The 42,292-nt window shown below is 33.7% G+C and carries 29 protein-coding genes; 16 read left to right on the forward strand and 13 right to left on the reverse strand.

Going from position 1 to position 42,292, the window contains the following annotated elements; all coding sequences use genetic code 11:
- The first annotated feature begins 183 nt into the window (after window positions 1-183).
- The 3 genes from OM075_RS09015 (at window position 184) to OM075_RS09025 (ending at window position 3,501) form a co-directional block, all read left to right on the forward strand.
- On the forward strand, window positions 184-897 hold the full coding sequence (locus tag OM075_RS09015) for a GntR family transcriptional regulator (RefSeq protein WP_301190171.1): 714 nt from the start codon (window positions 184-186) through the stop codon (window positions 895-897).
- 177 nt (window positions 898-1,074) lie between these two features.
- Window positions 1,075-3,123, forward strand: coding sequence for a PAS domain S-box protein (locus OM075_RS09020; RefSeq protein WP_301190172.1), 2,049 nt, complete (start codon window positions 1,075-1,077; stop codon window positions 3,121-3,123).
- Window positions 3,124-3,126: 3 nt separating this feature from the next.
- Entirely contained in the window at window positions 3,127-3,501 is a 375-nt protein-coding gene (locus OM075_RS09025) for a response regulator (protein ID WP_301190173.1), read from the forward strand.
- 121 nt (window positions 3,502-3,622) lie between these two features.
- Here OM075_RS09025 and OM075_RS09030 read toward each other — a convergent pair whose 3' ends face one another.
- Window positions 3,623-6,013 carry a glycoside hydrolase family 2 TIM barrel-domain containing protein gene (locus OM075_RS09030; RefSeq protein WP_301190174.1) on the reverse strand — a complete coding sequence of 797 codons (2,391 nt, stop codon included), beginning with the start codon at window positions 6,011-6,013 and terminating at the stop codon, window positions 3,623-3,625.
- A gap of 386 nt (window positions 6,014-6,399) precedes the next feature.
- Here OM075_RS09030 and OM075_RS09035 point away from each other — a divergent pair, with 386 nt between their 5' ends.
- The 3 genes from OM075_RS09035 to OM075_RS09045 are packed head-to-tail and all read left to right on the forward strand — an operon-like array spanning window position 6,400 to window position 8,608.
- Entirely contained in the window at window positions 6,400-6,891 is a 492-nt protein-coding gene (locus OM075_RS09035; protein WP_301190175.1) for an RNA polymerase sigma factor, read from the forward strand.
- Window positions 6,878-7,324, forward strand: a complete 447-nt coding sequence (locus OM075_RS09040) for an anti-sigma factor family protein (protein WP_301190176.1) — start codon at window positions 6,878-6,880, stop codon at window positions 7,322-7,324. The genes OM075_RS09035 and OM075_RS09040 overlap by 14 nt, the downstream gene beginning before the upstream one ends.
- A 12-nt stretch (window positions 7,325-7,336) precedes the next feature.
- On the forward strand, window positions 7,337-8,608 hold the full coding sequence (locus OM075_RS09045) for a hypothetical protein (RefSeq protein WP_301190177.1): 1,272 nt from the start codon (window positions 7,337-7,339) through the stop codon (window positions 8,606-8,608).
- 65 nt (window positions 8,609-8,673) lie between these two features.
- Here OM075_RS09045 and OM075_RS09050 read toward each other — a convergent pair whose 3' ends face one another.
- Together OM075_RS09050 and OM075_RS09055 are read right to left on the reverse strand one after the other, a co-directional pair.
- Window positions 8,674-10,020, reverse strand: coding sequence for a sensor histidine kinase (locus OM075_RS09050; protein ID WP_301190178.1), 1,347 nt, complete (start codon window positions 10,018-10,020; stop codon window positions 8,674-8,676).
- Between the two features lie 128 nt (window positions 10,021-10,148).
- The gene (locus OM075_RS09055) at window positions 10,149-11,516 is read right to left on the reverse strand and encodes a sigma-54-dependent transcriptional regulator (protein ID WP_301190179.1); all 1,368 of its coding nucleotides are present in this window, start codon (window positions 11,514-11,516) and stop codon (window positions 10,149-10,151) included.
- A gap of 254 nt (window positions 11,517-11,770) precedes the next feature.
- Here OM075_RS09055 and OM075_RS09060 point away from each other — a divergent pair, with 254 nt between their 5' ends.
- The 7 genes from OM075_RS09060 (at window position 11,771) to OM075_RS09090 (ending at window position 22,295) form a co-directional block, all read left to right on the forward strand.
- Entirely contained in the window at window positions 11,771-13,021 is a 1,251-nt protein-coding gene (locus OM075_RS09060) for an efflux RND transporter periplasmic adaptor subunit (RefSeq protein WP_301190180.1), read from the forward strand.
- A 110-nt stretch (window positions 13,022-13,131) separates the two neighbouring features.
- Entirely contained in the window at window positions 13,132-13,491 is a 360-nt protein-coding gene (locus tag OM075_RS09065; protein ID WP_301190181.1) for a four helix bundle protein, read from the forward strand.
- A 75-nt stretch (window positions 13,492-13,566) separates the two neighbouring features.
- On the forward strand, window positions 13,567-14,265 hold the full coding sequence (locus tag OM075_RS09070) for an ABC transporter ATP-binding protein (protein ID WP_301190182.1): 699 nt from the start codon (window positions 13,567-13,569) through the stop codon (window positions 14,263-14,265).
- Between the two features lie 134 nt (window positions 14,266-14,399).
- Window positions 14,400-16,739, forward strand: a complete 2,340-nt coding sequence (locus tag OM075_RS09075) for an ABC transporter permease (protein WP_301190183.1) — start codon at window positions 14,400-14,402, stop codon at window positions 16,737-16,739.
- Window positions 16,740-16,881: 142 nt separating this feature from the next.
- Window positions 16,882-19,245 carry an ABC transporter permease gene (locus OM075_RS09080; RefSeq protein WP_301190184.1) on the forward strand — a complete coding sequence of 788 codons (2,364 nt, stop codon included), beginning with the start codon at window positions 16,882-16,884 and terminating at the stop codon, window positions 19,243-19,245.
- A 283-nt stretch (window positions 19,246-19,528) separates the two neighbouring features.
- Window positions 19,529-21,871: an ABC transporter permease gene (locus tag OM075_RS09085; RefSeq protein WP_301190185.1), complete on the forward strand. Its 2,343-nt coding sequence runs from the start codon at window positions 19,529-19,531 to the stop codon at window positions 21,869-21,871.
- 103 nt (window positions 21,872-21,974) lie between these two features.
- Window positions 21,975-22,295 (forward strand): four helix bundle protein, encoded by a 321-nt coding sequence (locus OM075_RS09090; protein WP_301190199.1) that lies wholly within the window; start codon window positions 21,975-21,977, stop codon window positions 22,293-22,295.
- A gap of 836 nt (window positions 22,296-23,131) precedes the next feature.
- Here OM075_RS09090 and OM075_RS09095 read toward each other — a convergent pair.
- The 4 genes from OM075_RS09095 to OM075_RS09110 all read right to left on the reverse strand — a co-directional run bounded on the left by OM075_RS09095 (window position 23,132) and on the right by OM075_RS09110 (window position 28,841).
- Complete coding sequence (locus OM075_RS09095) at window positions 23,132-25,138, reverse strand: SpoIIE family protein phosphatase (protein ID WP_301190186.1); 2,007 nt, start codon at window positions 25,136-25,138, stop codon at window positions 23,132-23,134.
- Between the two features lie 178 nt (window positions 25,139-25,316).
- A complete protein-coding gene (locus OM075_RS09100; RefSeq protein ID WP_301190187.1) occupies window positions 25,317-26,579 on the reverse strand; it encodes an Nramp family divalent metal transporter in 1,263 nt (420 codons plus the stop codon).
- Between the two features lie 334 nt (window positions 26,580-26,913).
- Window positions 26,914-27,381, reverse strand: coding sequence for a YkgJ family cysteine cluster protein (locus OM075_RS09105; RefSeq protein ID WP_301190188.1), 468 nt, complete (start codon window positions 27,379-27,381; stop codon window positions 26,914-26,916).
- A 185-nt stretch (window positions 27,382-27,566) separates the two neighbouring features.
- On the reverse strand, window positions 27,567-28,841 hold the full coding sequence (locus OM075_RS09110) for a PQQ-dependent sugar dehydrogenase (RefSeq protein ID WP_301190189.1): 1,275 nt from the start codon (window positions 28,839-28,841) through the stop codon (window positions 27,567-27,569).
- Window positions 28,842-29,321: 480 nt separating this feature from the next.
- Between OM075_RS09110 and OM075_RS09115 the strand changes: the two genes are divergently transcribed.
- Window positions 29,322-29,945 (forward strand): YqaA family protein, encoded by a 624-nt coding sequence (locus OM075_RS09115; protein WP_301190190.1) that lies wholly within the window; start codon window positions 29,322-29,324, stop codon window positions 29,943-29,945.
- Between the two features lie 319 nt (window positions 29,946-30,264).
- Here the strand turns inward: OM075_RS09115 and OM075_RS09120 are convergent, their stop codons facing one another.
- The 5 genes from OM075_RS09120 to OM075_RS09140 all read right to left on the reverse strand — a co-directional run bounded on the left by OM075_RS09120 (window position 30,265) and on the right by OM075_RS09140 (window position 36,598).
- A complete protein-coding gene (locus OM075_RS09120) occupies window positions 30,265-32,166 on the reverse strand; it encodes a methyl-accepting chemotaxis protein (RefSeq protein ID WP_301190191.1) in 1,902 nt (633 codons plus the stop codon).
- 127 nt (window positions 32,167-32,293) lie between these two features.
- Window positions 32,294-33,004 carry a hypothetical protein gene (locus tag OM075_RS09125; protein ID WP_301190192.1) on the reverse strand — a complete coding sequence of 237 codons (711 nt, stop codon included), beginning with the start codon at window positions 33,002-33,004 and terminating at the stop codon, window positions 32,294-32,296.
- Window positions 33,005-33,202: 198 nt separating this feature from the next.
- On the reverse strand, window positions 33,203-33,604 hold the full coding sequence (locus OM075_RS09130; protein ID WP_301190193.1) for a DoxX family protein: 402 nt from the start codon (window positions 33,602-33,604) through the stop codon (window positions 33,203-33,205).
- A 251-nt stretch (window positions 33,605-33,855) separates the two neighbouring features.
- Window positions 33,856-35,112: a DUF819 family protein gene (locus tag OM075_RS09135; protein ID WP_301190194.1), complete on the reverse strand. Its 1,257-nt coding sequence runs from the start codon at window positions 35,110-35,112 to the stop codon at window positions 33,856-33,858.
- A 199-nt stretch (window positions 35,113-35,311) separates the two neighbouring features.
- Window positions 35,312-36,598 carry a family 8 glycosyl hydrolase gene (locus OM075_RS09140; protein ID WP_301190195.1) on the reverse strand — a complete coding sequence of 429 codons (1,287 nt, stop codon included), beginning with the start codon at window positions 36,596-36,598 and terminating at the stop codon, window positions 35,312-35,314.
- A 499-nt stretch (window positions 36,599-37,097) separates the two neighbouring features.
- On the opposite strand from OM075_RS09140, the gene OM075_RS09145 reads away from it, so the two are divergent.
- Both OM075_RS09145 and OM075_RS09150 read left to right on the forward strand, forming a co-directional pair.
- A complete protein-coding gene (locus OM075_RS09145; RefSeq protein WP_301190196.1) occupies window positions 37,098-38,438 on the forward strand; it encodes a family 43 glycosylhydrolase in 1,341 nt (446 codons plus the stop codon).
- A gap of 13 nt (window positions 38,439-38,451) precedes the next feature.
- On the forward strand, window positions 38,452-40,209 hold the full coding sequence (locus OM075_RS09150; RefSeq protein WP_301190197.1) for a glycoside hydrolase family 43 protein: 1,758 nt from the start codon (window positions 38,452-38,454) through the stop codon (window positions 40,207-40,209).
- A gap of 75 nt (window positions 40,210-40,284) precedes the next feature.
- Here the strand turns inward: OM075_RS09150 and OM075_RS09155 are convergent, their stop codons facing one another.
- The gene (locus tag OM075_RS09155) at window positions 40,285-41,481 is read right to left on the reverse strand and encodes a S8 family serine peptidase (RefSeq protein WP_301190198.1); all 1,197 of its coding nucleotides are present in this window, start codon (window positions 41,479-41,481) and stop codon (window positions 40,285-40,287) included.
- Window positions 41,482-42,292: the final 811 nt, after the last annotated feature.

Here is a 42,292-nt window from a genome sequence, read left to right on the forward strand (position 1 = left end):
AGATGAGTTTCCTCTATAGTTTTTTAAGGAAACATGGAGAGACAGAACAAATCATTCAAAAAGTAGTTGATTGAAATTCTTAAATGATATTTTTATTACTTTTGAGCCATCCTCAATTTAATTTATCTAACAATTCATGTGTGTTTACAACATAACATGCATGAATACATCGGGAGGAAATCAATGAATACAGATAAGAAACCGCAACATACAATAGTTTACGAAACGCTGAGAAAGCATATTTCTGAAGGAATATATGCTGTTGGCGATCTTTTGCCTTCTGAAAATGATTTATGCGCCACCTATGGGGTAACACGTCCTACCATTAGAAAAGCACTTGACAAATTAGTAAACGATGGTTTTATCATTAAAAGAAAAGGGAAAGGAAGTATTGTTAAAGGAACTCCTAAAGGTGTTGGCATCCTTTCTCTGGGAGGTACAACCTCTGCCTTAGGCAGCGAAAATCTTACTACAAAAATTCTTATCAAACCCGAAATCAGACCGTTTGAAAGCGCATTTTCTTTTGATATATCTGATCATGAAAAGGAATTTGGTTGCATTTATATGGAAAGGCTTAGACTAATAAATAACGATCCTGTATTTTATGACATCACTGTTATTCCAAACATAAATCTCCCCAGGTTTACTTCTCATAACTTTGAAAATAAGTCATTGTTTAACATCCTTAGAGAAAGTTACCAACTCGAGGTTACTGGCGGAGAACAAAAGATTCAGGCTATACTGGCCACAGAAAAAATACAGGACTACTTCAACGTAAGTAAAGATCAACCCATTATTCAGCTAGACAGAAAAATGGACACAAGCAGACCTAATTTTTCGTTTTACAGCCAGGTTTTTTGTAATGCTGACAAGTATGCTTTAATAGGTACTTTTTAACACTAACAATATTTTTTACTCAAGAGCAAAAACACATTAAGAACACATCGTACTTTATTTACAAAAACACAAAAGCAGTCATTCTAATATATAATTTGATTAATGATTCTATTTAAGCTATTAAATTAAATCATATATCAGTATATTAGTATAACTATATATATCAAACACCTTTAAATGAAGTTCGTAAGTAAACTCTTAAAATATTTCTCAAACCCAAGAAACAATGATTCCATTAATCCGGATAATCTGCATCTTGAAAGCCATACTGTGTTTAAGAACCTCATTGACAATCCTCTCATTGGTCTTTATATTATACAGGACAATCGATTTAAATTTGTAAGTAAAGGATGGTGTAACATCAACGGCTATACTCCAGAGGAAGTGATAGACAAAATCATCCCTTTAGATATTGTTGTACCAGAAGACAAGGATAAAGTAAGAAGTAACATAAACAAAAGATTCTCAGGCGAATTACCTTTTATAGAATATTCCTTTAGAACCATTATTAAAGGCGGCTACATAAAAACAGTTAAAGCCATTGGTAATCGTATTATTTACAAGGGAAAACCAGCCATTACCGGCACAATTTTGGATATTTCTGAACAAAGCGAAATTGAACAAAGACTAAAAGAAAGCGAAGAAAAATACCGTAGTCTGATAGAAAACTCATTGGTTGGTGTATATATTATTCAAGACCACAAACTTAAATATGCTAATAACCAATTTTGCAGAATTTTTGGATATAAACCAGAGGAATTATTAGGAAAAATTTCTCCCAACGAAATGGTTCATGATGATGACAAGGAATACGTTAAAAAAAATATAGAAAAACGAATTGCTGGTAAAGATAATTCTCTGAAGTATGAGTTTAAAGGAATCAGGAAAGATGGCAAAATATTAAATTTAAGAGTTTTAGGTAACAGAATGAACTATCAAAAACGTCCTGCTATCATGGGTGTTTTGATAGATACTACAGAACTTATCGAAACAGAAAATGCACTTAAAGAAAGCGAACATTTATTTAGGTTACTACTTGAATCCACTCCCTATCCGATCACTGTTATTGACGACAAGATGAAGCACATTGTTGTTAATGATGCTTTTTGTAAATCATTTAAACTAACTAAAGAGGAAACCATAGGCAAAGATCCTTTCGAATTAAATGTTATACCACCCAGGGAAACGCTTGACTACGTTGAAAAAGAAATACGTAGTAAAGGTAAAATAGACAACTTAGAAATTACACTTAACATACAAGATATCGAAGAAAAAGAATTTCTTTATTCCTGTCTTCGATTTAAATTAAAAGATGAATACCTAAGATTGAATGCTTTTATTGATATTACAGAAAGAAATGCGATTAAAAATGAATTAATTCAACATAAAGAAAACCTTGAAAAGCTGGTACAACAGCGAACTGCCGAGCTGGATAAAAGTAATGAAGAATTAAAACATATCAACAGTCAGCTTGAAAATCAAAAAATTAATTTAGAAAAAACACTTAAAAACCTGCATTCTACGCAGGAGCAGTTAATTCAATCAGAAAAAATGGCATCTCTGGGACTTCTTTCTGCAGGTATTGCTCATGAAATTAACAATCCTCTCAACTTTATTCATGGAGGAAGCATTGCCCTTGAAAATTATTTTGAGGAAAAACCGGAATGTAACGATAATGAAGTTGAAACCTACTTGAACGCTATTAAAGAAGGGGTAAAAAGAACCAGCGACATAGTGACCAGCTTAAACCATTACAGCAGAAACAATGAAAATGACAAAGATAGTTGTAACGTTAACAAAATCATAAATAATTGTTTGGCCATATTAAAAACACAAATTTCAAATAAAGTTTCGATAAAAAAGGATTTAAAACAAAATATACCGTATATAAGTGGAAATGAAGGGAAATTACATCAGGCATTTTTAAATATCATATATAACGCTATTCAAGCATTACAATCTTCTGAGGGTACAATATCTATTGCATCATGGTTTGATGACAAAAATATATTTATTAAAATTGCAGATACGGGTATTGGAATTCCTAAAAATATCATTAACAATGTTTTTGATCCATTCTTTACAACAAAAGAACCTGGCAAAGGCACTGGCTTAGGATTATCAATAACATACAATATTATTAAAGAACACCAGGGAGAAATAACAATAAACTCCAAGGAAAACGAATGGACTGAAATCAGTGTTGTATTTCCAATAATAAAATAAATAATGGCAGACGAAAATAATACTTTACTATACGTTGATGACGAGTCAATTAACCTAATGTTATTTGACAAACTATTTAGCAAAAATTATAATGTAATTACAGCTGAATCAGGCTTTAAGGCTTTAGATTTAATGCAAAAACATCCTGAAATAAAGCTAATATTCAGCGATATGAAAATGCCTGAAATGAATGGCATAGAATTTATAAAAAAAGCACAGCAACAATACTCCGACAAATGTTATTATATTATTTCAGGATATGAAATTAATGATGAAATAGATGAGGCTTTAACCAAGGGTTTAATTTCCGACTATTTTAAAAAGCCCTTCAATATGGTTGAATTAAACAATGCAATTCAGAAGAATCTGGAACAATAACAAAACTCAACTACTCTATCTATCTTAGATAAACAATTAATAAAAAAAAAAGATACACCCCATAACTACCTTGTAATTACAGAATGTATCTTTAAATCTATACTTATCTATTTCTTTAATTCTATTTACTAACCTCCAAAGTTATTGAATCCAATAATGGAGATGACAACTTAACAATCATCGGTTTAGTACTATCAATATGCTTTGCATAAATCAACAGCTGCCCGTGAATACAACGTTGTTTGTTATCCTGGTAATTTAAAGCAACATCATTGGATGCATTTTCTAATCCTAATAAAGTTCCACCTTCAACATTACATGTAATTTCATTATCTGCCATTACTACTTGTTTACCATCTTTGTCGAGAACTTTTACTACAATTTGTCTTACATCATCATCAGAGGATTCTAAAACCTGCGCTGAAAGCTTAACAGGGTATGAATTTGTAATAACAGAATCAGAAACTACTTCCTCCTTTTTATTGTATGCCACCACTTTTAATTCCCCGGATTCATAATTAACATCCCAGTAAATAATGCCAGTTTCATCATCATAGGGTTTGCGCGTTCCTAGAAGCTTTCCATTTAAATACAATTCAGCTTCTTCGCAATTAGTATAACAAGCTACCCTTACTTTTTCATTTTCAGAATAATTCCAAACTTTGGGTGCATCCATTGATAGCCAATCTCCATGTGGTTTATAAGTCCCCACATACACCATAGGACTTTCAAGCCACAGCGACTGACGAAAATAACCTCGTGGCTTAATATTTCCGGCAAGGTCAATTAAACCAGTAGTAAAACCTCTGGACGGCCAAGGTCCAGACTCCCCAAGATAATCAAAACCTGTCCACAAAAACTGACCAAAAATAAAATCCTTATCTCTTACTGCATGCCAGGCAGGTAAATCATGTCTGTTTTCGCTACCATACAATACTCTTCCAGGATATTTTTCATGATCCATATCGTATTTGTATTCTGTATAGTTATAACCAACAACATCTAAAACAAAAGGATATTCCGTAAAATTAGACATTACTGCACCAGCTAAAGCTGCAGTAACCGGTCTTGAGGTATCCACCTCTTTAACTACGGCAACCAATTCTTTAGCAATTTCTCCTAAACGCTTTGCATTAGGATGATCTTGTAAATACTTGCGGATATGTTGCTGACCAATTCCCTCTTTTTCTAAAATAGGATGTGTATACGGGTCATTAGGATAATCCACCTCATTACCGATACTCCACATAATGATAGAAGGATGATTACGATCTCTCAATACCTGATCCTTCAAATCCCTTTCACTCCACTCTCTAAAATATTGTGAAGTTCCCTGATGACCAGGTGTGCCACGATTCCATCCCTCAATCCACTTATTCTTTGGATATTCCCACTCATCAAAAGCCTCATCCATTACTAAAAAACCAAGCTCATCGCATAACTCATACAAATGCGTTGCTTGCGGATTATGACTTGTTCTTATGGCATTACAACCTAAACTTTTTAATTGCTGCAAGCGAGTCCTCCAAACTGATTTATACACTGCAGCACCTAAAACTCCAGCATCATGATGTAAACACACGCCTTTAAGCTTCATATTCACTCCATTCAAAGAAAATCCTTTATCTGCATCAAAGTCAATTGTTCTGATACCTATCTTTGTTTCACTTTGATCCAGAATTTTAGAACCTTTTAAAACTGATGTTTTTAAAGTATATAAATAGGGAGTTTTTACGCTCCAAAGTTTTGGTGATTTCAACTGAAAAGATTGTGTAACTTCAGTCTTTGTATTTGCATTAGCAGAAGTATTTTTTGAAGTTGATGCTACCCTATTTCCTGATGCATCATAAAGTTCCTGAACTACTTTTACTGATGATGTATTTGTACTATTATTTATTGTTGTATTAGTCTCTACTATAGCCTGATTACCCTTTACATTAGCCTGATATGCAACGCCCCATTGATTAATATGAATTGGATTAGCATAAACCAAATATACATCCCTATAAATGCCTGAACCTGTATACCAACGTGAATCGGCATCCTGACTGTGATCAACTCTTACTGCAATAGAATTTTCTTCGCCCCATTTAATATATGGAGTTAATTCATACATAAAAGAGATATAACCATTTGGGCGCTTTCCCAACCATTTCCCATTTATAAAAACCTCACTATTATTATATACCCCTTCAAAATACACATACACTTTTTCGCCTTTTTTAGCTTCAGGTATGGTTATGTTTTTTCGGTACCAGGCAATTCCTCCAGGTAAAAATCCAGTACAACTAGCTAACTCAGGACTGGCATTTTGCTTTACACTCCAATCGTGCGGAACATCAACTGTACTCCACTTGCTACAGTCCATTGTTTCTCTACCACCATATTTAACATCTCCCAAATGAAAAAACCACTGTTCGTTAATCAAGTGCCTTTCGCCAAATCCCTGCCCATTGGCTGAAATATTTAACGCGAAAATTACTGCAAAAACAAAAAATAAACGATGAATCATATTTGATTTATTAGACACAAAGAACAACTTTCTCTGCTGATTATTAATTTAACTTTAAAAGTGCAAAATAAGTATTCCTGCTAAAAAACACCGGTTAAAAATCCGTCATATACCACCAATAAATTGTTCAAACACTACTATTTTTAGTTTAAACATTACACATCTTGGAAACTCAATAAAAAAGAGAAAATTCATAAGTTAAATGGGAATAATTTAAGTTAGTCTGATTTTTAAATCATCATTTATGAGTTTGTGTTTTTAAATGACTAGTAAAAAAAAATCACAACTATGTGTTATACCTCTCAAATAACTTATTTTTATTAATCTTTTAATTTTCTTGTCACAAAACATCTCAATAACCAGACTAATAAAACAAAGACTGAACATTGAATAATTTTGATCACATATACAAACACAACTACCCTAAATTATATCGGGTCGCCATCAAGATGTTATTACATCATGATGAAGCAAAAGATATCCTACAGGAAGTTTTTATGTATTACTATCAAAAAACAAATAGTGGTTATAAAATAGAATATCCAACAAGCTGGTTGTATCGTGCTACTTTAAATAAGTGTATGGATCTGAATAAATGCAATCAAAAAACTGTATCCATTGAAGATCACGAAAACAATAAATCTATGTTGGACGAAAATCTTGCAGAACGTAGTTTTCAGGAACAGGTAATTCAAAAAGCCTTATCCGCTCTCTGTGATTCAGAAAAGGAACTGGCCATATTATACAGTGAAGGATTAAGTTATAAGGAGATGGCTGAGATTACAGGAATTAAATATAGCTCTATTGGAAAAACACTATCCCGCACATTGAAAAAGTTAAATGGGATACTTAAAAAGATGAAGTATGAAATGTATTGAGGAAGAAGCTATTCAAAAATATATAGATTGGGAAACATCGAAAGAAGAATCAATAAATATTGAATCTCATATAGCAACATGTAATGACTGCAAACAAAAATATCTTGAACAAAAACAGATATGCAATGACTTTACACATTCATTAAATGCGCTGTATGATCAAAAAACAGAAGTCCCTGAATTTAAATATCCTGAATCACCGAAAAGATCTTTAAAATCAACATATAAGAAATTGGTTTATACCATTTCTGCAGCATCAATTATTGCATTTACCTATTTCTATTCAATTAATACAAATACTGGCCAAATTGAAAATATGTATCTGAATAGTTATGATGAAGTTTTTGATGCTAATAAATCTATTGATCAACAAGGTATCATGATCACCATTACTGATTCTGATGGTCATACCACAGAGTTTAATTTAAACTAAACTTAAAACATCATGCAACAAAGAATTATATATACAGCAATCCTTTTATTTTTCATACAACTCACTAATGCACAATCATTAGTGGATATTTATAAAAAAGGCACAGTAAAACTTATTCCGGATACGGAATATGCAAATAACAACGATTGGAATGAAGTATTTAAAACGTATTATGATACGATTTACAACAAACCGATGGGCGATCGCAAATCAATTATTATGATGCCCAATGGTTCGCTAATTATAAATCATGCCTATCGTAATTTTTATAGCAAGTTTGATGTTAACGGAAACTTTATTGAAGAATTTGGTATTACCGATAGCTCTGGAAAAAGGTTTAAAAAGGCCAATAACATAGTTGGTGTCATCAACAATAACTTTTTCACCGGGCTAGATAATATGGGTGTTATGCAATGCATGGATTTTGATGGTCATTACAAAAAGAAACTTGTTTTAGATTACATGACACGTGATATGATTCCTGTGTCAGATCATAAAATTGCTGTTGTTGGCTGGGTTATCTGGAAAACTAAATTCAGAGACTTTGTAGCGATTGTTGATTATAATACCAATGAGCAAAAAGTAATTTGGGAAAAATTTACAGACAGATGTGAAAGCAATAATCACTGTGATTTATTTAACTATAGATACACGTTTAAAAAAGGAGGATCTTTCAGTATGAACACAATGCCTTTCACTAAAAATATAGGTATGAGTTCTCCTCCTAAAATAGCGTGTGTTAACAATCAAATCATTGTTGCTATTCCAACCACAGGAGAAATATTTACCTACAGCATAGATGGTAAACTATTAAATTCAGATAAAATCACATGGGCAACCAATTACATTTCCGTTGAAGAGCAAAAAGAAATCCAGCAAAAAGCTATTGACAAGTGTCTGAATACCCATCTGGTTCCCTGGATATCGGAAGAAGAAGGAAAAATAGCCAGAGAAACCCTGCTTAATATGATGAAAGAAGATCTATCTAAAATCAAAGATCCAATTCCAATTCCGGTATTCTCTCATATTATTAAGGACTCAGATGAAAACCTGCTATTTTTTGAAATTCCTAAAGAGGAAGGTATGAATAAATTTAATGTATGGATATATAAAAACGATGGCAAGTTTGTTTGTCAAAGCAGCTTTCAATGCGATGATTATGAACTCAATATCAATCCTTCAAAAATGGTTTTCTATAAAGGATATATTTACGCACTACAAAAACTCAAAAACACAAACGGAAACCCATTACGACTTGTCCGGTTTAAAATAGCTGGTAATTAACCAGATTTTTATTATAGTTTCTTTGTTAACAGAGCATTTGATTTTCAGATGCTCTTTTTTATGTTTTAATTCAAAATAAGGATAAATGTTGTTTTTTCAGGAACGGAATGAACCTTTAACGTTCCACCATGTAAACGCATAATTTGTTTTGAAAGACTCAATCCAATACCACTGCCATCTTCTTTTGTTGTAAAAAACGGAACAAAGATTTCATTCATGACATTCTCAGGAATTTCTGGTCCATTATTTTGAATAGCTATTTCTGTTTGTCCTTTTCCGTTTACTTTGCTTTCGATAGTAATCTGAGGATTTTGCACTTCCTGCAATGCCTCAAATCCATTTTTAATAATATTTATAACAACCTGTGCCAGGAGCTTTTCATCTGCGTCAATCAACATTTCTTCATCTTCAACATGTAACCTAATGTCAACATCATTTCCGTATGATCCGGCTCGGCTTAAGATGATATTATTCTCAAGAAAAGACTTTATCTTAAAGGCCTTTTTATTTGGTTTAGGCAGGCGAGTCAGCTTTCGGTATATATCAACAAATCGAATTAAACCTTCTCCCTGATTATTTATAACAGCAAGTCCCCTGATGGTTGCTTCAATCATATCCTCATCCAAATCTTCTTTGCGAACCGGCTTTCCCTCATTTGTAAAGAAACCGGATAAACTTTGAGATAAAGAAGTTATAGGTGCAATACCGTTCATAATTTCGTGTGTAAGCACCCTGATTAATTTTAACCACGAATCCAGTTCTTTTTCGTCTAACTGCTGATCAATATCCTGAATGGTTAATAACATTAATTGCTGATGTTTGCTATAAAAAGGCATGGATTTTATTAGAAGCGTTTGCTTATGTTCTACTCCCTGGGACTGAAACATAAATTGCTCCTGAGATTTCATCTGCAGTATTTGCTCTGCAATTTTAGCATTAAATTTATCCAGTTGCTTCATATGTGTAAGCTGCGATAAACCTAATAGTTCCTTTACACTACTATTAGCATGTACCACAAAGCCTTTTTCATCATAGCTTAAAACTCCAATATTTATATGCTCTATAAGTGCATGAAAGTATTGATCCCGTTGCTGATTTTCAACAATAGATTTTTTAATCTTTTCATTAATCCGCCCCATATTGGAATTTAACCGACTCAATATTGGATCCTGCTGTTTACTATTGGTATTCAGACTAAAATCATCATTCAAAATAGCTTCAAAAAAATAATTGATGTGTTCATGAATCTTATTCTGAAAGAAAATAACATTTACAAATAATATAATTGTAACAACAACCAATACGATGGTTAATACCGGATGAAAATTAGAAATACTCCACACACACAGCCCACTCATAAGAACCAGAAGAATCAGGCGAAGGACCATTTTTAGTTGATATCGTTTAATCATAGAATATTATTTTTGGTTTTAGGGTTAATGGTTACTTGGTAAACCTATTAGTTCTCTGTCTTCAGCCCTCCGTCAACTGAAGACTGAAGACTGAAGACTGGAGACTGAGGACTGAATAACCTTGAGTATTATTTTATCCCAAACTTTTTCATTTTATTGTACAAGGTTTGTCTTGTAATTCCCAATTCATCGGCTGCAGCACTCACATTACCCGGATTTTTATCCAAAGCCTGATTAATTAAATTTTGCTCCATATCTTCGAGCTTCAGTGACTGGGGATCTGTATTAGTGCGCCCATTAGGACGTAAGAAGAAATCATCAGGTTTTAAAACACTACTATCACTTAAAATAACCGCTTTTTCTATACTATGCTCTAATTCCCTGATATTACCCGGCCAATGATAATCCAACAGTTTTTCCTGAGCCTTATGGTTAATTTTTAAGTTTGCTTTATCGTATTTATGACCATACTTTTTCAAAAAGAAATCTGCCAACACCAATATATCTTCACCTCTATCTCTTAAAGGGGGAATTTCAATCTGAATGGTATTAATACGGTATAACAAATCCTCACGAAACAAACTATCTGCAACCATCTGATCCAGATTTTTATTGGTAGCACTAACCAACCTAATGTTTATAGGGATCGGTTTATTACTTCCTAAACGGGTAATTTCTCTGCTCTGCAATGCCACAAGAAGTTTGGCTTGCAAGGGAAACGAAAGGTTTCCAATTTCATCTAAAAACAAGGTACCATTATTGGCCACTTCAAATTTACCAACACGATCTTCTTTGGCATCGGTAAAAGCTCCTTTGGCATGACCAAACAACTCGCTTTCGAACAAAGTTTCTGTAATGGCCCCCATATCTACACTCACCATCATTTCATGATGACGTTTCGATAAGCGATGAATTTCCCGGGCTATCAACTCCTTCCCTGTTCCATTTTCGCCAGTAATTAAAACATTGGTATCTGTTTTAGCCACCTTACGAACCATATTCAGCACATTCATAATTTGTGGAGAATTACCAATGATGAGTTTGTCTTCCTTATTAAATGCCTTTTTTAATTCTTTCTCCTTAAGCTTTAATGAGTTTACTTCCTGCTTTGAAATAGTTAATTGCATGGCAGACTCAATGGTAGCCAACAACTTGGCATTATCCCAAGGTTTTAAAATAAAATCTGTTGCACCTTTTTTAAGCGCATTAACAGCCAATTCAACGTCACCATAGGCTGTTATCATCACAACCGAAGTTTCAGGATGATGTTCTTTGATATAATTTAGCCAATATAAACCTTCGTTACCGGTGTTTAATCCGGCTTTAAAATTCATATCCAGCAAAACGAGTTGAAAATCATTTTCGTTAAAAACAGAAGTAATCAGGTTGGGATTTGATACACATTTTATTTTATAGTGCTTCATCAATAGTATTTCAAGAGCACTTAAAATACTTTTATTATCGTCAACGATTAAGATATTTCCTCTTTTATTCATAGTATTAGGATTTTCTCAAATTTAAAGTAATGGAATTAACTAAAAAAGGATGTGTAAAAAATTTATACATTTTATTGTAAACTTTTTTTACACCGCTCATATCTCAATTTAAGCTAATCACCTAACAACCAAATAATACCACTCTTTGGCACAATATCAGTAATAAAGAATTACAGAATATAACTTTTAAAGTTGATGGTATTACCTACAAACTTTAAATAAATAATTAAACAAACATTATAACAACATAACTTATGGACAGAGTAATAGAGCATAAGAAAGGTATCAAACGTAAACATATATATTGGGCTATTGGAGCCATAGTAATGTGCTTTTTACTTTTCAATATGTTATTTGCATCCAACCTATCTGTTTACAGAATTGATAAGGAAAAAGTAACCATAAACGAAGTGAAATATAGTCAGTTTAATGATTTTATAACGGTTACCGGTAAGGTTGAACCTATTTCTACCATTTTTTTGGATGCCATTGAAAGCGGTCGTGTAGTGGAACGATACATTGAAGAGGGTGCCATGGTAAAAAAGGGCGATATCATTCTAAAACTGGAGAATAATCAACTATATCAAACCATATTAAACAGCGAGGCTGCCTTAGCCGAAAAAGAAAACTACCTGCGTAGTACTCAAATAAGCTTTGAATCGGAATTGGTATCCTCAAAACGTAATTTACTGGATAACGAATTTCAGTTGAAAAGATCTAAAAGGAAATATGAACAATACAAAGGATTTTATAAAGACGGATTAGTTGCCAAAGAAGAATATCTGCGTGCTGAAGAAGACTACGAATACCAGCAAAAATTGATGGATATAAACTACCTGAAGGCTAAAAATGACTCCTTAATACGCCTTACTTCCATGAAGACTTTAGAACAGGATTTGGAAAAAATGCGCAAGAACTTATCACTCGTATACGAACGTTTAGAACATCTGAATGTAAAGGCTCCGGTTGATGGTCAGTTAGGAATGCTGGATGCCGAACTTGGACAGTCCATTGGACAAGGAACCAGAATAGGAATGATCAATGTGCTCACCAATTACAAAGTCAATGCTTCTATTGATGAGCACTACATCGATAGAGTTGAAAGAGAGTTAACCGGTACCTTTGAAAGAAACCAGGATTCGTATCAACTCCATATTAAAAAGGTATATCCCGAAGTTAGAAATGGCAAATTTGACATTGATTTAGTTTTTGACGGTCAAAAACCAGAAAACATCAGAACCGGACAAAGCTACCATATAAAACTTAAGCTAGGCGAATCGAACAAAGCCATACTAATCAACAGAGGAAGCTTTTTTCAAACAACAGGAGGACAATGGATATATGTACTGAACGATAACGAAACAGAAGCCACAAAACGCTTCATCAAAATAGGAAAACAAAATCCACAATATTATGAAGTTATAGAAGGTCTCGAGCCCGGCGAAAAAGTCATCACCTCAAGCTATGATGTTTTTGGGGATAATGAGAAAATAATACTTAGGTAAAAAGGAAAAGGGAAAAGGGAACAAGGAGAAAGGAAAAAGGAGAAAGGAGAAAGGAAAAGAAAATTAGATTAAACGTAAAAGTGTATTTTTATAATCTAAACTTGAAAACTATGAGTAAAATTGAAAAATTTGAAGATTTAATTGTATGGCAAAATGCAGTAAATCTAAGTACTAAAATATATAGTACACTAAATAATTGTAAAGACTTCTCCTTTAGAGATCAAATTTGCAGGGCATCAGTCTCTGTTCCTTCAAATATTGCCGAGGGCTTTGAAAGACAATATAATAAAGAGTTTATTCAATTTCTTTTTATAGCTAAAGGTTCTGCTGGTGAAATCAGAACGCAAATTCTAATTGGTAAAAACCTTGGTTATATATCTGAAGATAATTACGAATTGCTTCATCAGGAAATACTCAAAATCTCGAGTCAATTATATAAACTAATTAAAATAAGAAAGAACAATTTTTAATCCATGAAGGTGATTATTTGGGTGTAGGGTATTACTTGTTCCCTTCTCCTTTCTCCCTTCTGCAATACTATTGCTATGATCAAAACAGAAAAATTAACAAAAATCTTTCGCACTGAAGAGATAGAAACCAGTGCTTTAAACAATGTAAACCTTCATGTTGAAAAAGGTGAATTTGTGGCTATTATGGGTCCTTCGGGATGTGGTAAATCGACTTTGCTGAATATTGTTGGATTGCTGGATAACCCTTCTGGTGGCAATTACTATTTCGACGGACAGGAAGTGGGACATTTGAAGGAAAAAAACAGAACGCAGCTTCGTAAAGGTAATATTGGTTTTGTATTTCAAAGCTTTAACCTGATTGATGAACTAAACGTGTACGAAAATGTGGAGCTGCCACTTATCTATTTAAAGTACAAAGCTAAGGAGCGCAAGCAAATGGTTGAAAGTGTATTGGAAAGAATGAAAATCAGTCACCGCCGCAAACACTTTCCTCAGCAATTATCCGGTGGTCAGCAACAACGTGTTGCCATTGCCAGAGCTGTGGTAGCAAATCCAAAACTGATATTGGCCGATGAGCCAACTGGTAACCTGGATTCTAAAAACGGACTTGAGGTAATGAACCTGCTTACAGAATTAAATAAAGAAGGAACCACCATTGTAATGGTAACGCACTCTTTACATGATTCTGAGTTTGCGCATAGAGTAGTTAATTTATTTGACGGAGCAGTATTAACAGAAGAAGTTAAAAAACAGTTGGGAGAAGTACTTGTGTAAAGAACAAGGAACAGGAAACACGGAACAAGGAGAAGGGAGAAAGGAGAAAGGAAAAGGGAGAAAGGAATGTAAAATCCTATAAACTCCAGAGGAATAATCCATTTATCAATCATTAATTGTAAACACCATTCATCATGTTTATCAAACGTTTATTCAAGTCGATTTTAAAGTATAAAACCTCTTCAATCTTAACATTGTTAAGTCTGGTTATCTCATTCCTGGGCATTATTATTTTAAGTCTTTATGTAAGTTATGAAAAGAGCTTTGATCAGTTTCATGAAAACAAAGACAATATTTATGTTTTAAAAACCAGAATGTATGATTATAACTTACCTGAGGTTTTAAAGGAAGTCATTGATAAAAACCTGCCTGAGGTAGAAAAATCACTTGTTTTAAAGTTTTATGGTGAAAACAGGGTTACAACACCTCAATTAAAAGCAACCAAAACTTTTTTTGATGCGCAGAGTATGATGGCTTCTGCAGATTTTTTTAATGTATTTAGCTTTAAACTATTACAAGGCGAAAAAGATAAAGTACTTAAAAATCCCAATACGGCTGTTATTACGCAAACGCTGGCAACAAAACTATATGGAGATAAACCTGCTATTGGGGAAATAATGACCATCAATGCAAAAGAATTCACCATTACCGGTATAATGGAGGATTTCCCTCAAACCAGTTCTTTTTCCACCGACTGCCTGACTTCCTATGCAACCTATACACAAAAAAATCTGTCTTTAGAGGATAGATACAGTGAATGGTCATTTCAAATTGTGCTGCAATTAAAAGATAACGTAGACGGCAACGATGTAGCAAGAAAAATTGAAACTATTCCTGATTTAGTGGAGACCTTTAAATATTTTAAATCAAAATATGGTGATGAAGATATTTTCGTTGTAAAATCATATAATGACCTTCATTATGATATAAGCAACACGTATATTAAAACGGTAAATCCTATAATTTTAAAAGTACTGGTTATACTAGCCATTGTATTAGCAGTTATGGGAATGGTGAACTTCATTAACTTTTCAACCTCTCAGGCCCCGCTTCGTTCTAAAGCGCTATCTGTAACTCGTGTTTTGGGTAGTAACCGTTTCTCTTCTATGCTGCAGATTATAGCCGAAGCTTTAACCATATCGCTTATCGCACTTATGATTTCTCTGGCTATTTATTACGAAGTTTATTCTGGTATTGAATCCTTATTTAATATTGAGGGACTGGCTCTTAATGGCAGGTATTATTTCATATTCATATTTATAGCATTTGCCATTGTATTTGGAATCGTCTCAGGCATATATCCGGCACGTTATATCTCGTCTCCTCCCCTATCTCAGGCTATTAAAGGTACTGGATATTTTAAAGGAAAAGGAAAGTTACTTCGTAATGTTTTAGTGACACTACAGTTTGTATTTACAATTGCACTATTGTCGTCATCATTAATGATTGAAAAGCAATTAAACTTCTGGAATAAATTTGATTTGGGACTTGACAAGGAGAATGTTGTTTTCCTTCATACCACCAGCAAAATAGAAAATCATGCAGAAGCGTTTGCTCAGGAGCTTTTGAAAGACACCGCTATTGTTGACTATACTTATACTCAATTTATTCCCGGACAGGTAGCTATGGGTTGGGGACGTGAAATTAATGGTCAGTATGTACAATTAAAAGCATGGCCGGTGGATGACCGATTTATAGATTTCTTTAATATTGAGATAGATGAAGGAAGAGCTTTTCAAAAAGAATCGGAAGCTGATATTAATAGTTTTATATTTAACCGGAAAGCCATTAATGACTTTGGCTGGACTAATCCATTGGAAATGAATTATCCTGGCTTTGACTTTGAAGGACCCATTGTTGGTATAGCAAAAGACTTTCATTTTTCTTCTTTAAAAGAAGATATTCAACCCATGCTGTTTTGGCGTACAGATACACGAAAAAATGAACTATTACTAAGAGTAAAACCGGCCAATTACACCCAACTTTTTAATAGAATAAAAGCAAAAGCCAAAGAGTTTGACCCTGAGAATAATTTTGAAGTTCAGTTTTTAGATGATTCACTAAATGAATTATATGCCAAAGAGAAAAACACTGCCCGCTTTATTGAATTTGTTTCTCTTTGGTGTATGTTACTTGCTATAACAGGTGTGTTAGGATTAGTTGTTTTTATTTCGCGCGACAGGGTTAAAGAAATTGGCATACGTAAAGTAAATGGAGCTCAAACTGCAGAAGTTGTATTCCTTATTAACAAAGATTTTATAAAGTGGATTGCCATTGCCTTTATTATTGCAACACCCATTGCCTGGATTGCCCTGAATAACTGGCTTCAGGATTTTGCCTACAAAACAGAAATGAGCTGGTGGATTTTTGCATTATCTGGAGTCATATCTCTATTAATAGCCATGATAACCATTACCTGGCAAAGCTGGCGGGCTGCTACACGTAATCCGGTGGAAGCGTTGAGATACGAGTAAAGGCTAATTAACAATTATTTGTTCATAGAACCTGCAACCCACTATCAAATGGAAGCTTAAAGCTAATAGTTAGCATACTATCATAATATTTAATTAAAACTTATCCATCCGAACGTCAATCAAAATATAATTATCTACAGTTATGACCCCAAACAATTTGAAAATTGCATACAGAACTATACTTAAAAGTAAAACCATAACAAGCCTAAACATTATTGGATTATCTATTGGAATAGCAGTTAGTAGTATTTTATTTTTATTCACCTACCTTGAATTTACTAAAAACGAAGATCAAAAAAATATTGATACAAAATATGTAATTGTAGATGCAAATGATGGAAATGCTACATCAATTCCTATCAGAATGTTGAATGCATTAAAAACTGAGATTCCAGAAATTAGTACAGCGAGTTGTTTTAATGAAGAATGGTCGCCACAGGTATTTGTTAAAAACAATGATAACAGCTACAAAATCAACAAACTTTTAGTAGCAAGCGAAAATTTTTTAAGTACTACTGATTTACCTGTTGTACAAGGCAATGCAAACCAATCTTTAGCCTCTGCAAATAAAATAGTATTAACAGAATCGCTTGCCAAAAAGATTTTTGGTAATGTAAATGTAATTGGAAAAACTATAGAATATAATTCTACCTATTTGCAGAATCAAATACTCGAAGTAGGTGCAGTCATTCAAATACCAAATAATTCTTCATGGAACTTTGAAGCTATAATTCCTATTAATCTTAATATGAAAATTGATTGGTATAAAAACCTATATGAATCTTGGGAAACATATAATTATAGCGCCATTTGCTCCATAAATCCCAATGCGGACATTCATAAAATTCAGGAAAAATTAGCAAACATTAGCGATGATGTAATACCTTCTGATATTTATGAGGGAATTAAATATCAAGTATACCCTTTAAAAAATGCTTATTTTAATATTCCGAAGTTTGATGGTATGGATCACGGTGATATTTATAGCACATACATTATTTTAATTGTTGCAATACTTATTTTACTTTTAGCTTGTGCTAATTTCATTAATTTAAATACAGCTCTTCGTCAAAGAAACTTCAAAAATTACAATATTATTAAAAGCCTTGGTAGTAATAAAAATAACCTTATTTCCTTACTAATAACAGAGAATTTTTTACAAGTATTTGCAGCAATTATATCTTCTGTAATAATATTCAACTATCTGTTTTATTTTATGGAGAAGTTTATAGACAATTCAATTAGTTTATCCAGTATTTTTTCGATTAAGGTTTTATTAATTTTAGTTTTACTACTTCTTACAACTATATTGATAACATCTATTCTTCCTGTTTTCTCCATAAGTAAAACCTTAAACAGAACGAAAAATAAAATTCAGAAACGAACCATAAGCCATAGTTTAATTATAGGTCAATTCATAATTTCAATAGTTCTGATTTCATCCATTATTATCATTTTTAAACAAAATAATCTAATATTAAATCAGGATCCGGGCTTTACAAAAGACCAAATTATATATGCAACCACAAATAATGATATTCAAAACAACTTCCAGAGTTTTAAAGCTAAACTACAGCAAATACCAGAAATAAGTGACTTTACGTTTTCTTCTGAACCCTTTGGAAATATTACCAATAATTGGGGTACTACTATTGAAATAAACGGACAGGAAAAAGAGTTTGATTTTGCAATGCTAAAAATATCTCCAAATTTCTTTAATTTTTTTAATATTCCATTAGAACACGGAATTCAATTAAATAATTTATCCCATCAAAATCAGGATATTATAATTAATAAAAAAGCTGTTGAGAAATATCAAATTACGGATTTACTAAATTCCAGAGTTAATATTGATGACAACCCTGAGCACGGTAAGATCATTGGACAAGTACATAATTTTAATATGAATTCTTTTCATGTTCCTATTAAATCATCAGCATTTATGAGCTGTAAGGATATTGATGACATTATCTATTTAAAATTAAATACAAAAAGTAGCAAACAAATTAACCAGTTACTAACCAAACTTAATAACATATGGACAGATATTAGTCCAAATTTCCCTTTTGACTATAAGTTTCTGGATAAATCATGGGAAGCTTTATATCAAAAAGATTTAATGTTTCAAAAAATGATATTATTTGCCACACTTATGTCCATATTACTGTCGTGTTTAGGTTTAATTTCATTAACCTCGCTTGTCTTGGAAAATAAAACAAAAGAAATAGGAATTAGAAAGGTTAATGGCGCCAAAACAAATGAAATAATGCTCTTGCTAAATAATAGTTTCGTAAAATGGATTGTAATTGCATTTTTAATTGCTACACCTATATCTTTTTTTGCCATGCAAAAGTGGCTACAAAACTTTGCGTATAAAACAGAATTAAGCTGGTGGGTATTTATGCTTGCAGGCCTATTATCCCTTGCAATAACATTATTAACAGTAAGTCTGCAAAGCTGGCGGGCTGCGACAAGAAATCCGGTGGAAGCGTTGAGATACGAGTAGGAGTTAATTAATGATGCGAATCAATAATTGAAAAAAAGAACAACACAGAGACACCGAAGTCACAGAGGCTATTGCATATATAACTCATATAAATGGCAAAAATTAGAAACAGCGAAGTAATCAAACACCATTATTATGAAATTACAAAGAGAGGTTCACAGAGGTAAATCCTTGCTGATTTAATGAATTCTGTTAAAAAACACAGTGTTTATGTGCCTCTGTATTCATTTTAAACACTTGATTGATATACTTACACATTACTCATCACTAATTAACCCAAGTTATGATTCATTTCAAAGAAATAATACGATCTGCAATTCGTAATAAAACCATTTCAATAATCAGTATATCCGGAATGTCAATAGCTATTTCAATAGTGTTACTAATTGGATTCTGGAGTATCAATGAATTTAGTTATGATTCTTTTCATAAAGATGCTGATCAGATTTACAGATTATGTTTAGACGGAATTATTAACGACAAACCAACAAAAATAGGTGGTACATTTAAACAAGCCGGTCCTTTACTACAATCTAAAATACCTGAAATAGAAGCTTTAAGTCAGGTCCACACCCTGGAGAAAGGCTTTGTTACAACTCAGTCTTCATCCGGTAATGAAGAAGGTATTATAACCACCGATATATCTTTCTTTAATTTCTTTACCTATCTTATTTTATTAGGAAACAGTTCTGAATGTTTAAACAGTTCGGATAAAATAGTTATCGATGAAGAAATGGCTCTAAAATATTTTCCTAATAAAGATGCTATTGGTAATATCATAAACGTGTTTAATAAAGATTATCAGGTATCAGCTATTATGAAAAACATGCCTGAAAACTCACATCTACAGGCACACTTTATTATTTCGTTTGAAGGAATAAAAGGTTCAGAAGGCGAGAATAGTGGTAGTAGCGACGGGTATATGAACTACCTTAAGATATCTGAAAACAGCGATTTAAAAGAGCTTACTCAAAAAGTAAACTTCGCTATGAATGAGGAATATCCATTTTACAAGGAAATGGGAATTACGGAATTCCTGCAACCTCTAAAAGATATCCATTTCTCATCTGATATTCGTTTTGACTTTGTTTCAAAAGGAGACAAAAGAATAACCATCATATTTCTTTCTCTGGCGGCACTAATCCTTATAATTGCATCATTTAATTTTATCAACTTAAGCATTTCTACTTCTTTTTTAAAGGCTAAGTCCATTGGCATAAAAAAAATTAATGGTTGCTCTAAAACTACTTTATTTCTGAATGCTTATTTAGAAACCGGGCTACATATTTTTCTTGCATTTGTTATTGGCATCATAATATCAGCGGCATTTCTTCCTTACTTTGGTTATCTGTCAGGAACTTCCTTTGATATTGATTTTTCCAACTATAAAATATATCTGTATTCAGCAATACTATTTATAGCACTAACCCTAATTACGGGAACCATTCCTTTTGTTTATATTTTAAGGTTTAATCCGGAATCTATTATACGAAATAAGCTAAAATCTAAAGGTATATCACCTGTTCAACATGCATTGGTAATTGTTCAGTTTGCAGCATCTATTATTTTACTTATTGCATCAGGTATTATTCAAAAGCAGATATATTATTTACAACATAAAGATTTAGGCTTTGATAAGGAACACATTGTATATTTTGAATCAAATAGTATGGCAGCTAATTATAAAGCTGCAACCCAACAACTAAAAGAAGAGGCGGATATCATCGATGTTACTTCTGTAATTAATTTGCCTTGCCAATGGAATAGTGGTGATATGATTTCTATTCCTGACGATTCAACTCAAAACGCTGTATTAATGGAAATAGTTGATATACAGCCTAACTATTTTCAAATGCTGAAGATCCCGGTTATTTTAGGAGAAAATCCATTTTTAACTAATAACGATGCATCCTTATGTTTGCTGAATGAAACTGCAGTTAAACGTTTGAATTTAAAAGATCCTATAGGAAAACAGGTCTGCCAATATGATTTACATTTTACCATTGCTGGAGTTGTAAAGGATGTAAACACCAAATCGCTCCATAATCTGGTTGATCCTCAAATTTTTCTATTAAACAGATATGCAGAAAGTAACACCTGCTTTTTGGTTAAAATTTCCAACAATAATAAAGAAGCAATCCAATCCATTGAAAAAGTATGGAATCAATATAATCCCGATGAAGTTTTTACCTATCACTTTTTGGATAGTAAATACGATGAACTCTACCAGACTGAAAATACGGCTTCAAAAATTATTGCAATAGGAATGGTCATAGCAATATTCCTGGCTTTTATGGGATTATATTCTATCACTTATTATTCAACAGAAAGAAGGATTAAAGAAATTGGTATCAGAAAAGTAAATGGTGCTAAAACAAGCGAAGTGATGCTTCTATTAAATACAAGCTTTGTAAAATGGATTATAATAGCATTTATTATTTCTGCCCCCATTGCCTACTACGCCATGCACAAATGGCTCGAAAACTTTGCTTACAAAACATCCCTCAGCTGGTGGATTTTTGCTGGTGCAGGTGCATTTGCTTTTGTTGTGGCCATGACAACAGTGAGTTTTCATACCTACAAAGCAGCAACCAGTAATCCGGTAAAGGCTTTGCGATATGAGTAGGAGATAATTAATAATGGGTAATGAGTAATGAAAAATGAAAAATGAAAAATGAAAAATTTAACTAAGCCATGGGAGAAAAAGATAACATCATATTAACTAAGTCATACAACTTGCCGTAAGAATTGTAAAAATGTATCAACATCTATCTTCTGACAAAAAAGAATATATATTAAGCAAACAAGTCTTAAGAAGCGGAACTTCAATCGGAGCTAATATTGAAGAAGCTATTGGAGGTATTTCTAAAGCCGATTTTAAGGCAAAAATGAGTATCGCTTATAAAGAGGCACGTGAAACTGACTATTGGCTAAGGTTATTAAAGGATACAGATTACCTAAATGTTGAAGCTTTTAATTCTATTAGAGCAGATGTTTCAGAATTGCTAAAATTACTCTATTCTATAATCAAATCTTGCGATAAAAAATAAAATTACTCATTACTCATTGTTAATTACTAGTTAACAAACGCCATGTGGAACCTCACTAGGCCTGATTAAAATACTTTTTTTTGCTAATGAAGTCGATTTTTTTGCGTGTGGATAAAATAAATTGAAAATTATATTGATAAAACAATAAAATGAAATACTAAAATAACCTTGTGGAGCATCGGTAAGTCTGATTAAGATCGTTATTTTGCCCGTGAAGTTGATTTTTTTACGTGTGGAGTAAAAAAATTAAAAAAGGATTTGATAAAACAGTCAAAAGATCCGATAAAATTGCTGTGTGGAGCCTCACTAGGCCTGATTAAGATACTTTTTTTGCTGATGAAGACAATTTTTTTGCGTATGGAGAAAAAAATTGATAAAAAGAATTGATAAAACAGTCAAATGAACCAATAAATTCGTTGTGTGGAGCCTCACTAGGCCTGATTAAGAAACTTTTTTTGCTGATGAAGACAATTTTTTTGCGTGTGGAGAAAAAAATTGATAAAAAGAATTGATAAAACAGTCAAATGAACCGCTAAAATCGTTGTGTGGAGGGTCACTATTCCTGATTAAGAAACTTTTTTTGCTGATGAAGTCGATTTTTTTGCTGCGGGAAAGGTCATTATTGCTGATTATTTACATAAAATACCCTGATGGGAGGGTAAAATTGCTGAGTGACACCCTAAAATCAATGATTGAATAGATTATTTTGCTGCGGGAATGGCAGATAGTGCTGATGGAGGGGTCATACATGCCGCGGGACCAGTAAATACAAGGCTTGTGAAATTTATACTGGGAAGTATTGAATAAACTGTGTCAATTACAATTACAACTTCAAGCTAAACTCTGAATCCCATTACCAAAACATCATCAACCTGCTCTTCGCTGCCTTTCCACTGCATAAAATATTCTTGTAGTTCTTTTTCCTGATTTTTCATTAATGGATCTTGCGATACAGCTAAAATCAATTCCTTAAATCTTTTGGTATTTAGTTTTTTCCCCTTCTCTCCTCCAAACTGATCGGCAAAACCATCCGTAAACTGATATACCATATCGCCCTCTTCCAATATGACATGGTTATTTTTAAATTCATACAGCACCTCACTTGGCTCTACTCCTTTTCTATCTGCTTTTATAACAAATAAGGCTCTTCCCTGCATTTGAATATCAGGTTGCTGTAATGCATCATTTACAAGTAATGGATTATCCGAGTGCCTTACTATATAAAAAGGGTTTTTAGCTCCGGCATATGTAATAGACAAATTTTCTTTATTAAAAACGCAAACCGAAATATCCATACCATCATTAACACCCCTGTTATGTGCTTTTAAAAAGTAAGAGTTTATCACTAGCTGAAGGTGTTCTAATATTAAATTAGGTTTCAAATAACTACGTTCTTTAATAGCACTCTTTATTCCTCCATAGCCAATCATTGAAAGTACAGCACCCGGTACCCCATGTCCGGTGCAATCAGCTGCTGTAATAATATAATGTCCCTCCAATTCTTCAATCCAGTAAAAATCTCCACTAACAATATCTTTAGGTAAATACAACACAAAACTGTTTTCAAAAAAGCCTTTTACCTGTTCTGGTGAAGGGAGCATTGTTGATTGAATGGTTTTGGTATAATAGATACTATCCATTATTTGCTTATTCTTTGCCTCTATAAATTTCTTCTGGCGACTAATCTTAAGTCTTTTATCCCTGAGCTTTTCATTTTGTGTATGTATTCTACGATAGGCCCTAATAATGAAAACAATTAATGCCACAACAATCATAATACTACCTATCAATATATTGATAGATCTGTTTATTGTGGATCGAAAGTCTGCTTCAGGAACCAACATCACTACATAAAACAACTTCTCCTCATCTTCTGAAACAATTGGCTGAAAACCTACCCACCAATCTCTTCCATCTACTTCTATTTCAAATGGTTTATGACTATAATCTAATTCCCTCCATGCATTTATCCCCATATTAAGGGATGCAATACCCAGTTTACTAACATTACCCATGGTATATTTAGCAATAGAATCTTCTTCATCAAATTGCTCCTTATCCGGGAACCCAATTACACTTAAACTATCGGCAGTTACTATAAATGCATAACTATGGGGTGTTAATTGAATAGAGCGGGATATGTTATTAAAATCTTTTAGCAGAATATCATAAGCTGAAACAATCGTATCTCCATTTTCAGCCATAAAATAGGTGGCTGCGGTTATACCGTGTTGTCTGATTGAATAGAATTGATATGGCTTAGTCCAGAAAACATCCTTTGGATTTTGAGTTACAGCTCCTTTATACCATGGACGAATACGTGGATCATAAATTATCGTGTCGGACTTTGAGTAAATTCTTGTACGCTCAATTTGACAATGTTCTTTCCATGTATAAAAAGTTCGCTCATATTGATTTTCATGAATTTTAGTAATCCTGTTAACAAGTTCACCATCTCTTTTATGAATCCAATAGGTACTCCCCTGAGTGTTGGCCAAAACAATATTGGTAACCGATTCCAGATAATTAAGAATTGGCCCATATACCCGGTTATTATCTTTAACATTCAAGATATCATCAGCCGTTTTATAATTTAAGTCTGTTGTACTTAACACCAATCTATTAACATCATTGATGTAATTTTGAACGATATCTCTAACCTCTAAACTGGTTTCGTTAATAAAGGAAACTGACAAATCATCCACGGATTGATTTAGATCATATACCAACCATGCAGACAATCCAATTACAATTGGAATAAAATATGCGAATAAGATTTTTGACGATAATATCCTGGGCGGTTTGGACGTAATCTTACTGGAAATCTGTTTATTATAACTCATATCTTTGCCTATAAGCATGCTCATTAATACTTATCAATTAAACCTGCTAGTGAACTAATCTTTTAATCCATAAAAACAGACCAAAAGTATACAGTTCCTCTATTTTATACAATCCTAACAATTAGGTATTTTAGTAGGTTTGGTGATCAAGCTTTTTAAGTAGTGACAAAGATACTTTTTAAATAAACATACTAATGAACAATACAATATTTAACACAGTTACAATAGCTCCAACTCCATATAATAATACTTTAGAGAAGATCGTATTCTTATGTTTGCCCATTACTTTTTCAGAAGAAGTTAAATATACCTGCAAAAATATGGTTAATGGCAATTGAATACTTAAAAACATTTGAGAATAGATCAAACCATTAAATGGATTTGAAATCAGGAATATGATGATTAATGCCAAAACAAGAGATATGGCAACACCTAAACGAGAGTGATTATCTTTAATGTCGTAAGGTTCTTTAAACATACCTGCAAATATAGATCCTGCAGCCATACCTGATGTAACTGTTGATGCAATACCAGAGAACAATAACGCAACTGCAAAAACCATAGCTGCATGTTCACCTAAAAGAGGTGCCAACAATGAATTAGCCTGTTCTAGTTCCGTAACTTTTGTATGCGAATTAAAAAACGTAGCCGCTGCTAAAATAATCATGGCACTATTTATAGCCCAGCCAATTACCATGCTAAAAATCGTATCCAGATATTCGTATTTCAGTTGCTTTTTTATAACCTTATCATCTTGTAAGTTCCACTGCCTGCTCTGAATAACTTCTGAATGCAGAAAAAGATTATGTGGCATAACAACAGCTCCCAATACACTCATAATTACAACCATTGATCCTGAAGGAAATGATGGCACTACCCAACCTGTCATGGCTGAATTCCAATCAATTTCAACCAATGAAAGTTCATAAAGAAATGATAGCCCTATTACAGAAACAAAGGCTATGATCCATTTCTCAATCATTTTATAAGAGTTGGTAAAAAGCATTATAATTACAAAGATTGTAACCAGAACTGCCCCGGCTCTTATTGGAATATTGTATAACATGTTGAGCGCTATGGCGCCTCCAAGTATTTCTGCCAGAGAGGTGGATATGGAAGCCAGCATTGCTGATGACAATAATACACGAGAATACTTACGATTTACATATATAGCTGCTGCTTCTGATAAGCATAAACCTGTAGCAATACCAAGGTGAGCCACATTATGTTGCAATAAAATAAGCATTAATGTAGAAAGGGTTACCATCCACAAAAGAGTATAACCATAATCTGCACCAGCAGCTAAATTCGAAGCCCAATTACCCGGATCAATAAAACCTACTGTAACTAATAATCCGGGACCTATAAATTTAAAAATCTCCAGACCTCCGAATCTGGCTTCATAACCTTTACGGTCTATATTTCTTAAGAACTTAAACATATTGCAAAAAAAACATCAAAAATATTAATTTCGACTATATGATAGCATTGTTTAAAAGTTAATTATAGCTATTGTTGCTAAAAACATTTAAAATGTAATTGTGTTTAGATGCAACAAGATTAATAATGCGAATCAAAAGTTGGATTTACTCTATTCAAAAGACAGTAAGCCTGAATGGGCATTTTCCTCAAGGCCTTGGGGTGATACCCCAAGGTATGATACATAAGGTTATCAGTCTTTTAAACCATTACTATCAACGCTTGATTGACAGTAATAATAACTGCAAACCTTTATATGATTTACCGTATTTTACAGTAATCCTAACTTAAACGGTCTATTTATTATAAGTCCAGGATAATTCGTTTTTTAGTTCTTCCAACACATAATATACAATGGGACAAATCTCTGTATTTTGTATCATACCAGAAGATCTTTCAACAAAACCATCTAAATGTAAATAAGGGAATGATCTGCAAACCTGTGGTCTTACAAGATAAATCATACATTTTTTATCTTTTTGGTGCATACATTGTATACTGGGCTCGTACATCACCTTTTGTACCTGTTCTGGTTCCACAAAAACAATCAAATCCTGTTCTGATGCTGCCGGTCGGATATGATGACAGCAATTGCCACACTCTACACATTTTATCTCAGTTGACACGCAATCATTGATTTGATGAACCATTTTATCAATGGCTGCCGAATCCTGTGTTTTAAGATATTCAAAAAACATGCGGTTTTCCTCAAATTTATTTTGAGCAGCTTTTTCTATTCTTTCTAAGTCTAAATCAAATTGCATAAGTAAAATCGTTGTGTAAGTGAAGCATGTGCACAACGAATTCAATGTCGTGTAGTAAAAAAGATATCATCTTTAAACTAATGACAGAATCGTACGTGATACTCTTCTATCATACGGTTCATAAATAATCGATGCCAAAAGTAGTAAGATAATCTGATATGTCTACTTTTTATTGCATTAATTTGTTACAATCCTATTCTGTATAATTTGGCATTATTTCCATCACTAATGGCATACAAGGCACCATCTGTCCCTTGAAGAACATCTCTAATACGCTCATCTTCATCCTCCAGCAACCTTTCCTCTCCCACTACACGATTATTATTAATGACTAACCTGACAATATGCCTACCGCTTAATGCACCTATAAATAAATTATTATTCCATTCATCCATTTCTCCATTTTTATAAAAAGTGATTCCACTGGGAGAAACTGAAGGATCCCAATAATACACGGGTTGTTCCATGCCATCCTGACTTGTAATTCCTTGTCCCACCGGATTTCCACTATATTCCAAACCATAAGAAATTACTGGCCATCCATAATTACCCCCGGGAGTTAATAGATTAACTTCATCACCACCCATTGGTCCCATTTCTAATATCCATACATCATTTGTAATTGGATGAATTGCCAATCCCTGAACGTTTCGGTGCCCATAAGTAAAGATTTCAGACAAAGCTCCTGCCTGAAATTCAAAAGGCCCTCCGGATACCGCATTTCCATCCTTGGTAATATGAAGTACTTTTCCTAACGCAGCACCCAAATCCTGTGCTTTACCTCTTATTGAGGAAGAACCTCTTTCGCCGGTACTTATGAACATATTACCGTCATTATCCCAGGCAATTCTGGAACCATAATGTCCTACTCCGTCAAATTCAGGGTAAGCTGTATAAATGACTGTGGCATTCTCAATCCTAGTATCATCATCAGAAAGTCGCCCTTTAGCTACAGCGGTAGCATTGCCATCATTTACATTCCGTGCAAAAGTCCAGTACACCATTCTATTCTCAATAAAATCAGGATCAATAGCAACATCCAGTAAACCTCCTTGTCCCTCACTATTTACTTCAGGAATACCAGTAATAGCATCACTTACATTACCTAAAGCATCAATTATGCGCATTGCTCCGGCTTTTTCTGTTAATAAAATTCTACCATCCGGAAGATTGGTCATACCCCAGGGCTTACTTAACCCAGTGGCGATTACACTTATATTATATTCAGACTGTGTTTTTACTCCATTGATACGAGTTTGCCCTTCAAACGCCGGAACATAAACAGAATTGGGATTATTAGTTTCTACAGGAGGCAGCATTTCCTCTGGTATGGTGTTATCAGAATCATCCTTTTCTTCAGCATTGGAATCACTATCACAAGCTGATAACGTTGCTATAAATGTTACTAAAATGAATATAAACCATATTCTTAACCTAACCTTATTATCATTCCTTTTCATATACACCAATTTGATTCATATTGTCACTTGGAACTCATCTAAATAATCATCATGCATGAGTAAAGAGCATTCTCTTAAAGCTTTTCACATATCAACTAATCAGAATTATAATATAAACACATCATAACAAACTATAGTTCAAAAACTTCTTCAAATAAATCATTGGGTTCTATATGATATACAAATCTTTAATCACATTCATGGGTACAAAATTACCTGGTGAATTATTTAATTTTTTTAACAAAACATCAAACACACTTAGGGTGTTATATTGATGGAAACATTGGATGTTATTTTAAGTTAAAAGAAAAACATTAAGGATTCATAAGAAGTATATAATTCTATCTTTGGAAAAGTATTCTTAACCTCAGGTATTTTTATTTAGCTGACATATAATATTTTGGCATTACACCATAGAATTTAAAAACCAGGTTATAGTATAGAGAAGGACCAGATGTTTGAGTGATTAAAAGGAGAATGATGAGCAACACATTAATGAGTAACACAACAAAACGATTGGTATTAATCAATCGTTATTATAAAATAACACAGTTTTATCCCTTTATTAAAAACACCGCTTTTAAGGGTGCGATTGTGATGGCAGTTTTTATTTTACTATTGCTGGGATTGGACTTTTTTCTTATAGATCTTAATCTGATACTGAATCATTTGGTAGAAAATTATTCTGCTCAGGTTATTTTTCCATCTTTTCTTCTTTCCGAAACCATATTGGGATTGGTTCCTCCTGAAATTTTTATTGCCTGGGCATCAAAAGCAGCGTCTCCATGGATGTATTTATTTATTTTGGCAACCATGTCGTATATCGGGGGAATATTTTCATACTTTATAGGTAATCGCATCTCTCATATACCAACTATTAAAGCACATATAGAAAATAAAGTTGCCAAACACATTACTAACCTGCGCAAGTGGGGTGGTATTTTTGTTGTTTTGGGAGCAATATCACCTTTGCCACATTCTATGGTAAGTTTAGCTTCGGGATTAATCAAATACAGTTTTAAGCAGTATTTATTATGGGCGCTTTTCAGATATATCCGCTTTGCAATATACGGACTTCTGATTTTCAATGTTTTTATGGCTTAATAATGCGAATCAAGGTTGGATTTACTCTATTCAAAAGGCTGAATTGAAAATAGACGAAGTCAAAGCCAAAAACATCAAAACAAGGAACATCGCCCCTTGTATTAGTCTATAAGTAAATCTCAGGCTGTAAGCCTGAATGGGCATTTTAAACCATTACTTTTAACCCTTGATTAACAATAATAATATTCACTCCTGATTTAACAAAACAAAAGAATATAGAATTAGCATAAAACAAAATAGCATTACAATATAAAAAATGGGTGCTATAGTTTTATAACACCCATTTTGCTTTTTATATCATTATACCAAATAAACCATCTTAAATCTTAAAGAAACTGATATGCTTCTTTAAACTATCCGCCTGACTATGCAATTGCTCTGCACTGGCAGCAACTTCTTCAGAAACAGATGTATTTTGTTGCGTAACATTATTTAGTTCCTGAATAGCCATATTTACCTGATCCACACCACTGGATTGTTCTGTACTTGCAGCTGAAATCTCTTCCACCAAAGTGGCTGTTTTCTCAATCTCAGGTATAATAATATTTAGTCTTTCTTCTGTTTTTTCCGTTACGTTCACACTGTTTTGAGTTTGTACAACAATCTCTTCAGCAGCTTTCTTTGATAACTCTGCCAACTTTCGAACCTCAGCAGCAACAACTGCAAAGCCTCTACCAAATTCACCAGCCCTTGCTGCTTCCACTGCAGCATTAAGCGATAAGATATTGGTTTGCATGGCAATATCATTAATTACAGTGACTTTATCTGCAATCAATTTTGCAGCTTCAATACTTTGCTTTGAGGCATTGTTAACCTCTATGATTTCTTTTGTTGATCGTCTTGCATAACTTGTTGTTTCATTGGCATTAGTGGTATTGTTCTGAATATTACTTGCAATCTCTTCCATAGTTGATGAAACTTCTTCCAAAGAGGATGCCTGCTCCGAGGCACTCTGAGAAAGGTTTAAACTGGTGGCACTCAGCTGAGCACTTGCTGATGCAATTTGTTCTGCACTATCTATAATACCGCCAACAATTTCCTGCAGTCTGACTTTCATTTTATTAAAAGCCTCATACAACAAACCTATTTCATCATTACTAATATCTATGTTAACCTCCTGAACCAAATCACCCTCTGCAATGGTGTTGGCCATTTTTACCATCGCCCCTACAGGCTTAATTAATCGTGACACAAACCAAACAATACTCAGCAAACTAAGTATCAAAAGGATACTTCCAATAATAATTTGCCCCTTCATTAATTGGCGGGCTCTTTCCATTATTATGTCTCTGGATACAGAAAAACGTACCTGCCATGTAATTCCTGTACGCGCAATAAATAAAGGAACATGTACATTTAGATGGTCATCATCTAATTCAATAACAGTTTTTCCTTCTTTTATATTTTTCAATTGTTGCTGATAGGATTCCGGATAAAACTCTTTCACACTCTTCATAATCCAATCCGGATTATTTTTATTGGCAGAAAAAACACCTTCGTTTGAAACAATGCTTAATTGATAGTTTCCATCATAATATTCACCTTCAGCAACTTTATGTTGCATAAAATCAATAGGATAATCAATACCTGTTACACCTAAAAAAAACCCATTATTAATAATCGGAGTCATACACGAAACCATTGTAACATCAACTCCCTGTACAGGATAAACCACCGGTTCGGTTAAAAAATCAGTCATTCTTTTTTTTGGCTCCCAATACCACGGTCCCTTTTCTTCTGTTTCGTAATCTATTAATACATCCACAACGGCATGATTATCTTCTCCCTTGGTCAGATAAGCAAGAAAACGACCAGTAGCATCATAACCGGGCTTATTCATAAAGGCCTCATCTTTCCCATCAAAAGCCTGGGGTTCAAAAGCCAGAGTCAACCCTAAGAATTCCTGATTTGAATACAAAACTTTTTCAGCCAATAAAACAGCATCATCTCTGGAAATCTTTCCTTTCATCTTTTCATCACCTGAAACTGAAAATATATTAGCTACAGATCTGGAAATATCCATCGCTTCTTCAATCTCAATTTGAATTTTACCCGAAAAATCTTTAGCAATTGACAAGGCTTGATTTTTAGCAGAGGCAATGGCTTCATTGCGCGTAACATAAGCACTATAAGATATAATGGCTGCAACACTAACAAAAATACCAATAGAAATAGCGATACCTAATTTCTGCTTTAAGGGTGTAAATTTATCTTTCTTCATGTTTTCATAATTTGGACTATATTACCACACATAACCTGCAATATAAATCATACAGTTATACAAAACTACACTTTACAATGATTCTTTATGTATCATGTTGCATAAAGATTTTGTCTTTCTAAAGCATTTAAAGAGAAATTCCAACTACAAAGAATAAATCTTTAGCAAGAGGATTAACAATGAACGCCGTATTTAATGGTATAGAAAAGGACTCCGTTATTTTAATACTGCGTGAAGCTCCCAGCGATAAATTTACAATACCAGCCTTATCTCCATAATATCCTTCATCTACAGTTCCACCCATTGTTATTGACAGATCATAATCTCCTGCAGTAAAAGGATACATTAGTTCAAAGTATGATGAAAAATTCTGATCTCCATTTGCATCCAAATCAGCACCATAAACAAACGTACTACCTGTAATAGTCAATGGAAACTTTTCTACAGGTAATTGGTAACTGATATATGTTTCAATTAAATGAGGAGTCTCACCCTGTTCAAAATCAGTATAATCATTCATTGTTAAATCTGTTTCATCTTCTGTATAATAATCACTTAATCCAATGGTATAATTACCTGCGGTATAAGATAAAAACAGATCTATCTCAGCATAATTTTTAGATGTAGCATATGAACCCCACAATGTGGCAGAAAAACCACCTTTTGAGGCCGTTATATAAGGTTGTATACTTGGTGCATCGGTAAATAATAAGCCACGCCAAACGTATCGATTATAGAAGTCAACCCCTGCACTAACTTCTGTTTTGGTGCTCTCTTGCGACATGAGAGAAAAGGTCGCAATCATAAACATAATAACAAACGTAAATTTTTTCTTCATTACCTAGATTTAAGTTCAACGCTAAATACCGGATTTAGCTATTTAATTTAAGGAACTTTACGTCATTATTCAAGCAAGTGTTACAGGTTAATATGTTTTAAATATTTTGAACAATAAAGAGTAATCGTGCAAAAAAAGGCATAAAAAAACCGGATATCCTTTATAGATATCCGGCAGACTACATATGATAGGCGGATATTAATCCCACTTATTCTTTGATGATAATGCAATATTTCCACCTCCTGTGAAAATCAAAGCTACAGCTCCAAACAGGTATAAACCTAGTAATTCAACTGCCCATCCTCCATGTTCGCCCATAGAGAATATTTGTTGCGAATGCGCTAATAACATTGCCACTAAAGTATTAAAAGCAAAAATTGCAGCTGCTATTCTTGTTCTAAATCCAACGATTAAGGCCAGGGGAGCCAAAACTTCTCCTACTAAAACACCATAGGCAATAAAACCAGGTAATCCTTTTGATTCAAGCATTCCCTGAATAAAACCAATACCTCCTACAAGTTTTGCAAAGCCATGTAATAACATTAACAAACCTACTGATACCCTTAAAACTAGTAAACCTACATTAATATTCTTTGTCATCTTAAATTCTGTTTTGTTGTTTTTTTATGAACAAAAACTAATCAATGCTCTTTTTGTTCAAAGGAGCCTTTTATTTTAATATTTATTAACCAATATATTAATTGAAATAAGATGGAATAAGCTGACTTTACCTTCAGAAAATTCATTTCCTACAATATCTTATAGTAATAAAAAAAGCCTGCTGAATATATCAGCAAGCTTTATACTATTATTTTAGATGATCTATTATTCTAATATTTGATCAGGATATCTTATCCTACATTTATCCACTGCATTAATTGAGTAGCTATAATGGCACCATAAGTTCCTAAAGCATAACCCAATACTGCCAATAAAACACCTACGGGTGCCAATGCAGTACTAAAGGCTGAGGCAACAACCGGCGCTGATGCGGCTCCTCCCACGTTAGCCTGACTACCCACTGCAACAAAGAAGAATGGAGCTTTAATAATTTTTGCCATCAGCAATAAAACAGATACATGAACTGCCATCCAGATTAATCCTATTACAAAATAATGCAGATTTTGAAAAGCTTCAAGAATATTCATCTTCATACCAATAGTTGCTACCAGAATGTAAATAAATACACTTCCCAGTCTTGAGGCTCCGGCTCCTTCATACTTACGCAAGCCAGTAAAAGATAAAGCTAATCCTATAGTAGTGGCAATAACGATCAACCAAAAGAAGCCTGATGTTAGTGAATTCAGGTTATATTCATTTAAAACAGCAGTAAATTTCTGTAAATGACCTGAGATTATATCTGCTCCAAAGTGAGCAATGGCTGTAGCGCCAAAACCAATTCCTAAAATAACAAATACATCTGTTGTTGAAGGGATCTTAGCAATCTTGGAACGGTAATTCTCAACTTTCTTTTTTAATTCTTCTATCGCAGAATTATCTGCCTTTAGCATTTTGTCAATTTTATCACTAATTCCAGCTCCATACAACAAAAAGCCCATCCAAATATTAGCCACAACCACATCAATAATGATGAATGTTGAAAACAAATTATCACTACAGTGATAAATTTCTTTCATGGCAGTTTGGTTCGCTCCTCCTCCAATCCAACTACCCGCTACAGTTGATAAACCGCGCCAGATCTCTTCGCCTTCGGCTGCCATTTTAATTTCCGGGAAAAACAAACTTCCAATCCAAAGGGCAATAGGCGCTCCAATTACAATACCAACGGTTGCCGTTAAAAACATAATTAAAGCCTTCCAGCCCAGATTAATAATCCCCTTAAAGTCAATGCTTATACAAAACAACACCAAACTGGCAGGTAACAAATACCTTGAGGCTACAAAATACAGTTGAGATTGTTCTCCGGATATCAGACCTAAAGGCCAGTTAAATAATCCAGGAATAAAGTAACACAGCAATAACGCTGGCACATAGGTATAAAACTTTTTAAAAAATCTATTTTTGCTGTTTGAGGTTATAAAAATAACAGCCAGGATCATACATAAAATCCCAAATACGATTGCATCATTCTTAAATACTGGTTCCATGTGGCAATAATAGCACTTTTTTAATTATCTACCACTAACTAAAGTCATGATAACGAAACTGCAGCAATTCATCCTAACCATTTATTACATCATTATTATTTAGACAGTTACTAACATCTGGAATTTCAATAACTCTATATCTAAACCACAAGGGAGTAGTGTAGTTTAGATATATGAAGCAATTATTATTTGCAATTAATCAGGTATTGGCATGAATAGCCTGATACTTGCCGCTTAAATGCATTAAACTGAATAAGTATAACAATCCATCGTAATAAGGATCAAAATATCCGTCTTCGTAAGGTTCTAATTTTGCATTCCATAAAGCATTTACAAAGTCAAATTTGTCTTCATTATTATATATCAATTCAGTTGAAGCTGAAGTAGCCACTAACCCTAATGAATGTCTGAGTGTCTTTTTAAAATCACCAGCTTGTAATATAAAATCGGGAGTAGTTCCATCAAGGTTATACTGATCTAAAAATGTATCAATACCCTCTGACCTTAAAAAGTTTTGAATTCGCTGTGCATAGTCTGATTGCCATTCCTTATCTTTTCCAAACCAAATGTAATCCATAGAAATATTCATTGGAACACGCCACGAATCATACCTAAAAGCCGCTGGCATCCATGCTCTTGAATGAGGCTCTCCGTTGAATAATGTAAAATCAGCATTTAAACCTGTAGCCGATTTACATGCTCTATGTAAGAAAACTCTTGCTGTGTCAGCACAATCACGATAAAACTGCTCATGACCATCCTTTGCATAGTCGGCCCAAACTTCATAAAACGCCGGAACGTGATACGAAGGATCCGTCCATTCATATCCACCACCTGAAGGAACAAAGTTTATTTGTTTATGCTCCACATTAATAATATGATACACATCATTGGATCCATCCTTAGACCACATGGCATCTAATATTCGCTTTGCTTCGGCATGATAATTAATACCTGTATCATTTCCCCATCTGTTTGAAGCAAACAACAAACTTGTTACAAAATAAAGTTCTCCATCAGATGCAGAGCCTTGTGAGTTTAACTTCATGGCTACAGGATCAAAACTCCATCCAAAATAACCTTCTCTCGGACCATCCTGATGTTGCAAATATTGTTTTGACCAACGCCAAATACGATCAAATACATCTTTCTTATTTAACTGAACAGCAATCATCATTCCGTATGAAACACCTTCGGTTCGTACATCATGATTTTTGATATCTGATACATACCCCAGGGAATCTCCAACTTCGAAATAAATTTTATCCGGACCTTCAAATAAATCATAATAGGCTTTTTCTAATTTAGAATCAATTTCCTCCTGCTTATATCCAGCTTCTAAAAGTAGATTAGGGTATTGGTTGGAGTAATATGCACCTTTAGCAGGTTGATCTTTTTTGTTATTTGTGCTGGTTACACAACCTGATGTAGTTATTACTAAAAACATCAATACAAACAGTATTAAATTCAAATGAAGCTTTTTCAAAACAGAAGATTTTAAGTGTATAATAAAACATTAAATCTATTTACTTTTTTCATAAAAATCCAAGCATACATAAAGCATAGACTATGGAATTATTTTACAAAAAACACCGCTGAATTCAAGGTTCAAAAATTTACTCCTCTCTTATTGATATCTACTCATAAAACCAAAGTCCTAATAACATTACAGATTAAAGGATTTTTTGCATTGTAAAGCACCTCACAATAAATTGTTGAAGGTGGAAATTTTTAAATCTGATTTTATTTATATTTTAAATTAATTTTAAATAAGAAATAAACTAACACATTGAATATAAAGCAACATCTATTTTTAATTGTGTCTAATTCTTGAAAAAGAATATTCAATATTAACACTCCAAACATTGTGTATAAGCTATATTTATCATCAAACAATGCTTGAGAATAACGCACTCAGGAAACACAAATTAATCGTTAATAAAAGAATCAGATAGGTAAAATCTCTGAACTCAAATTTTAGATAAATGAAGCATTATTTTATAGGGATACTTTGGTGCATATTGGTTATTAGTTCGAGTCATTCCTTTGCTCAAAATCCAATTATAAAAAACCTGTATACTGCAGATCCATCAGCCAGAGTTTTTAATGGTAGAGTATATTTATTTCCATCGCATGATGTTGCCAATATGGGAAAAGGGCGTGAAAATTGGTTTTGCATGGAAGATTATCATGTATTCTCATCTGAAAACTTAACAGAATGGACTGACCACGGTGTTATTGTGCATCAAAAGGATGTACCCTGGACCAATCCAGAGTCTTATTCAATGTGGGCTCCTGATTGTATTTATCGAAATGGTAAATACTATTTCTATTTCCCTACCATAAATAAGAACAATACTGCACAAAGAAGTTTTGGTGTAGGCGTTGCCATAGCCGATGCACCTGAAGGTCCTTATTCCATAATGGAGCAACCCATAAAAGGAGTACATGGAATTGATCCCAATGTATTTATTGATAAAGATAACCAGGCCTACTTATACTGGTCGTCGAGGGATATATTTGTTGCAAAACTGAAAGACAACATGGTTGAGTTGGATTCCGATCCAATAACAATAGCAAATCTCCCCACTAAAGGTTTAAAAGAGGGACCTTATTTTTTTGAGAGAAATGGTCTGTATTATTTAACTTATCCTCATGTTGAGAATAATATTGAAAGACTGGAATATGCGATAGGTAAAACACCAACAGGACCATTTGAAGTGAAAGGTGTAATAATGGATGAATCTCCCACTGGATGCTGGACAAACCACCACTCCATTATTGAATACAATAATCAATGGTATTTATTTTATCATCACAACGACTATTCACCTGATTTTGATAAAAACAGATCAGCACGTATTGATAGCTTATTCTTTAAAGAAGATGGCTCCATTGTAAAAGTTAAACCAACATTACGAGGCGTAGGAATAAGTAAAGCCTCTGAAAATCTACAAATAGATCGCTATAGTGATATAAGCAAATCGGGTGTAAGTATTGATTTTATAGATACTAACAACACATTTAAAGGTTGGAAAGCCCAGCTTTTATCGAAAGACGCCTGGATTAAATACAATAGTGTAGCATTTGATATAGAAAACCTTAGTAAGGTAATAGTTAATGCACAAAGTGCTGTTGGGGGAATAATTGAAATCAGACTAGATAATCCTCAGGGTAAAGTTATAGCTTCTATAAACATTCCGGCCAATAAGGAATGGAAAATTTATGAAGCTCCTTTAGCAATAATACCAAAAGAAAGAGAAGACTTAGTTATATTATTAAAAAGTAATCGTGAAGTTGAAATCGATTGGATTAAATTTAAATAAAAATCAATATTCTATGACAAAGATGAAACAAATTAAAAACATTTTGCCTAAGGCTGCTTTAGCAGTAATGCTACTTGCCGGGTTTACAACCCAATCTGATGCAAAAGGTAAAAAAATGAAAAGCGAACCTGTTTTTTCAAATTTTGTTTACGAGGGTAACGACAAGATGTACAATGAAAATCCTTTAGAAGCAAATGAATTTTACAACCCGATTTTACAAGGATGCTACCCAGATCCTTCAATTTGTAGAAAAGGAGATGATTACTACATGGTAGTTTCTTCATTTGTAATGTTTCCGGGAGTGCCCATTTTTCATTCAAAGGATTTAGTAAACTGGACACAGATTGGTCATGTGTTAGAAACAAAATCACAATTACGTATTGCAGAACTTGGTATTAGCAGAGGTGTTTACGCTCCAACCATCAGATACAATCCGGGTAATGATACTTTTTACATGATTACAACACAGGTAGCCGGACAATTAGGAAATATGGTTGTTAAAACAAAAGATCCGCTACAAGGATGGAGTGAACCTATTAAATTAAATTTTGGTGGTATTGATCCTTCCATGTTTTTTGATGACGATGGAAAAGCCTATGTAATGCACAACGATGCTCCTGACAAAGGTAAAGAGCTTTACAACGGACATCGTGTTATTAAAATTTGGGAATACGATTTGGAAAAAGATCAGGTTATACCAGGAACTGACGTAATTATTGCTGATGGAGGTGTAGATATTACTAAAAAACCGATTTGGATTGAAGCTCCTCATGTATATAAAAAAGATGGCAAATATTATTTAATGTGTGCCGAAGGTGGCACAGGTGGCTGGCATAGTGAGGTGATTTTTATTTCGGATAATCCTAAAGGTCCTTATACTCCTGCTCCTAGTAACCCTATTTTAACACAGCGCTACTTTCCAAGAGACCGTGCCAATAAAATTGATTGGGCGGGTCATGCCGATATTGTTTTAGGACCTGATAATGAAAAATATTATGGGGTATTTTTAGCCGTTCGCCCTAACGAAGCTCACAGAGTAAATACAGGTCGTGAAACTTTTATGCTTCCTGTTGATTGGTCTGGTACTTTCCCTGTTTTTGAAAATGGATTGGTACCCATGGAACCCACTTTAAAATTACCTGCAGGGGTTGAAAATAAAACTGGTCAGGATGGTTTTATTCCTAATGGAAACTTCACTTACAAGGAGGACTTTAGTGCTGATCAATTAGATTATCGTTGGATTGGATTAAGAGGTCCTCGTGAGGATTTTATGGAAAAAACTAAAGATGGAATTAAAATCAATCCATTTGAAGTGAATATCAAAGAAGTAAAACCAACTTCTACCCTATTTTACCGTCAAATGCACCAAAGCTTTTCATATGCTGTGGATATGGCTTATAAACCAGAAACAGCAAAAGACCTTGCCGGAATTGTGGCTTTACAAAACGAAGCATCAAACTATGTATTTGGTATTACAGTAAAAGATGGTGATTATTATATTGTACTTGAACGCAATGAATGGCCAGGAAGAAGAGACAATAAAAAATCAACTGTTTTAGCGAGTCAAAAAATTGATTTAAAAGCTCCGGTTCGTTTAAAAGTTACAGCTGATGGCGACAAGTATGAATTTTCATACGCATTGAATGGTACTGATTTTGAAACAGTAGGTGGTACCGTTTCCGGTGATATACTTTCAACAGATGTTGCAGGTGGCTTTACGGGTTGTATTATTGGATTACACGCTACAAAAGCAAATGATATTCAACCATAAAACATCATAAAAGAATTACAATAGGTTACAAAATATAAATAGGCTGTCAATACTGGCAGCCTATTTTTGTGTCTATTAATGAACTCCAATTGGATCAGCATTACCATCAGGATCGCCTGATACGTATCCATCCCTTGATATGTTTCCCAATAATAGTATTCCTGCTGCATGGGGTGCAGCCATTGAGGTTCCACTTAAAGTTGCATATCCACCACTTTTATAGGTTGAATAAATATAGGTCCCTGGTTCACAAAAATCAACAGGAGGATTGTCGTAGTTTGAGTAACTCGACCATACATCACCTTCTCCCATTGCAGATATTGTATAAATATTTGCTCCATTTGCACTAGCCGGAGATTTTAAGGTGGCACTAGTACTTTCGTTTCCTGCTGCCAAAGCAAATTTAACACCTGTAGCCGCAGCATTTTCAACTGCAGTATTTAGAGCTTCAGAGTACCCTCCTCCCAAACTCATGTTAGCCACATCACCAGAAGAAGCATTTGCTGCAACAAAATCAACTCCGGCAATTATTGCATCATAGGTGCCACTACCTCTTCTATTCAGTACCTTTATTGGAACAATGGTTGCATTTGCCGCTACTCCAATTACTCCTTCATTATTATCAATTGCTCCAATAATGCCGGCACAGTGAGAACCATGTCCGTTATCGTCGTCAGGAGTTGCTGTTCTATCAACAAATGTAGCTCCTTTACCAGCATCTACATTTAAATCCGGATGATCCAAATCAACTCCTGTATCTATAACCCAGGCCGTTTTTCCGGTACCATCTACTCCTCCATTCACACGAATAACACCCCATGGTATATTTTGAGCTACAGTTTCAGGAACAGGTTTTTTCTTAATTTTCACATCGGGCTGAACCAAAGTTGCAACCTGATTTTCTTCGATGAATTTAACAGAAGCATCTGCTTGGAGTTTTTTTAACTGTCCTGGAGGAATTTTAACAGAAAAACCTTGAATAGCGGAACCATAAACATAGGTAATTTCACCATCTGTAATACCTGACCGACTTAATATTTTTTGACTTTTGGATTTAACTGCAACTTGTTTTTTCTCGTATCCTTTAAGTTTAACAAGATCTGCAACTAATTCCGCATCATCTAAAATTACAATGTAAGTTTTTTTAGATGTATCAGCTGATTTAAGCTCCATCCCTTCAGGATTAGATTCATCAACATTGCTGGTTTCACAGGCTGGAATCAGAAATAACAACGCTACAACTCCAAGTAAAAGGAAAAATGTATTTTTCATATACGCTAATATTTGTTTCATTTGGTCACATGGAACTCGCCATTTTAGTCATCTTCGTGTGTGAGAACTCCTTATCATGGCTCGTTTCATATTAAAAAATGTATGGTTAATACTATATTGTTACTTGAACTATAATTTAAGGAAATTAAAAAACAACTTCAAGTTAAAATTATCAGGCCCAAATTCAGGATTTGACAGTGTAGTGAAAAACATTACTGAGCAGAAGTATCTTTGTGTAAGTGAGTCATAAACCATCCAAACCTCCTTCCCTCCGTTCGTCATAGGGTCTCCCTATATTGCATTAATAAAAGCCTTTGGCCGTATTCAATATTTTGCTCATTATGTTTTTTACCTTGTACCTTTTTATCCTTGTTACCTTATATTCTGCTCCCTGAAACTGGTGCGAGCTTGTAGCTCATTTCCTTAAACATAAAGTAATGCAGCTATTGGCTATGCATCTTGTTTGTTGGCTCACCAGCTAATGCAGGAAGAACCCCTTGGTATTGAAGCATTAACTCTTTGTTGATAGTTTATCGCTTAGTGCTTAGGGCTTAGTGCAAAGTCTTTAGTACAAAGTCTTTAGTGCAAATAGAGTTTTACTCTCAGCTTGTAGTACTAAAGTATTTTGAAATATTCATCGAAAAAATAACAGTAATTTTACTGTTACTTTTTGCGATTGTAAATAGTTGTGTGATAGCGATATATAATTTTGGGTATCTGGAATTTTGATTTGTTTTACCCCCCATAATGCCTCAGAATTCCATTTTTTGCTAAAAATGGGGGTTTTGGATTCCACTTTTGGCCAAAAACG

The organism is Plebeiibacterium sediminum, assembly GCF_026013605.1.
Taxonomy (GTDB): domain Bacteria; phylum Bacteroidota; class Bacteroidia; order Bacteroidales; family Marinilabiliaceae; genus Saccharicrinis; species Saccharicrinis sediminus.

Coding starts and splice junctions, on each gene's coding strand:
- OM075_RS09015 (WP_301190171.1), top strand. CDS start 184: ATGAATACAGATAAGAAACCGCAACATACAATAGTTTACGAAACGCTG.
- OM075_RS09020 (WP_301190172.1), top strand. CDS start 1,075: ATGAAGTTCGTAAGTAAACTCTTAAAATATTTCTCAAACCCAAGAAAC.
- OM075_RS09025 (WP_301190173.1), top strand. CDS start 3,127: ATGGCAGACGAAAATAATACTTTACTATACGTTGATGACGAGTCAATT.
- OM075_RS09030 (WP_301190174.1), bottom strand. CDS start 6,013: ATGATTCATCGTTTATTTTTTGTTTTTGCAGTAATTTTCGCGTTAAAT.
- OM075_RS09040 (WP_301190176.1), top strand. CDS start 6,878: ATGAAATGTATTGAGGAAGAAGCTATTCAAAAATATATAGATTGGGAA.
- OM075_RS09045 (WP_301190177.1), top strand. CDS start 7,337: ATGCAACAAAGAATTATATATACAGCAATCCTTTTATTTTTCATACAA.
- OM075_RS09050 (WP_301190178.1), bottom strand. CDS start 10,020: ATGATTAAACGATATCAACTAAAAATGGTCCTTCGCCTGATTCTTCTG.
- OM075_RS09055 (WP_301190179.1), bottom strand. CDS start 11,516: ATGAATAAAAGAGGAAATATCTTAATCGTTGACGATAATAAAAGTATT.
- OM075_RS09060 (WP_301190180.1), top strand. CDS start 11,771: ATGGACAGAGTAATAGAGCATAAGAAAGGTATCAAACGTAAACATATA.
- OM075_RS09065 (WP_301190181.1), top strand. CDS start 13,132: ATGAGTAAAATTGAAAAATTTGAAGATTTAATTGTATGGCAAAATGCA.
- OM075_RS09070 (WP_301190182.1), top strand. CDS start 13,567: ATGATCAAAACAGAAAAATTAACAAAAATCTTTCGCACTGAAGAGATA.
- OM075_RS09075 (WP_301190183.1), top strand. CDS start 14,400: ATGTTTATCAAACGTTTATTCAAGTCGATTTTAAAGTATAAAACCTCT.
- OM075_RS09080 (WP_301190184.1), top strand. CDS start 16,882: ATGACCCCAAACAATTTGAAAATTGCATACAGAACTATACTTAAAAGT.
- OM075_RS09085 (WP_301190185.1), top strand. CDS start 19,529: ATGATTCATTTCAAAGAAATAATACGATCTGCAATTCGTAATAAAACC.
- OM075_RS09095 (WP_301190186.1), bottom strand. CDS start 25,138: ATGAGTTATAATAAACAGATTTCCAGTAAGATTACGTCCAAACCGCCC.
- OM075_RS09100 (WP_301190187.1), bottom strand. CDS start 26,579: ATGTTTAAGTTCTTAAGAAATATAGACCGTAAAGGTTATGAAGCCAGA.
- OM075_RS09105 (WP_301190188.1), bottom strand. CDS start 27,381: ATGCAATTTGATTTAGACTTAGAAAGAATAGAAAAAGCTGCTCAAAAT.
- OM075_RS09110 (WP_301190189.1), bottom strand. CDS start 28,841: ATGAAAAGGAATGATAATAAGGTTAGGTTAAGAATATGGTTTATATTC.
- OM075_RS09115 (WP_301190190.1), top strand. CDS start 29,322: ATGAGCAACACATTAATGAGTAACACAACAAAACGATTGGTATTAATC.
- OM075_RS09120 (WP_301190191.1), bottom strand. CDS start 32,166: ATGAAGAAAGATAAATTTACACCCTTAAAGCAGAAATTAGGTATCGCT.
- OM075_RS09125 (WP_301190192.1), bottom strand. CDS start 33,004: ATGAAGAAAAAATTTACGTTTGTTATTATGTTTATGATTGCGACCTTT.
- OM075_RS09130 (WP_301190193.1), bottom strand. CDS start 33,604: ATGACAAAGAATATTAATGTAGGTTTACTAGTTTTAAGGGTATCAGTA.
- OM075_RS09135 (WP_301190194.1), bottom strand. CDS start 35,112: ATGGAACCAGTATTTAAGAATGATGCAATCGTATTTGGGATTTTATGT.
- OM075_RS09145 (WP_301190196.1), top strand. CDS start 37,098: ATGAAGCATTATTTTATAGGGATACTTTGGTGCATATTGGTTATTAGT.
- OM075_RS09150 (WP_301190197.1), top strand. CDS start 38,452: ATGACAAAGATGAAACAAATTAAAAACATTTTGCCTAAGGCTGCTTTA.
- OM075_RS09155 (WP_301190198.1), bottom strand. CDS start 41,481: ATGAAAAATACATTTTTCCTTTTACTTGGAGTTGTAGCGTTGTTATTT.